The organism is Neobacillus rhizophilus, assembly GCF_018343535.1.
Taxonomy (GTDB): domain Bacteria; phylum Bacillota; class Bacilli; order Bacillales; family Cytobacillaceae; genus Neobacillus; species Neobacillus rhizophilus.
The window spans coordinates 1,268,772-1,326,442 of record NZ_JAGYPF010000001.1 but is presented as its reverse complement, the minus strand read 5'-3'; the positions used below and the strand labels follow the sequence as shown (position 1 = coordinate 1,326,442).

Annotated in this window: 60 protein-coding genes and 1 pseudogene (2 of these 61 cut by a window edge); 45 read left to right on the top strand and 16 right to left on the bottom strand. The window is 39.6% G+C overall.

Annotated features, from left to right (window positions below; all coding sequences use genetic code 11):
- The 3 genes in view from KHA99_RS06210 to KHA99_RS06200 are tightly spaced (each overlapping or abutting the next) and all read left to right on the top strand, a layout consistent with a single transcriptional unit that may run on beyond the window.
- A protein-coding gene (locus KHA99_RS06210) for an electron transfer flavoprotein subunit alpha/FixB family protein (protein WP_213116525.1) crosses the window boundary here: on the top strand, window positions 1-517 show its 3' portion. It extends 515 nt beyond the left edge of the window; only the last 517 of its 1,032 coding nucleotides appear in the window; its start codon lies beyond the left edge, outside the window; the stop codon is at window positions 515-517.
- Entirely contained in the window at window positions 510-1,805 is a 1,296-nt protein-coding gene (locus KHA99_RS06205) for an FAD-dependent oxidoreductase (RefSeq protein WP_213116524.1), read from the top strand. Before KHA99_RS06210 ends, KHA99_RS06205 begins: the two co-directional genes overlap by 8 nt.
- On the top strand, window positions 1,805-2,089 hold the full coding sequence (locus KHA99_RS06200; protein WP_040204690.1) for a ferredoxin family protein: 285 nt from the start codon (window positions 1,805-1,807) through the stop codon (window positions 2,087-2,089). Before KHA99_RS06205 ends, KHA99_RS06200 begins: the two co-directional genes overlap by 1 nt.
- A gap of 127 nt (window positions 2,090-2,216) precedes the next feature.
- Here the strand turns inward: KHA99_RS06200 and KHA99_RS06195 are convergent, their stop codons facing one another.
- Window positions 2,217-2,564, bottom strand: coding sequence for a hypothetical protein (locus KHA99_RS06195; RefSeq protein ID WP_213116523.1), 348 nt, complete (start codon window positions 2,562-2,564; stop codon window positions 2,217-2,219).
- 223 nt (window positions 2,565-2,787) lie between these two features.
- On the opposite strand from KHA99_RS06195, the gene KHA99_RS06190 reads away from it, so the two are divergent.
- The 3 genes from KHA99_RS06190 to KHA99_RS06180 all read left to right on the top strand — a co-directional run bounded on the left by KHA99_RS06190 (window position 2,788) and on the right by KHA99_RS06180 (window position 5,724).
- Window positions 2,788-3,267, top strand: a complete 480-nt coding sequence (locus KHA99_RS06190; RefSeq protein WP_307851990.1) for a hemerythrin domain-containing protein — start codon at window positions 2,788-2,790, stop codon at window positions 3,265-3,267.
- A 226-nt stretch (window positions 3,268-3,493) separates the two neighbouring features.
- Window positions 3,494-3,934: a MarR family winged helix-turn-helix transcriptional regulator gene (locus tag KHA99_RS06185; protein WP_213116522.1), complete on the top strand. Its 441-nt coding sequence runs from the start codon at window positions 3,494-3,496 to the stop codon at window positions 3,932-3,934.
- A 95-nt stretch (window positions 3,935-4,029) separates the two neighbouring features.
- A complete protein-coding gene (locus tag KHA99_RS06180; protein WP_213116521.1) occupies window positions 4,030-5,724 on the top strand; it encodes a M3 family oligoendopeptidase in 1,695 nt (564 codons plus the stop codon).
- A gap of 265 nt (window positions 5,725-5,989) precedes the next feature.
- Here KHA99_RS06180 and KHA99_RS06175 read toward each other — a convergent pair.
- A pseudogene (locus KHA99_RS06175) lies at window positions 5,990-7,380 on the bottom strand (IS1182 family transposase).
- A 248-nt stretch (window positions 7,381-7,628) separates the two neighbouring features.
- A complete protein-coding gene (locus KHA99_RS06170) occupies window positions 7,629-9,773 on the bottom strand; it encodes an ATP-dependent Clp protease ATP-binding subunit (RefSeq protein ID WP_213116520.1) in 2,145 nt (714 codons plus the stop codon).
- A 203-nt stretch (window positions 9,774-9,976) separates the two neighbouring features.
- On the opposite strand from KHA99_RS06170, the gene KHA99_RS06165 reads away from it, so the two are divergent.
- A complete protein-coding gene (locus tag KHA99_RS06165) occupies window positions 9,977-11,026 on the top strand; it encodes a YkvI family membrane protein (protein ID WP_213116519.1) in 1,050 nt (349 codons plus the stop codon).
- Between the two features lie 26 nt (window positions 11,027-11,052).
- Here KHA99_RS06165 and KHA99_RS06160 read toward each other — a convergent pair whose 3' ends face one another.
- A complete protein-coding gene (locus KHA99_RS06160) occupies window positions 11,053-11,667 on the bottom strand; it encodes a CPBP family intramembrane glutamic endopeptidase (protein ID WP_213116518.1) in 615 nt (204 codons plus the stop codon).
- Window positions 11,668-11,793: 126 nt separating this feature from the next.
- Here KHA99_RS06160 and KHA99_RS30665 point away from each other — a divergent pair, with 126 nt between their 5' ends.
- Entirely contained in the window at window positions 11,794-11,913 is a 120-nt protein-coding gene (locus tag KHA99_RS30665; RefSeq protein WP_249366436.1) for a DUF6254 family protein, read from the top strand.
- Between the two features lie 58 nt (window positions 11,914-11,971).
- Here KHA99_RS30665 and KHA99_RS06155 read toward each other — a convergent pair whose 3' ends face one another.
- Window positions 11,972-12,160, bottom strand: coding sequence for a YkvS family protein (locus KHA99_RS06155; RefSeq protein WP_213116517.1), 189 nt, complete (start codon window positions 12,158-12,160; stop codon window positions 11,972-11,974).
- A gap of 234 nt (window positions 12,161-12,394) precedes the next feature.
- Between KHA99_RS06155 and ykzS the strand changes: the two genes are divergently transcribed.
- The 14 genes from ykzS (at window position 12,395) to KHA99_RS06085 (ending at window position 25,555) form a co-directional block, all read left to right on the top strand.
- Window positions 12,395-12,589 (top strand): protein YkzS, encoded by a 195-nt coding sequence (ykzS, locus tag KHA99_RS06150; RefSeq protein WP_213116516.1) that lies wholly within the window; start codon window positions 12,395-12,397, stop codon window positions 12,587-12,589.
- A 116-nt stretch (window positions 12,590-12,705) separates the two neighbouring features.
- Window positions 12,706-13,656, top strand: a complete 951-nt coding sequence (locus tag KHA99_RS06145; protein ID WP_213116515.1) for an AAA family ATPase — start codon at window positions 12,706-12,708, stop codon at window positions 13,654-13,656.
- Window positions 13,653-14,849, top strand: coding sequence for a DUF58 domain-containing protein (locus KHA99_RS06140; RefSeq protein ID WP_213116514.1), 1,197 nt, complete (start codon window positions 13,653-13,655; stop codon window positions 14,847-14,849). The genes KHA99_RS06145 and KHA99_RS06140 overlap by 4 nt, the downstream gene beginning before the upstream one ends.
- Window positions 14,846-16,048, top strand: coding sequence for a DUF4129 domain-containing protein (locus tag KHA99_RS06135; RefSeq protein WP_213116513.1), 1,203 nt, complete (start codon window positions 14,846-14,848; stop codon window positions 16,046-16,048). The genes KHA99_RS06140 and KHA99_RS06135 overlap by 4 nt, the downstream gene beginning before the upstream one ends.
- A gap of 32 nt (window positions 16,049-16,080) precedes the next feature.
- A complete protein-coding gene (locus KHA99_RS06130) occupies window positions 16,081-16,635 on the top strand; it encodes a glycerol-3-phosphate responsive antiterminator (protein WP_213116512.1) in 555 nt (184 codons plus the stop codon).
- Between the two features lie 129 nt (window positions 16,636-16,764).
- Window positions 16,765-18,255, top strand: coding sequence for a glycerol kinase GlpK (gene glpK, locus KHA99_RS06125; protein WP_213116511.1), 1,491 nt, complete (start codon window positions 16,765-16,767; stop codon window positions 18,253-18,255).
- A gap of 178 nt (window positions 18,256-18,433) precedes the next feature.
- Window positions 18,434-20,134: a glycerol-3-phosphate dehydrogenase/oxidase gene (locus KHA99_RS06120; protein WP_213116510.1), complete on the top strand. Its 1,701-nt coding sequence runs from the start codon at window positions 18,434-18,436 to the stop codon at window positions 20,132-20,134.
- A gap of 305 nt (window positions 20,135-20,439) precedes the next feature.
- The gene (locus KHA99_RS06115) at window positions 20,440-20,706 is read left to right on the top strand and encodes a phosphocarrier protein HPr (protein WP_213116509.1); all 267 of its coding nucleotides are present in this window, start codon (window positions 20,440-20,442) and stop codon (window positions 20,704-20,706) included.
- Entirely contained in the window at window positions 20,706-22,418 is a 1,713-nt protein-coding gene (gene ptsP / locus KHA99_RS06110) for a phosphoenolpyruvate--protein phosphotransferase (protein WP_213116508.1), read from the top strand. Before KHA99_RS06115 ends, ptsP begins: the two co-directional genes overlap by 1 nt.
- 238 nt (window positions 22,419-22,656) lie before the next feature.
- Complete coding sequence (locus KHA99_RS06105) at window positions 22,657-22,803, top strand: hypothetical protein (protein ID WP_213116507.1); 147 nt, start codon at window positions 22,657-22,659, stop codon at window positions 22,801-22,803.
- 193 nt (window positions 22,804-22,996) lie between these two features.
- Window positions 22,997-23,632, top strand: a complete 636-nt coding sequence (locus KHA99_RS06100) for an FMN-dependent NADH-azoreductase (protein WP_213116506.1) — start codon at window positions 22,997-22,999, stop codon at window positions 23,630-23,632.
- A 224-nt stretch (window positions 23,633-23,856) separates the two neighbouring features.
- Window positions 23,857-24,327, top strand: a complete 471-nt coding sequence (locus KHA99_RS06095) for a hypothetical protein (RefSeq protein ID WP_213116505.1) — start codon at window positions 23,857-23,859, stop codon at window positions 24,325-24,327.
- Window positions 24,328-24,418: 91 nt separating this feature from the next.
- Window positions 24,419-25,297 carry an NAD(P)-dependent oxidoreductase gene (locus tag KHA99_RS06090; RefSeq protein ID WP_213116504.1) on the top strand — a complete coding sequence of 293 codons (879 nt, stop codon included), beginning with the start codon at window positions 24,419-24,421 and terminating at the stop codon, window positions 25,295-25,297.
- 81 nt (window positions 25,298-25,378) lie between these two features.
- Window positions 25,379-25,555, top strand: a complete 177-nt coding sequence (locus tag KHA99_RS06085) for a hypothetical protein (RefSeq protein ID WP_213116503.1) — start codon at window positions 25,379-25,381, stop codon at window positions 25,553-25,555.
- Between the two features lie 36 nt (window positions 25,556-25,591).
- Here the strand turns inward: KHA99_RS06085 and KHA99_RS06080 are convergent, their stop codons facing one another.
- Together KHA99_RS06080 and KHA99_RS06075 are read right to left on the bottom strand one after the other, a co-directional pair.
- Entirely contained in the window at window positions 25,592-26,740 is a 1,149-nt protein-coding gene (locus KHA99_RS06080) for an aminotransferase A (RefSeq protein ID WP_213116502.1), read from the bottom strand.
- Window positions 26,741-26,866: 126 nt separating this feature from the next.
- A complete protein-coding gene (locus tag KHA99_RS06075; protein WP_372447571.1) occupies window positions 26,867-27,346 on the bottom strand; it encodes a YkyB family protein in 480 nt (159 codons plus the stop codon).
- A gap of 208 nt (window positions 27,347-27,554) precedes the next feature.
- On the opposite strand from KHA99_RS06075, the gene KHA99_RS06070 reads away from it, so the two are divergent.
- On the top strand, window positions 27,555-29,657 hold the full coding sequence (locus KHA99_RS06070; protein WP_249366435.1) for a sensor domain-containing protein: 2,103 nt from the start codon (window positions 27,555-27,557) through the stop codon (window positions 29,655-29,657).
- Here KHA99_RS06070 and KHA99_RS06065 read toward each other — a convergent pair.
- Together KHA99_RS06065 and KHA99_RS06060 are read right to left on the bottom strand one after the other, a co-directional pair.
- Entirely contained in the window at window positions 29,646-30,512 is an 867-nt protein-coding gene (locus KHA99_RS06065; RefSeq protein WP_213116500.1) for a metallophosphoesterase, read from the bottom strand. The genes KHA99_RS06070 and KHA99_RS06065 overlap by 12 nt on opposite strands.
- 798 nt (window positions 30,513-31,310) lie before the next feature.
- A complete protein-coding gene (locus KHA99_RS06060) occupies window positions 31,311-32,153 on the bottom strand; it encodes a C39 family peptidase (protein WP_213116499.1) in 843 nt (280 codons plus the stop codon).
- A gap of 143 nt (window positions 32,154-32,296) precedes the next feature.
- Here KHA99_RS06060 and KHA99_RS06055 point away from each other — a divergent pair, with 143 nt between their 5' ends.
- From KHA99_RS06055 to KHA99_RS06010, 10 genes are all read left to right on the top strand, one after another.
- Complete coding sequence (locus KHA99_RS06055) at window positions 32,297-33,508, top strand: EAL domain-containing protein (RefSeq protein WP_213116498.1); 1,212 nt, start codon at window positions 32,297-32,299, stop codon at window positions 33,506-33,508.
- Window positions 33,509-33,572: 64 nt separating this feature from the next.
- Complete coding sequence (locus KHA99_RS06050; protein WP_213116497.1) at window positions 33,573-33,809, top strand: type II secretion system protein; 237 nt, start codon at window positions 33,573-33,575, stop codon at window positions 33,807-33,809.
- A gap of 226 nt (window positions 33,810-34,035) precedes the next feature.
- Window positions 34,036-34,272, top strand: coding sequence for a YkuJ family protein (locus KHA99_RS06045; RefSeq protein WP_213116496.1), 237 nt, complete (start codon window positions 34,036-34,038; stop codon window positions 34,270-34,272).
- A gap of 111 nt (window positions 34,273-34,383) precedes the next feature.
- Window positions 34,384-34,827 (top strand): cyclic-di-AMP-binding protein CbpB, encoded by a 444-nt coding sequence (gene cbpB / locus KHA99_RS06040; RefSeq protein ID WP_213116495.1) that lies wholly within the window; start codon window positions 34,384-34,386, stop codon window positions 34,825-34,827.
- A gap of 74 nt (window positions 34,828-34,901) precedes the next feature.
- Entirely contained in the window at window positions 34,902-35,780 is an 879-nt protein-coding gene (ccpC, locus tag KHA99_RS06035) for a transcriptional regulator CcpC (RefSeq protein ID WP_213116494.1), read from the top strand.
- Window positions 35,781-35,860: 80 nt separating this feature from the next.
- Window positions 35,861-36,571 (top strand): 2,3,4,5-tetrahydropyridine-2,6-dicarboxylate N-acetyltransferase, encoded by a 711-nt coding sequence (dapD, locus tag KHA99_RS06030; RefSeq protein ID WP_213116493.1) that lies wholly within the window; start codon window positions 35,861-35,863, stop codon window positions 36,569-36,571.
- Between the two features lie 58 nt (window positions 36,572-36,629).
- Window positions 36,630-37,754 (top strand): N-acetyldiaminopimelate deacetylase, encoded by a 1,125-nt coding sequence (locus tag KHA99_RS06025; protein ID WP_249366434.1) that lies wholly within the window; start codon window positions 36,630-36,632, stop codon window positions 37,752-37,754.
- Between the two features lie 58 nt (window positions 37,755-37,812).
- Window positions 37,813-38,268, top strand: coding sequence for a TlpA family protein disulfide reductase (locus KHA99_RS06020; RefSeq protein WP_213116491.1), 456 nt, complete (start codon window positions 37,813-37,815; stop codon window positions 38,266-38,268).
- Window positions 38,269-38,397: 129 nt separating this feature from the next.
- The gene (locus KHA99_RS06015; protein WP_213116490.1) at window positions 38,398-39,315 is read left to right on the top strand and encodes a DUF4349 domain-containing protein; all 918 of its coding nucleotides are present in this window, start codon (window positions 38,398-38,400) and stop codon (window positions 39,313-39,315) included.
- A gap of 87 nt (window positions 39,316-39,402) precedes the next feature.
- A complete protein-coding gene (locus tag KHA99_RS06010; RefSeq protein WP_213116489.1) occupies window positions 39,403-40,062 on the top strand; it encodes a potassium channel family protein in 660 nt (219 codons plus the stop codon).
- Window positions 40,063-40,902: 840 nt separating this feature from the next.
- Here KHA99_RS06010 and rnjA read toward each other — a convergent pair.
- The 3 genes from rnjA to def form a co-directional block, all read right to left on the bottom strand.
- Complete coding sequence (gene rnjA / locus KHA99_RS06005) at window positions 40,903-42,570, bottom strand: ribonuclease J1 (RefSeq protein WP_213116488.1); 1,668 nt, start codon at window positions 42,568-42,570, stop codon at window positions 40,903-40,905.
- 6 nt (window positions 42,571-42,576) lie between these two features.
- Entirely contained in the window at window positions 42,577-42,786 is a 210-nt protein-coding gene (locus KHA99_RS06000; RefSeq protein ID WP_213116487.1) for a DNA-dependent RNA polymerase subunit epsilon, read from the bottom strand.
- 552 nt (window positions 42,787-43,338) lie between these two features.
- Entirely contained in the window at window positions 43,339-43,893 is a 555-nt protein-coding gene (gene def / locus KHA99_RS05995) for a peptide deformylase (protein WP_213116486.1), read from the bottom strand.
- Window positions 43,894-44,064: 171 nt separating this feature from the next.
- Between def and KHA99_RS05990 the strand changes: the two genes are divergently transcribed.
- From KHA99_RS05990 to KHA99_RS05965, 6 genes are all read left to right on the top strand, one after another.
- Window positions 44,065-44,721, top strand: coding sequence for a YkyA family protein (locus tag KHA99_RS05990; protein ID WP_307851989.1), 657 nt, complete (start codon window positions 44,065-44,067; stop codon window positions 44,719-44,721).
- 394 nt (window positions 44,722-45,115) lie between these two features.
- On the top strand, window positions 45,116-46,231 hold the full coding sequence (pdhA, locus tag KHA99_RS05985) for a pyruvate dehydrogenase (acetyl-transferring) E1 component subunit alpha (protein ID WP_213116484.1): 1,116 nt from the start codon (window positions 45,116-45,118) through the stop codon (window positions 46,229-46,231).
- A gap of 3 nt (window positions 46,232-46,234) precedes the next feature.
- Window positions 46,235-47,212: an alpha-ketoacid dehydrogenase subunit beta gene (locus KHA99_RS05980; protein WP_213116483.1), complete on the top strand. Its 978-nt coding sequence runs from the start codon at window positions 46,235-46,237 to the stop codon at window positions 47,210-47,212.
- An 85-nt stretch (window positions 47,213-47,297) separates the two neighbouring features.
- Window positions 47,298-48,644 carry a dihydrolipoamide acetyltransferase family protein gene (locus KHA99_RS05975; RefSeq protein ID WP_213116482.1) on the top strand — a complete coding sequence of 449 codons (1,347 nt, stop codon included), beginning with the start codon at window positions 47,298-47,300 and terminating at the stop codon, window positions 48,642-48,644.
- A 5-nt stretch (window positions 48,645-48,649) separates the two neighbouring features.
- Window positions 48,650-50,065 (top strand): dihydrolipoyl dehydrogenase, encoded by a 1,416-nt coding sequence (lpdA, locus tag KHA99_RS05970; RefSeq protein ID WP_213116481.1) that lies wholly within the window; start codon window positions 48,650-48,652, stop codon window positions 50,063-50,065.
- A gap of 151 nt (window positions 50,066-50,216) precedes the next feature.
- On the top strand, window positions 50,217-50,459 hold the full coding sequence (locus KHA99_RS05965) for a hypothetical protein (protein WP_213116480.1): 243 nt from the start codon (window positions 50,217-50,219) through the stop codon (window positions 50,457-50,459).
- Window positions 50,460-50,479: 20 nt separating this feature from the next.
- Here the strand turns inward: KHA99_RS05965 and KHA99_RS05960 are convergent, their stop codons facing one another.
- Window positions 50,480-50,914 (bottom strand): DUF1885 family protein, encoded by a 435-nt coding sequence (locus tag KHA99_RS05960; protein WP_213116479.1) that lies wholly within the window; start codon window positions 50,912-50,914, stop codon window positions 50,480-50,482.
- Between the two features lie 284 nt (window positions 50,915-51,198).
- Here KHA99_RS05960 and KHA99_RS05955 point away from each other — a divergent pair, with 284 nt between their 5' ends.
- Window positions 51,199-51,324, top strand: coding sequence for a GapA-binding peptide SR1P (locus KHA99_RS05955; RefSeq protein ID WP_213116478.1), 126 nt, complete (start codon window positions 51,199-51,201; stop codon window positions 51,322-51,324).
- Between the two features lie 57 nt (window positions 51,325-51,381).
- Here the strand turns inward: KHA99_RS05955 and KHA99_RS05950 are convergent, their stop codons facing one another.
- Window positions 51,382-52,854 carry an aminotransferase class I/II-fold pyridoxal phosphate-dependent enzyme gene (locus KHA99_RS05950; RefSeq protein WP_213116477.1) on the bottom strand — a complete coding sequence of 491 codons (1,473 nt, stop codon included), beginning with the start codon at window positions 52,852-52,854 and terminating at the stop codon, window positions 51,382-51,384.
- A gap of 205 nt (window positions 52,855-53,059) precedes the next feature.
- Here KHA99_RS05950 and KHA99_RS05945 point away from each other — a divergent pair, with 205 nt between their 5' ends.
- A complete protein-coding gene (locus KHA99_RS05945) occupies window positions 53,060-54,019 on the top strand; it encodes an NAD(P)H-dependent flavin oxidoreductase (RefSeq protein ID WP_213116476.1) in 960 nt (319 codons plus the stop codon).
- A gap of 35 nt (window positions 54,020-54,054) precedes the next feature.
- Window positions 54,055-54,327: a UPF0223 family protein gene (locus tag KHA99_RS05940; RefSeq protein WP_213116475.1), complete on the top strand. Its 273-nt coding sequence runs from the start codon at window positions 54,055-54,057 to the stop codon at window positions 54,325-54,327.
- 750 nt (window positions 54,328-55,077) lie between these two features.
- Here KHA99_RS05940 and KHA99_RS05935 read toward each other — a convergent pair.
- Window positions 55,078-55,710 carry a YktB family protein gene (locus KHA99_RS05935; protein WP_213116474.1) on the bottom strand — a complete coding sequence of 211 codons (633 nt, stop codon included), beginning with the start codon at window positions 55,708-55,710 and terminating at the stop codon, window positions 55,078-55,080.
- A 169-nt stretch (window positions 55,711-55,879) separates the two neighbouring features.
- Here KHA99_RS05935 and KHA99_RS05930 point away from each other — a divergent pair, with 169 nt between their 5' ends.
- Both KHA99_RS05930 and KHA99_RS05925 read left to right on the top strand, forming a co-directional pair.
- Entirely contained in the window at window positions 55,880-56,074 is a 195-nt protein-coding gene (locus KHA99_RS05930; protein ID WP_213116473.1) for a YkzI domain-containing protein, read from the top strand.
- 263 nt (window positions 56,075-56,337) lie between these two features.
- Window positions 56,338-57,135: an inositol monophosphatase family protein gene (locus tag KHA99_RS05925; RefSeq protein WP_213116472.1), complete on the top strand. Its 798-nt coding sequence runs from the start codon at window positions 56,338-56,340 to the stop codon at window positions 57,133-57,135.
- Window positions 57,136-57,241: 106 nt separating this feature from the next.
- Here KHA99_RS05925 and KHA99_RS05920 read toward each other — a convergent pair whose 3' ends face one another.
- A complete protein-coding gene (locus tag KHA99_RS05920; RefSeq protein WP_213116471.1) occupies window positions 57,242-57,427 on the bottom strand; it encodes a YlaF family protein in 186 nt (61 codons plus the stop codon).
- Window positions 57,428-57,570: 143 nt separating this feature from the next.
- On the opposite strand from KHA99_RS05920, the gene typA reads away from it, so the two are divergent.
- A protein-coding gene (gene typA / locus KHA99_RS05915) for a translational GTPase TypA (RefSeq protein ID WP_213116470.1) crosses the window boundary here: on the top strand, window positions 57,571-57,671 show its start. 1,738 nt of this gene lie beyond the right edge of the window; the window shows 101 of its 1,839 coding nt (coding positions 1-101); the start codon lies at window positions 57,571-57,573; the stop codon falls past the right edge of the window.

Below are 57,671 nucleotides of genomic sequence, written 5' to 3'. Positions count from 1 at the left end.
TGAGCCAGATGCAGTAAGACAAGGAAAAATTATTGAAGAGAAAATAGCTTTGAACGAAGAGGAAATGCGTACAAAAGTACTGCAAATTGTGAATGACGTAACAAAAAAAGCTAAATTAGCCGATGCCCATGTTATCGTATGCGGTGGCAAAGGAATGGGCGACCTGCAAAATTTCCAGCTAATACATGAATTGGCGGAAACAATCGGCGCCAGCGCAGGCGGAACCCGCGATGTCGTTGAAGCAGGATGGCTGCCGCATGAGCAGCAGGTTGGACAGACAGGAGAAACGGTCACACCGAAAATTTATTTTGCCATTGGAGTATCCGGAGCGATTCAGCATGTGGTCGGTATGAAGAATTCCGAGTTTATAATTGCAATCAACAAAGACCCGAACGCCCCGATTTTTGACGTGGCAACGTACGGCATTGTAGGAGACGCAATGGAAATTGTCCCTAAACTAATCGAGCAATTTAAGAAGCTTAAAGCTGAAAAGGGCGGTGAACTGAGCTATGCCTGAGAAGTTTGACGTGATTGTGGTAGGGGCTGGCCCTGCAGGAACCTCTTGTGCTTACACTTGTGCTAAAAACGGTCTGAATGTGCTGCTGATTGAACGTGGAGAGTATCCAGGGGCCAAAAACGTTATGGGTGGAGTATTGTACCGCCAGCAAATGGAAGAATTGATTCCTGACTTTTGGAAAGAAGCGCCGCTTGAAAGACCGGTCATTGAACAGCGGTTCTGGATGATGGACAAAGAATCAGTTCTTTCGTTCGGATATAAGGGCCTCGAATGGGGCGTGGAGCCATATAATAACTTTACAGTCCTAAGGGCCCAGTTTGACCAATGGTTCGCAAAGAAAGCTGTGGAGGCAGGAGCGCTTCTAATTACCGAAACAGTTGTCACGGAATGTATTGTCGAAGACGGCAAGGTAGTTGGCGTCCGAACCGACCGGCCGGATGGTGAGGTTTTTGCAGATGTAGTCGTCCTTGCTGACGGAGTTAACTCGCTTTTATCCAAACAGCTTGGGTTCCATAAGGAGTTCCGCCCAGACGAAGTGGCACTGACGGTTATGGAAGTTGTTAATCTTCCAAAAGACAAAATAAATGACCGCTTTAATTTGGAGGACAACCAAGGCTGCACGATTGAGATCTTTGGAGATTCCACAAAAGGAAATCTGGGTACGGCTTTCCTATATACCAACAAAGAGAGTTTGAATATCGGTGTAGGGACAACACTATCGAGTATGATAAAAGCAAAAATGAAGCCATATGAACTGCTGGATTACTTAAAGAACCATCCAATGGTCAAGCCGTTCATTGCCGGAGGCGAGTCTGCTGAATATCTTGCCCACCTCATTCCGGAAGGCGGCTACCGCTCAGTTCCTAAAGTGGCAGGCAATGGAGTTATTGTTGTTGGGGACGCTGCCCAGCTTGTTAACGCCATTCATCGTGAAGGTTCGAACATGGCGATGCACTCTGGCTTATTGGCTGCCGAGACTGTTATTGAGGCGCACCGCCTCGGCAATTTCAGCCAATCAATGTTAAATAACTACCGCGAGGCCCTATATAATAGCTTTATCATCAAAGATTTAGAAAAGTACAAAGATGCTGCCCATACATTCGAAAAATACCCGCAATATTTTAAAGAGTATGTTCCGATGATGAATCAGGCAGCTAGCAAATTCTTTACGGTTGATGGCACGCCAAAACGTGATAAACAAAAGCAAATTATTAAGAATATGACCTCGCAAAGAGGAACGCTTCGCGTATTGCAAGATCTCTATCGTGCATGGAAGGCGGTGAAATAATGTCAACGAAGAATATTGAGGAAAAACAGTATCTTCTCAGGTTTAAGTGTGACACAAAGTCCCATCTTACCGTTCTTGATCATGACGTTTGTATGACCCAATGTCCTGATAAAATTTGTACAGTATTTTGCCCAGCCGAGGTATATAAGTGGGAAGGAACGCGGATGCAGGTAGGTTATGAAGGTTGTCACGAATGCGGAAGCTGCCGGATTGGCTGCCCTTACCAAAATATTAAATGGGAATATCCAAAAGGCGGTCATGGAATTGTCTTCAGGTTAGCGTAAAAAAAAGGTGCTGTTTGCTATTTGCAGGCAGCACCTTTTTTTGCTAATTGTAATTTACACTATATGTATATTTTTTCACAAGGGATTTTAAAAAGAAGGTGAAGCTAGAAGGTAAGTATTTACAGGGTCAGCTTATTTTCTCTAAAAGGGCTGCCGAGGAAAGTTCATCTTTTTTGCAGGAGGCTGCAAGCGAGGAAGCAAGGGCTATGGCATGATCCATTTGTTCCATATTTTGTGAGCAAAAATACGGCTTTTTCCAATTGAAGTCGCCGTCATTTGCGGCTGGATATATACTGACTTTCCAATGATAATAAATCCGTGGCTGAGGGAGCTGGACCCCTTCTACGGCAATTAGCCAATGTGTAGAATTGGATTCTGGAATGTAGGCATCTGTATCCTTAAGCGAAACAAAATCATTTGCACCAATCGGTAAAAATGCCGTTTGATAAAAGTCATGATAATTTGGGGTTTTCAATATATTTACCTCCCTTTCATAATATCTAACTTTATTATATGAAACTATAAAGATATTTTTGAGTGATAAATGTTATAATTTTTCAAAAAAATAAAACGTTTTCAAAAAGTTGTCAATAATATTCCGAGGACGTTGTAAATTTGGTATAGATGTGACGCTTGTCACTACATAATAGGAATGGCGCTTTTATACTATAAGCAGAAGATTGAAAGAAGTGAATGGAATGAGCAGTTGTATGAGCGGTATCGGCGGGATGCCGAATGCTGAACTAAAAAGTAAGGGATTAAGGCAATTAAAGGAAGAACATCCCTCATTAAGAAGCCAAATGGAAGGATTGTTCAGCTTAACCCAAAAAATCGATAAAGATATTGATATAGAAGCTAATTTCCAAGAGTTAATTATGAAGGTAAATGAATTTCAGGCAGCGCTTGACCCGCATTCGGAAAGAGAAGAAGGTGTGCTGTTCCCAATAATGGGGACTTATATTGGGACAACTTCTGGACCAATAGCGGTAATGGAGTATGAGCATGACCAAGCAAAAGCACATATTAAATCCTTTCTTGAACAGGCAGCCAGGACCCCTGCTTCACATGATGAATTAAAAATATTAGCCGGATACATCCAAAATGCTTACTTTATTTTAACAGAGCATTTTAACAAGGAAGAAAACGTCCTCATCCCAATGGCCGAGATTGCTCTCTGATGAAGAAAAAGAAGAGTTACATCAAAGGATTCAAAAAATTAAGTAAAAAGGATGGACATTCCATCCTTTTTACTTTTTTCGCAATAGAAACATTTAGGATAAAAAGTGTGACTTTGCCGTCAATTGACAGAGGTTCGAAATTTTTTTATAATAATTTTGAAATCGAGATATTATGGGTATTTTGCTTTTGAGGGCAATTTCCCAAAAAGATAAAGGATGAGTTGTTATGGAAAAAGATTCAACAGCTGTTTCGTTAAAGCTATTCATTGTTCTCTCAAGAGCCTATAAAGCCATTAATGAACACGTCAATAAAGTTATCCAAGCAAGCGGTTTAAACCCAACTGAGTTTGCCGTATTAGAGCTTCTTTACCACAAAGGCGACCAGCCGCTGCAACAAATTGGTGCAAAAATTCTGCTTGCGAGCGGAAGCATTACGTATGTTGTCGATAAGCTGGAACAAAAGGGATTATTGAGAAGGAGCGCCTGCCCGACAGATAGACGTGTAATTTTTGCGCAAATAACAGATGAGGGGAAAAAATTGATTCAGGATATTTTTCCTGAACATGCCCAACAAATTGATAAACTTATGTCAAGTTTATCTGATTCCGAAAAGCTGGAGGCAATTGACTTGTTAAAAAAATTAGGTCTGCCTGCAGGAAAATTTTAATACGGCTTTTAGTCGTATTTTTTTTGCAAAAAGGAATATTAATCAATAGTGTCGAAATGAATATAGCCGAAAAAAATGAAAAAGGGGGTTTTTTCATGGGCTTTGAACAGTATACATACGTACGACCTAACTTAGACGAGGTTCGGGCAAAATTTAATGAAGCATTAGAGCGTTTCAAAAACGCTGACTCAGTGGAAAAGCAGAGCGGGGTCATGAATGAAATCAATCAACTGAGAAATGACTTGGGGACGATGTTCAATCTTTGTAATATTCGCCATACCATTGATACGAATGATGAATTTTATAAAAATGAGCAGGATTACATGGATGAAATCCAGCCTGAGGTTGAAGGGTTAATCACAGGATATTATCAGGCTTTGGTTGATTCCAAATTCCGCCCGCAATTGGAAAACAAGTGGGGCACTCAGCTTTTCGCCCTTGCTGAAAGTCAGCTAAAGACGTTTAAACCGGAAATTGTTCCTTTGCTGCAAAGGGAAAACCGATTATCGTCAGAATACACCAAGCTTGTTGCATCGGCGAAAATCGAATTTGAAGGGGAAGAGCGTACACTTGCGCAAATCGACCCGTTTATTGAATCGACAGACCGGGAGATGCGCAAACGCGCGAGTACGGCGAAATTTGGTTTCTTTGCAGAGCACGATGCGGAGTTTGACCGGATTTATGATGAATTGGTAAAGGTGCGGACCGAGATTGCTCACGCCTTGGGTTATAAAAACTTTGTCGAGCTTGGTTATAACCGCATGATGAGAACCGATTACAACGCCGAGATGGTGGCTAATTTCCGTCAGCAGGTAAAGGACTTTATTGTTCCAATCGCATCTAAGCTAAAAGAGCGGCAGCGGGAACGGCTTGGCCTTGATAAATTAAAATTCTATGATGAAGGTTTTGTGTTCGAGACCGGAAACGCTGTACCGAAGGGTAGTCCAGAATGGATCATTGAGAACGGACAAAAAATGTATCAGGATCTTTCAGAGGAAACCGGAGAATTTTTTACCTTTATGATGGAAAATAATCTGATGGACCTTGTTGCCAAGAAGGGAAAGGCAAGCGGGGGCTACTGCACTTATATCGAAAATTATAAAGCTCCGTTTATTTTTTCGAACTTCAATGGCACATCAGGTGATATTGATGTCCTGACTCATGAGGCAGGCCATGCCTTCCAGGTTTATTCGAGCCGTCAGTTTGAAATACCTGAATATAATTGGCCAACCTATGAGGCATGTGAAATTCATTCGATGAGTATGGAGTTTTTTACCTGGCCGTGGATGGAGCTGTTCTTTAAAGAAGACACCGATAAATATAAGTTCTCTCATCTTAGTGATGCGCTCTTGTTCCTGCCATACGGAGTTTCCGTTGATGAATTCCAGCACTGGGTTTATGATAACCCGGAAGCCACGCCAACAGAGCGCAAGCAAAAATGGCGGGAAATTGAGAAAAAATATTTGCCGCATAAGGATTATGACGGCAATAAGTATTTGGAGAACGGCGGCTTCTGGCAGCGTCAGGGACATATTTATAACTCACCGTTCTATTATATTGACTATACGCTTGCGCAAATTTGCGCCTTCCAATTCTGGAAGCGGTCAAGGGAGAATCATCCAGAGGCATGGGCAGACTATGTCAAGCTTTGTAAGCTTGGCGGTTCTATGTCATTTACTAAACTAGTGGAAGCAGCCAATTTAATATCACCATTTAAAACCGGCTGTGTAGAATCTGTTGTTGGTGAAATCGAGAATTGGCTGAATTCGGTTGATGATAAAAAGCTATAAAAAAAGCGAAGCAGCAGGGCTTCGCTTTTCAGATTGTCGAGAAAGTATATTTTTCTCGGCAATTTTTTATTTTATCAGAATCCGAAATTCATTTTTATGAAAAATTGTCCCTGCTAATGGGCCTGTTGATTTCCGCTCCAGGTGCTTCGCTTTCCGCGGGCGGTTCGGGGGGCCTCCTCGGCGCGTTCCGCGCCTGTGGGGTCTCCCCTGTCCCGTACTCCCGCAGGAGTCTGCGCACCTTCCGCTCCAATCAACAGGGAGATTATCAAACTAAAGAATTGCAACACACTTTTTCCAGTCTGAATAAGTGTGTTGCAATCTTTTTCATGTTCTGACAAGCTGCAGTAAGAAGGGCCTGCTCACTTGCTTTTTTTATCCCCCGTAACCGGCAATAGCGAAGCCCGTGCAGCTCTTTTGAGTCTGCGAAGCTTCGCTCAATTTTTTCCTTTCTAAATTTATAAAGCTCTTTTCCTGATTTAGATAAGCGATTTATTCTTACCTTCTCTTTGTGCTCCTCCCATACATGTCGGGTGACAACTTTCACTTTATTTTTTGATCGGGTGCATTGGGATAAAAACGGACAGCTTTCACATTTCTTTGAATCCGATTTGTATTCTCTATAGCCCTCTCGGGTTGTTGTCTTGTAGGGTAATTCTTAGTTATTAGGACAAATATAAAGATCCCGTTCTTTGTCATATGTAAATTTCCATTTAGGGAATAAGCCGGTAGTAGGATGGAATCTTCTATGGGCAATAACACCAAATATATTACGATCCGAAAGTCCCTTACAAATAGGATTAGTGAGATAGCCTGAATCTAAAGCAACAACTTCAACCATAAAACCAAACCGTTGGACCTGACGGTCCAATCGATTCAGGTAAGGAACGGAATCATGAACATTACTGGGAGTGACATAGACATCAGTAATGATATTGAACTTCATGTCTGTAGTCCGATGATCAAGATAACAGAAATTTCCTGCTTATTTTCACGGGACATAAAACCACATTCAGGATCTGTTGTGCTTCCCCGAATTTCTTTTGTCTCTTTCACTTCCTCTTTTTCCTTTAACGGCTTTTTTCCATGATTAATTCTATCCTCTTCTATAGCTTTATTAAGATCCTCAATATATTCGCGAGTTTCAACTTCTACCTCTTCCTTTGTAAACTTTTGTTTATTGGCGTTTGCCTTTAAATGAGTAGAATCCGTAAATAAAACTCGTCCTCCAACCATTTTGTGGTTCATTGCCTGCAGAACAATCTCATCAAATATTTCCTGAAATATATCGGTATCAATTTCCATATTGATAACTTTGAAACGATGTTGGCGATTCCAACTGATCGTAGAATGATGTGGAACCGGATCGTGGAATTTTAAACCTAAAAACCACCGGTAGGCAATGTTCATTTTAATTTCTCTTTCTAGTTGTCTTTCAGATCGAATACCAAAAAGGTATCCAATAAACATCATTTTAAAAAGAATTAGTGGATCAGATGGGCGGCCGTTATCCTCACTATAAAATGGACGAACTTTTTCTAAAAGAAATGAAAAATCTATATATTTATCAATCAAGCGAAGAAGGTGGTTATCTGGAACTAATTCATCGATAGAAACAAATTCGTATTCACTTTGGCTAGACTCTTTTGTCTTTAACATTGATTTCACCACTTATTTTATTATTTATTGGTTGAGTTGCAGGTCTTTTTATTAACACCTGTTGATTTGCGCGGAAAGCGAAGTGCCTGGAGCGCAAATCAACAGACATGTTGAAAAATCTATGTATTAATAATATTATAACAAATTAACGCGGTGAATTGTTAAAGAATGCGGATAAAAATAGAGGCTGCCGAGGGTTTCTCGACAGCCTGAAAAGCGAAGCCGCAGGGCTTCGCTTTTTTTTTTGGCTAATAAGAAAGTATAACTTTGATTTGGCCATCTTCTAAAATAGCAGCAAGCTGTTTAGCATCTGGCTGGTCTAAAATAAAATCAGTAATTTTGTCCTCAAGCTGTTCCTGAATGGCACGTCTTAATGGACGAGCACCAAATGCAGGATGGTAGCCAAGTTCTGCTAATTTTCCTTTTACCTCTACTGAAATGGTTAGTTCAATGTTTTGTTCTTTTAATGTTTCTTGCAACTCAGAAGCCATTAGGTCGACAATAGATAAGATATGCTCTTTATCCAGCGATGTAAATTCAATGATGCTGTCAAAGCGATTTAAGAATTCCGGCTTGAAGAAGCTGCCAAGAGAGTCAAGGATGCTAGCTTCTTCCATAGCATTGGATGTTCCAAAGCCAACGTGAATGTTTTTGTGTCCAACGCCGGCATTACTAGTCATAATAAGGACGGTGTCCTTAAAGCTTACCACTCTTCCTTGGCTGTCAGTAAGACGTCCGTCCTCAAGAATTTGCAGGAACATATGCATTACGTCGGGATGGGCCTTTTCTATCTCATCCAAGAGAATAATGCTATATGGGTTGCGGCGGACTTTTTCGGTTAATTGACCAGCCTCCTCATGGCCAACATAACCTGGAGGTGAACCAATTAATTTTGACACGCTGTGTTTTTCCATGTATTCGCTCATATCAAGTCGAATCATCGAATCCTTCGTGCCAAATAATTCTTCTGCAAGAGTCTTAGATAATTCTGTTTTCCCAACACCTGTTGGACCGACAAATAAGAAGGACCCGATCGGACGATTTTTTGCTTTTAAACCGGCACGGCTGCGGCGAACAGCTTTTGCGACCTTCTGAACGGCTTGTTCCTGGCCAATAACCTTTTTATTCAAATTCTCTTCCAGTGATTTCATTTTAAGCTGCTCGTCTTCTTGAAGTTTACCGACCGGAATCCCAGTTTTTTCTTCAATAATTTTTTGGATATCAGAAACTGTAACAACCGGTCGCTCCGTTTTTGAGGCACTATTTAATGCCTTTTCAAGTTGTGCTTCTTCATCACGAAGCTTTGCTGCCAGTTCATAGTTTTCCTTTTTCAATGCTGTTTCCTTTTTAGCAGCAATTTCCTTAAGACGGGCCTCGATTTGTTCATTATTCCGATAATCTGAAGTTAGATTTAGTTTTGAACCTGATTCATCTAATAAATCAATCGCCTTATCAGGCAGGAAGCGGTCTTGAATATAGCGCTGCGATAAGGTCACACAAGCGTGGATGGCTTCGTCTGAATAATTGACCTCATGAAAGTCCTCATATTTTTTCTGAATCCCTTTAAGGATGGCAATGGCTGCATCTGTATCCGGCTCTTGAACCTGAATAGGCTGGAAGCGGCGTTCTAAGGCTGAATCCTTTTCAATTTGACGGTATTCTTTTAATGTCGTAGCACCAATAACCTGAAGTTCACCGCGGGCAAGGGCTGGTTTTAAAATATTGCCGGCATCCATAGAGCCTTCAGCGGAGCCTGCACCAACAAGCAGATGGATTTCATCAATGAATAAAATGATGTTTTTCCGCTCCTGCAATTCAGCGATTAACTGCTTCATCCGCTCTTCAAATTGACCGCGGATTCCGGTATTGGCAACTAAAGAAGCTACATCTAATAAATAAACTTCTTTATTTTGCAGCTTGCCTGGTACATTGCCATCGGCAATCTTTAAGGCAAGACCTTCCGCTATGGCCGTTTTACCAACACCAGGTTCACCAATTAACACAGGATTGTTTTTATTTCTTCTGTTTAATACCTCAATGACTCGTTTAATCTCGTGATCACGGCCAATAACCGGGTCAATTAAGCCGGCTTTTGCCATTTGTGTTAGGTTACGGCCAAATTGGTCGATAAAGCCGCCGCGGCCGTTTTTATTTTCAACTGCCTGACTAAATTGACCATTTGGAATGTGGCCTTGGGAAAAGTTCTTGCTAGCAAAAAGCTCTTCAAATGGAAAACCGTTGAATGGGTTCATATTCATTCCAAAGCCTGCACCTAATGCTTTTTTCTCCTTTGTATAACATTCATGGCAAAGTTTCAAATCATGATGCTGCCCATTAACATTCATGTTTAATTGTACATTTGCTTGATTTTGATTACATTTTTGACAAAGCATGTAAACAACCTCCTTGTTATTAGCTTTTATCAATTTGACTTTGACTATATTTGACCTTATGACCATAGTATACTCTGACCTTTTTTGACTTTCAAGTCTTTCGCTTGGTGAAATTTTTTCCATGATAGGAAAATAAGCTTACGAGAAAAAGCTCGTCATTGTTTGTCCCTTTGGTCATATATTTGTGATAAGGGGGAGATGATGTGAAAAAAAGCTGGAATCAAGCTTTTCAAATAGCGGCAGTCTATGTGGGGACTGTTGTTGGAGCAGGATTCGCTACAGGAAAAGAAATCGTGGAATTTTTCTCACGGTTTGGTTTCTTTGGCTTTATAAGTATATTAATGAGCGGCTATCTTTTCGTTGTGATCGGTTCAAAACTGATGCGGATTGCTGCACAAATTAATGCAAAATCGTACCAGGAATTTAATGATTATTTATTTGGAAAATGGGCTGGAGGCATCATCAATTTTTTTATGCTATTTATGCTGCTTGGGGTAAGTGCCGTCATGCTGGCAGGAGCAGGGGCCGTTTTTGAAGAACAGCTTGGATTGCCAAAAAATGCGGGGGTGTTTATAACCATTTTTTTATCTTATTTGGTGATGCTTGTAGGTACTAAGGGGCTTTTTGCTGTCAATACTTTTGTGGTTCCTTTAATGATTGGCTTTAGTCTGATTTTAATGCTTTTGTCTTTGCAAATGCCAAACTTTTTAGAGCAATTTTTGTATATTCCTCATGCTTCTGATGGGTGGAAAAGCGTTATTGCACCATTTTCGTATGCTGCCTTGAATCTTGGACTTGCTCAAGCGGTACTAGTGCCGATTGCATCAGAAGTGAAGGACGATTGGACGATCAAATGGGGAGGGATTCTTGGTGGTGTGGCTTTAACGGTAATATTAATTGCGAGCCACTTTACATTAATCATGCTCCCAAACCTGGAATTATATGAAATTCCGATGGCCGTTATTATGAGAAATTTAGCCCCGTTTTTCTATTGGATTTTTGTTATTATCATTTATGGAGAGATTTTTACTTCAGTTATTGGTAATGTTTTTGGTCTCGACCGGCAGTTAAAGCAATATATGCCTGTACCGACGCTAGTTTCTGTAACAGCTATTTTTACAGTATCTTACTTAATTAGCTTGGTGAATTACGGAACACTTTTGTCCTATCTATATCCATTGTTCGGGTATATTTGCATGAGTTTTTTTATTCTCCTGTGGATGAAGCCATTTACACCCCCAGAAAGAAATTGAAAAGCAGCTGCTCAGGCCAGCTGCTTTTATGTTAGTGGCAGAAAGATAAACATCATCATGTCAAAAATGATATGAGAAACAATCACGAGGGGCATGCTTTTTTTCCAAAAGTATAAAAACCCCCACACAAGACCGGAGGAGAATGCAGCGAACATTAGTAAAAAGGACCCCGAATAAATATGAACTGACCCATATAATAAAGAGCCAGCAATAATGGCGACGTACGGTTTCAGGTGTTTTAACAGTCTTTTTTGGACAAACCCTCTCCAGAACATCTCTTCGCCAGGTGCTGCCACCAAAATCAAGGCTAAATAGTGCCAGAATAACGAAGGGGCAAACCATCGGTACAAACGTCTTACATCTTTTTTAAAGCCTGAATTGGCCATCTCGAAAAGCTGATAGCCAATCCAAAACAGCAAATATAATAGCAAACCGGAAATGACGCCTAAAAATAAATACTTGATAAAAGAGGCCTCATCTTCCACGTCTCCCTGAAACGTGGCAAAGGCGATTAGTATTAGGATGGAACCGGAAAAAATGTACCAAAATATCGCCTTATCATGAAAAGAAAAAAAGAGAAGGGCATGGGCGATAATCAATCCGGTAATTAGACGTAAATCCAGGGTTCGTTTTAATTCCATAATAGGCTCCTTCGAAAATCATAACTCAATATGTAAAGGAAAAGATTTCAATATACATTTTATCCAATAACATTGATAAGAATATCTTTAAATGAAAAAAATATAATCGAGAAAGGAGTGAAGAGAATGAGTAAAGCACAAAGTCAAAAGGAACGTGAATGGACGGTCAGAAAGCAGGATCAAAATCCTCATGGCAAGGTTAAATCGTTTAAAGAGCTTTCAAAGGAAACGGACCAAGGAAAATAAACGGCTTTCTGGTATAAAAAAGAAGAAAAGGCAGTGTGCATTCTGCCTTTTCAAACAATTAGTAAGCGGTTTCTTTGATAACCTTATAATTTTTATGATTAACGACTGTACGCTGATCTAATTCTAAATCACGATAATTATCCATATATGTTAAGTCAACTATTACAGAATTTTCATTAACTTTTTCAACAATCCCTTGCAGTCCGCCGCGAAATTCGATGATATTTCCTACCTCTGCTTTTTTCAAATTTCCTCTCTCCTTTATCTAGCAAACTTAAAAACTATTTAAATAACAGTTTGCACTATTTTTCCAAATTCGTAAAGGTGTTAATGTTACAATTTAGTTAATTTCTTATATGTTTTTGTAAAAAAATTCTGGAAATACAATTAGATTATGGTAACGTTTTCATATTTAGGGATGAAATTAGCTTTAAAATAGGTTTTTACGTTAAAATAAGGAAGTGGAAAGAGGTGCTGAAAAATGAGGGAAGAAACAGTTAACGATATATTAGATCGTCTTATGAACGGAGAGCTTTCCGAATATTACGTTAACGTTGAGGAATTTATGGATTTCCGTCAGGTGCTGGTAAAACGAAAAGATTTTAAACACTTCCGCGGCATTGCTCAGCGAAATGGAGATGTTCTCTACCAATATTTAAAAGAGCCGAGAAGTTAAATGAACGAACCCGTTTTTATAGGGTTCTTTTTTTACCAGTATGTTTGGGAAGGTGGAAAAATTTGATAAAATAAAAGGGTTACGTATATAGATGAAACTTCCAGGGGGATGAGAAAATGACTGTAACAGAAAATATACAATCGTTAAAGCAGGAGATTAGTAAAGTAATTGTCGGAAAAGACTTGGAAGTAGAGTTGATGGCAATTTCGTTATTGTTTAATGGACATATTTTACTTGAAAGTGTGCCGGGGACAGGAAAGACCATGCTTGCGAAAAGTTTTGCAGCAGCTATTGGCGGGCACTTTTCAAGAATTCAGTTTACCCCCGATGTTCTTCCGAGTGACGTCACGGGAATTCAATTTTTTAATCCGAAGGTACAGGAATTTGAGCTTCGCCCTGGGCCAATCATGGCTAATCTTGTCTTGGCAGATGAGATTAATCGCGCGACTCCGAGAACACAATCCAGTTTATTAGAGGTTATGGAAGAGAGACAGGTCACGATTGACGGTATTACTGTTCCAATTAATGAGCCATTTATGGTCATCGCAACGCAAAACCCTGTAGAATCCCAGCAAGGGACTTTCCCACTGCCTGTTGCGCAAATGGACCGTTTTTTTATGAAAATAAAGGTGGGGTATCCTGCATTTGAAGAAGAAAAACAGATTATGCATAATGGGCGGGTAAATCCAGGGCAGGATCCACTCCGTCAAGTTTTTTCACTTTCTGATCTTGTTGAGTTAAAGAAGACAATAAATAAGGTTTACATGACAAACGATATGGAAGATTACCTGCTATCTATTGTCAGAAGAACAAGGGAGCACAGCAGTATTGAGCTCGGGGTCAGCCCGCGGGGAACATTGGCACTAATGAAAGCTTCTCAAGGGAAAGCTTTTTTAAACGGGCGCACCTTTGTAACGCCTGATGATATAAAGTCAGTTGCTCCATTTGTAATTGGACATCGAATCATCCTATCAATCGAAGGGTCGTTAACCAAATCCCAAGAAGAGATTATTTTGGAAATTATCGATTCGGTTCCGGTTCCAGTAGAAGCGGGGGCAAACGGATGAATTGGAACAAATACTCAATAGAGGACCAGGTAATTCCCAGCCTTGTCGGTTTGGCTATTGTTATGATTATAATTGGACTCTATATCCAATCAAAATGGACTCTTTTTTTAGCCGGCTTTTTTCTGGCAATAATCATATTTAATCGTTATTATTTGAAAAAAGTAGGGAACGGCCTTTTTTTAGAAGATAGGAATGAGTTGAATCGCTTTTTTATTGGTGAGGAGGGTAACTGGAACATTGTGTTCAAAAACCATGGGTATCCAATCATTAAAGGTGAATTAAGAGTCTCCTTTGATTCCTATGTAGCTCCCAAAGGAAATGAACAAGAAGATAGGTTTTCTTTGTACGAGGTTAATGTCCCTTTTTCACTTTTTCCGAATCAAACAAAACATGTGGAGATTCCATTTACAGCAATCAAAAGAGGCATTGCTCGGATTCGCAAAATCGAATACCGTATTCCAAGTTTAATTGGGTTTGGGGAAATGGTGTTAGAGTCCAGATTTCTGTTAAAACAACAGGCTGTTGTTTATCCATCCACCGTACCGGTAAAAGGTTTAGCGGAACAAAAGACGATCCGCCAAGGATATAATGCCGTTCCCTTTTCTGTTTTTGAGGAGCGTCTTGGACCGTTAGGAACGCGGGACTATGTTGCAACCGACAGCTTTAACCGAATTCATTGGAAAGCAAGTGCTAGAAAGCAGATTTTACAAACGAAACTTTATGAAAAAATTTCTGAAAAGGGCTGCGTAATCGCCCTGAATATTTCTAATGGGCATTCCATTACCGGCGATCTTGAAACATACATAAGTGCGATTGCGGAATTTGCATATTACGCCTATCAACAGCAGCTGCCTTATTCTTTATGTATCAACGTTCGAACAGCAGGGAGCACCCCTTTTCTTTATTTGCCCAAAGGGGAGGGAAAAGAACATTTACAAAAGGCCCTGGAAACCCTTTCCTCCATCAGTTCACTTAATACAACCTTACCCTATCATCAGCTTGTTTCATTCTATCAGCGCCATTTCGAAAGACAGCCCTTTTTGATTCATCTCGGAGTCAGGACTGACGAAACAAATAGGCTACTATTAAATGAAGCGCAAAAAGGTGTAAGATTAATGGAATTGAGGTTAGCAGCCGAAGATTGCTTTTTAGGTGAGTTGGAAATTCACAAAGAAAGAAGGCAGCTGCTATGATGTATCGAATTGCAGCCGCATCCTCACATTTTATATTAGAAATAATCATTGCTAATTTATTTCTGTTTTTATTTTTTATCGGTCAAAAAGCGTTTCCCCCTATTTTGCTGTTTTCTTCTTTAGGTTTTATCAGCATCATTTTATTTTTCATATTGCTTGAAAGGTTTGCAAGTAAGGGGAAATGGCTTTTTTTAATCATCATCTTGCCGGTTATCATCATCATCGGTCATCTTGGGGGGCTATCTCTTTTTTTCGCATCGGTAATAGGTTTGTTTGTTTTTTGGCGTGGAATTACCATTTATGATGAAAGTTCAGGGCTTTCAAAAACCATACTGTTATTTTTTTCCTTTATTCTTGGGATTATCGCCCTTTTGTATTCCGCAATGATTTCCTATCCATATCAAAATGAGATTATTTTTCAAATTATCCTTTTTATTGTCGTCATCATAATGGACGGTTTCTGTAGGAAGTGGTCTGCAATTACCAATGACAAAACGAAATTTGCCTTTTATTTTTTTAGAATAATGGCAAGTGTGACAGTGATTGGAATTGCCTTTATGTTCTTATTAAAATATATTCAGCTGATTTTCTCGAGTATTTTGCAAGGTATTGTTTTTTTATTTTCAGGCCTTGCAGTCCCCGTGATTCGTTTTATCGAATTTGCGCTATCCTTATTTGGCAGCAGCGCCTATAAACCTACTACAAAGACTGGGGAAGGTACAAACGAGGGGTTTGACTATCAGCCAAGATCCTTCGAAGTAACGGAAAATGTTTTGTATTTTCTTGCTCTCTGCACTGTAGTTGGGTTTGTTATATATTTGCTCCGAAGGAAATCAAGACTGAAGGAAACAGGCAGCCATTTTCATCATTCCGTGATTATTTCTGAAGGCGAGCCTGGCGGAGTATTCACCTCCATTTTTAAAAGAAAGGAAGTGCCGCCGGATGATTTTATTCGAAAGGAAATTTTTCGGCTGGAAAAATTTGCGCATCGTCTGCGTTTAGGACGAGCGGCAAACGAGACGCTTAAAGAGTGGCGGCAAAGGACTGGACTTCATTTGTCAAATGAAACCATTCAAATTTATGAAAGGGTACGCTATGGCGGAGATGAGGCTTCTATTGAGGATAAGAAATATGTTCAACAGGAAGCACAAGCATTAAAATTACATCTGAAGGAAATACGAAAAGAACAAAAAAAATAGACATTTAAAACTAGTAGGTGAACTTAAATACGATGAAACAAAATATCTTGCCGGCCTCTGGAAATATGAAGGAATTTGAGCGGTTTTTACAAAGTCCGTACGAAATTGGGGTTTTTTTAGATATGCATATTGCCCAGCTGAAAAATATTAATCAAATGGCCAAGCAATCTGGGAAAAAAATGATCTACCATGTTGACTTAATTCATGGCATTAAAAATGATGAATATGCAACGGAATATATTTGCCAGGAATTCAAGCCGTACGGACTTATTTCCACAAAGGCTGGTGTGATACAGAAAGCCAAGCAAAAGGGAGTCATTGCGGTGCAGAGAATTTTTTTAATTGACAGCCACGCCCTTGAAAAAAGCTATAAGCTAATCGAAAAAACCCAGCCGGATTATATTGAAGTACTTCCAGGGGCAATGCCGTGGATGATTAAAGAAGTGAAAGAACGCGTTAATATCCCGATTTTTGCAGGCGGCCTAATTCGAACAGCAGTTGAGATCGAAAATGCCTTAAATGCAGGCGCCACTGCAATAACAACCTCAAAAAAAGAACTCTGGAACCGATTTGAAAAAATAGGTTGACACCGTTTTCCTAACTTTATATACTCAATTTAACAAGTTAATACTTTGTGACGGAGATAAGGAGAAACACAGTTGGTCGTTTAATGCGGCTAGTTTGTGGTTCTCCTTTTTTGAATGTGAGGTGTAAGTATGGAAAAGTATATTTTATCACTAGATCAGGGAACTACAAGTTCCCGTGCAATTCTTTTTAATCAAAGTGGCGAAATAGTTTATTCTGCCCAGAAGGAATTTACCCAGTATTTTCCGAAACCGGGCTGGGTAGAGCACAATCCCAATGAAATATGGGGTTCTATTCTTGCTGTTATAGCTGCTGTCCTCTCGGAATCAGGAGTTAAGCCCGAACAGGTTGCCGGAATCGGAATTACCAATCAGCGGGAAACAACTGTTGTCTGGGATAAAGAAACAGGAGTTCCTGTTTATAATGCTATCGTCTGGCAGTCTAGACAAACGACCGAAATATGTGAAGAGTTAAAAGAAAAAGGGTATCAGGAAACCTTCCGTAATAAAACAGGTTTGCTGATTGATGCCTATTTTTCAGGAACGAAAGTAAAATGGATTTTAGACAATGTTGAAGGCGCACGGGAAAGAGCGGAAGCAGGGAAACTGCTATTCGGGACAATTGACACTTGGCTGATTTGGAAATTGTCCGGCAGGCGAGCACATGTGACAGATTATTCCAATGCTTCACGTACGTTGATGTTTAACATCAATGAGCTAAAATGGGATGATGAACTATTGGGAATTTTAAGTGTTCCAAAGTCCATGTTGCCTGAAGTTCGCCCATCATCTGAGGTTTATGCCAACACAATCGATTACCACTTTTTTGGCAAAGAAATACCGATTGCCGGTGTTGCAGGCGATCAGCAGGCAGCCTTGTTTGGCCAGGCTTGCTTTGAAAAAGGGATGGCCAAAAATACGTATGGCACAGGCTGCTTTATGTTAATGAATACTGGGGAAAAGGCTGTCCGTTCAGACCATGGTCTGCTGACAACGATTGCTTGGGGATTGAATGGCAAGGTTGAATATGCGCTCGAAGGCAGCATCTTTGTTGCTGGATCGGCGATTCAATGGTTGCGCGATGGGTTAAGGATGTTCAAGGATGCAAAGGATAGTGAGGTATATGCCCAAAAGGTGGAATCGACTGAAGGTGTATATATCGTACCGGCATTCGTTGGATTAGGAACACCATACTGGGATAGTGAAGTGCGTGGGGCCGTATTTGGCTTGACACGCGGAACAACAAAGGAACATTTTATTAGGGCGACACTTGAATCACTGGCTTACCAAACTAAAGATGTGTTATCTGCGATGGAAGCTGATTCAGGTATTGAACTGAAGACTTTGCGTGTTGACGGCGGTGCTGTAAAGAATAACCTCTTAATGACTTTCCAAAGCGGTATCCTCAATGTGCCGGTTGAAAGACCAGTCATTAATGAAACGACCGCACTCGGTGCAGCCTATTTAGCAGGTCTTGCGGTCGGTTTCTGGAAAAGCCAAGAGGAAATTTCAAAACAATGGGCTATTGATAATCAATTCAATCCAACCATGTCAGAAGAAATCCGGACTGGATTGTATGCCGGCTGGAAAAAAGCAGTAAAAGCAGCGATGGTTTTTAAATAATTAATAACCATTTGAGGTAAATTATGGTATATATATTATCAAGTTAATAAATTGTCTGGAGAAATTGGAGAGACCACAAAACATTATCTAAAAATAGATAATGGCTTTTGTGGTCTCTTTTTATTTCCCCTTAAAAAAGTTTGCATATAATATGGCAATTAAATTGGAGGAAATGACGATGAAATTTTCAAATTTAAATCGTATTGAAATTGCAACTAAACTAAAAAATAAACGATTTGACATTTTAGTAATTGGCGGAGGCATTACAGGTGCCGGAATCGCATTAGACGCGGCAACAAGAGGAATGAGTACAGCCTTGGTTGAAATGCAGGATTTTGCGGCAGGAACCTCCAGCAGATCAACGAAGCTGGTCCATGGCGGGCTTCGTTATTTAAAACAATTTGAAGTGAAGATGGTGGCTGAAGTAGGAAAGGAAAGGGCCATTGTGTATGAAAATGGACCTCATGTGACGACACCTGAATGGATGCTCTTGCCCATGCATACAGGCGGTACTTTCGGCCCGTTCAGCACTTCGATTGGACTTAGGGTATATGACTTTTTGGCAGGGGTGAAAAAATCCGAACGCCGCAGCATGTTATCAGCAGAACAAACGCTCGCTAAGGAGCCACTGGTGAAAAAGGATGGTTTAAAGGGCGCGGGCTATTATGTTGAATATCGTACTGATGATGCTAGACTGACCATTGAAGTGATGAAGGCGGCAGTTGAAAATGGAGCAACTGCCTGCAACTATACAAAGGTAACCAAGCTTATTTATAAAAATGGAAAAGTTGTCGGAGTAGTTGGTGAGGATCAGATAACTGGTGAAAAATACGAAATCAGGGCGAAAAAAATTGTTAATGCTGCCGGTCCTTGGGTTGATCATATCCGTGAAATGGACAAATCTAAAAAAGGAAAAACACTCCAGCTTTCAAAAGGGGTTCATCTAGTTATCGACCAATCCCGATTCCCATTAAAGCAAGCAATATATTTTGATACACCAGACGGTCGAATGGTTTTCGCAATTCCGAGAGATGGGAAGGCTTATGTTGGTACGACTGATACTTTTTATAATGAAGATGCAGTACATCCACAAATGACAAAATCAGACCGTACCTATATCATTAATGCAATTAATTATATGTTTCCAGAGGTTAAGATTACGGAACAGGATATTGAATCCAGCTGGGCTGGCGTACGGCCGCTGATTTATGAGGAAGGAAAGAATGCGTCAGAAATTTCCCGTAAGGATGAAATTTGGGAATCAAATTCTGGTTTGATTACAATTGCCGGCGGCAAATTAACGGGCTATCGGAAAATGGCGGAGACAGTTGTTGATTTGCTAGTTGATAAATTTCAATCAGGAGAAGGGAGAACGCTCCCTTCATGCCAAACAAGAAACATGCCGATATCAGGAGGAAATGTAGGAGGTTCTGCCAATCTTAATTCCTATGTTGCAAAACAAGTTCAGAACGGGACAGAGCTGGGGCTGTCCAGCAAAGAAGCTGAAAAATTAACGAGAATGTACGGGTCAAATATTGACTCTGTCTTTAACCTCTTAAAAGAGAATAAGGATGATGCAGTAAAATACAAACTGCCTTTGGATTTATTTGCAAAACTAATTTACGCAATTGAGCATGAAATGATTGCTACGCCAATCGACTTCTTAAATCGCCGCACTGGTTCAATATTATTTGACATACAAACAGTTCGGAAATATAAAAAACAAGTAATAAATTATATGTCTGCCAAATTTGGCTGGAGTGACAAGGTTCAGGCAAAATACTCTTTAGCGGTCGAGGAGGCTTTAGTGTCCGCAGTCATACCGGTCGATGAACCGAACGATTTTCCCCAAGCAGTGAGCGAGAATAAAAAAAATTAGCATTAAAGGTACCAAAAGCCGTCCGTTTGGGCGGTTTTTAATGTTTTTGACGTTTTTGTGAACGTAAACACAAAATATTTGAATGAATTTAAAGAAAATGCTATTCTACCATTTGTACCATTATTATATAACCTTGATAGATAAATAATCATTACATGTTTGGATAACTTTCAGGGGAAAATAAATTTAAATTCTTTACTTTATTTCTTAAATGTCTTATTTGACTAAAGAAGGTATTTTGGCTATTTTATGAAAGTGAGCATTAATTTTTATTTATCTACATAAAAAAAGGAGTTTGATTGAAGATGGCAGAAAAACAATTTACAGTAACAGCAGATACAGGAATTCATGCTAGACCGGCAACACTCTTAGTCCAAACAGCTAGCAGATTTGATTCAGAAATCAATCTTGAACATAAAGGCAAAACAGTTAACTTAAAATCAATTATGGGCGTTATGTCTCTTGGCATTGGCAAGGGAGCCGAAATCAAAATTACAGCAGAAGGCAGCGATGCAAACGATGCTTTAAACAGCCTGGAAGAAACATTGAGAAAAGAAGGATTGGCTGAATAATGACTTTTTTAAATGGAATTGCTGCATCAAATGGTATCGCCATTGCTAAAGCATACCGCATGGTTGAACCAGATTTATCTTTTGAACAGAAAAAAATTGAAGATGCTTCATCTGAAGTAGCGCGTTTTCGTGATGCCATGGCAAAAGCGAAGTCTGAACTTGAAATCATTCGCGACCGAGCAAAGGTTGACCTTGGCCCTGATAAGGCAGCTATTTTTGAAGCGCATCTCCTTGTTTTAAGTGATCCGGAATTAAATAATCCGATTGAAGATAAGATCGGGTCCGAGAACGTAAATGCAGAAGCAGCGCTTAAAGAAACTGCGGATATGTTTGTGATGATGTTCGAACAAATGGATAATGAATACATGAAGGAGCGTGCTGCGGATATCCGCGACGTGACCAAGCGCGTACTAGCTCATTTATTAGATGTGCAGCTGCCAAATCCAAGCATGATTGCGGAAGAAGTCATTATCGTTTCAGAAGATCTGACCCCTTCGGATACAGCACAATTAAACCGACAATTTGTAAAAGGGTTTACTACAAATATTGGCGGACGGACATCCCACTCCGCTATTATGGCGCGCTCATTGGAAATTCCTGCAGTCGTGGGAACCAAGACAGCTACCGAAGAAATTCAAAATGGCGATTTGGTCATTGTTGATGGGCTAAAGGGTGAAGTACATATTAACCCAACCCCTGAACTCGTGGAGCAGTACAAAAAAGTTCATGAAGATTTCGAAACACAAAAAGCAGAATGGGCCAAGCTTGTCAACGAGCCTACTGTTTCCGCTGACGGGCATCATGTTGAACTGGCTGCTAACATCGGTACTCCAAAAGATTTAAAAGGAGTAAAAGAAAATGGTGGCGAGGGAGTTGGCCTCTATCGTACAGAATTCCTTTATATGGGACGAGACCAGCTGCCAACAGAGGAAGAGCAGTTCGAGGCATATAAGGCAGTCCTAGAAGGAATGGAAGGAAAGCCAGTTGTAGTGCGGACATTGGACATAGGTGGCGACAAAGAGCTTCCATACTTGGAATTACCGAAAGAGATGAATCCATTCTTAGGCTTCCGAGCGATTCGTTTATGTCTGGAAGAGCAAGGAATTTTTCGGACACAGCTTAAGGCATTATTACGCGCAAGTGTATACGGAAACTTGAAAATTATGTTTCCGATGATTGCCACTCTAGATGAATTCAGGGCAGCAAAAACGATTCTTGAAGAGGAAAAGCAAAAATTGATTTCAGAAGGGCAAAAGGTTGCTGAAAAAATTGAACTTGGTATCATGGTTGAAATTCCATCGACTGCGGTTCTGGCTGATCAATTCGCCAAAGAAGTAGATTTCTTCAGTATTGGTACTAATGATTTGATTCAATATACAATGGCAGCCGACCGTATGAATCAGCGTGTCTCCTATCTATACCAGCCATATAGCCCATCAATTTTACGATTAGTAAAAATGGTCATCGATGCTGCTCATGCAGAAGGTAAATGGGCAGGTATGTGCGGAGAAATGGCTGGCGACGAAACAGCGATTCCAATTCTGCTCGGTCTTGGACTTGACGAATTTTCAATGAGCGCCACATCCATTCTTAAAGCACGATCATTAATCAAAAATTTACAGAAATCAGATATGGAAAAGCTTGTGCAGCAAGTCTTGAACATGCAGACAACCGATCAAGTAATTGAAGCAGTAAATGCTGCTGTTAAATAATTGAAAACTCAACATATCTTTCAAAAGGACTGGCTAATATGGCTAGTCCTTTTTTACTGTTTTTATTTTCAATTTATTATGTTCTTTCAGAGAATTTTTAGTTATAATATTAGTCATAAAGACCTGAATTTTAACTTCATACCATGTTGATAGTATGAGGAAATTTGAAAGTCTTCTAAGTAATTTGAATGAAACTTGGGCATCTTAAGTGTAAATCAATGTGGGAGTGGGTAGTATTATGGAACAAAAACCAGTACATTATGACGGCAGTTTCCATCTTGAACAAGCAGAAAATGAAGTGAATGTTAATGAACCTTTTCTAATGACTGATGAAATGAGAAAAAACGTAGGTCAAAGTCCTTATTCAATTGACGCAAATGAATAAAAACTACTATTGGATTTGTCAAAATGACAAATCCTTTTTTTATGTTTGAAAAGCAAAATAATTGATACGTTAAAGCTTTTATTTTAAAGTTACCTTGATTTTAATCATTTCAAACTGAAATAAATTTTGATTGGTTAAAAAATATGATTTTGAATCAGACTATGTATATCAATCGAAGAGAAAGGTGAATGACATGGCACAGGTTTTATATATCACAGCTCACCCTCATGATGAGGCTCAATCTTACAGTATGGCAGTGGGTAAAGCGTTTATTGACACTTACAAACAAGTTAATCCTAATGACGATGTGATCCATTTGGATCTATATTCTGAAAATATCCCTGAAATTGATGTGGATGTGTTCAGTGGATGGGGAAAGTTACGGTCCGGTCAGTCTTTTGATGATTTATCAGCAGACGAAAAGGCAAAAGTCGGCCGTTTAAATGAGTTAAGCGAGCAATTTATTGCAGCAGACAAGTATGTTTTTGTTACCCCTCTATGGAATTTCTCATTTCCTCCTGTCATGAAGGCATATTTTGATTCCGTGGCAGTTGCGGGTAAAACTTTTAAATATACGGAAAAGGGTCCAATTGGTCTATTAACCGATAAAAAGGCATTACATATTCAAGCCAGAGGAGGCTTTTATTCCACAGGGCCGGCAGCAGAACTAGAAATGGGGCACCGTTATATCAATGTCATGATGAGTTTCTTCGGTGTACCTTCCTTCGAAGGACTGTTTGTGGAGGGCCATAATGCCATGCCTGACAAAGCGCAGGAAATCAAAGAAAAAGCAATTGCTCGCGCAAAGGATTTAGCTCATACATTCTAATAGCTAATTATGATAGAGGCTGTCCCAAAAGTGTAACTTTTAGTGGCAGCCTCTTTTTGTATAGCTATATCTTTATTAATTGATTGTCTCTGCTAAAAGGCATGTTTGAATGTATTTAATACTAAATGTATAACGAGGTAATTCATAGAAGGAGTTTATGCTTCTCCTTATGTTTAACACCAAAAATTTTTGGCGATGGTGAAAGATATAAAGGAGTGGTCAAAATGAATAAAAACTTTAAACTTATTTTAGGTCTCTATATCATTTTCGGGTCTTTTCTATTAAGCGGATGTGGAATATTGACTTCCAATGAATTAATTGCGAACCGTTATGCGGATGCTCTGTTAACGAAAAATAACGAAATCCAATTTCGCTTTCGAATAAACAATGAAATTTTGGAGGGACACCAATTATATAAGGTGAAAGTAACCATCCACGATGACCGCTTGGCGGCTGCCATCGGCAGGCGGGAAATTGTCTATGGTGAGGAGCAGGTTCTTAACGGAGAATATATAGACGTTAAGGGGAAAAAGGAGAAATATATCTTTATGGACCCGCTTCCTCTGCAAAAGGATTTGCATATCCAAGAGCTTCAAAATATGATTGAACAGAATAACGCTGTCTCTATCGAAGTGTTCAATAACAAAAAGGTCTTTGGTAGAGCCTTTTTAACAAATTTTTCGTCTGAACTTTAAGACCGGAATAAAAAGTTTCGGTCTTTTTTATTACGATAATATTGGCGGAAAATGCTAAAATAAAAGCAAATATACGAGAGGAGAGATTTTTTTGTTAACAGCAGATAATACAGTAATCGGTTTTATTGGAATAGGGGTGATGGGTAAAAGCATGGCAGGTCATCTGCTTGCTGCAGGATTCCCTGTAATGGTTTATTCAAGAACAAAAGAAAAAGCTGCAGGAATAATCGAAAAAGGAGCTTTATGGGCGGAATCCCCGAGGGCCGTTGCCGAAAAGGCAAACGTGGTTATTACGATGGTAGGGTACCCAAACGATGTTGAGGAGGTCTATTTGGGTGAAAACGGCTTAATTCCAAATGGAATTCCGGGCAGTTATTATATTGACATGACGACTTCTTCACCATCTCTGGCTGAAAAAATATACAACGAGGCTAAAAAAAGAGACATCTATGCGATTGATGCTCCTGTTTCCGGCGGTGATATCGGTGCAAGGGATGGAAAGCTCTCCATTATGATTGGCGGAGACTACGATGCCTTTGAAGCCGTTCACCCGCTATTAAAATTGTTGGGAACCAATATTGTTTACCAAGGACAGGCAGGAGCAGGACAGCATACCAAGATGTGCAACCAAATTGCGATCGCTTCTAATATGATTGGTGTCTGTGAAGCCATTATTTATGCTGAAAAGGCGGGACTTGATCCTGAAACTGTTTTAAAAAGTATCACAGCAGGTGCTGCCGGAAGCTGGTCATTGAGCAATCTGGCGCCAAGAATGTTAAAAGGGGACTTTGAGCCTGGATTTTACATAAAGCATTTTATTAAAGATATGAAAATAGCATTGGATGAGGCTGAACGTATGGATATGGAAGTGCCAGGATTGGCTTTGGCAAAATCCATGTATGATAAGTTAGCTTCCCTGGGTGAAGAAAATAGCGGTACCCAAGCTTTATATAAGTACTGGAAAAAGTAGCGGACCGGCCACAAACTGCCAGGCATAATTACCTCCTTCCTACATGAAACTATTCTAGAAACTAAAATAGGAGGAATGTTTATGGCAAAGCGAACAAAGAAAAACGACCCGCAGCAAAAAAACAAAAAAGGTTTTGATTCTGCAGTATTAAATGAAGAATTTGCCCACGAAATGGGCTCTGCCGATACGAATAAAATTCATCATGATAAGGCAAAAAAGGTAAAAGCAGCGAAAAATAACGGAAAATATAAAGGTTGAATCCATAAAAAAGTAAAAGAGGCTGATTGGCCTCTTTTACTTTTTTAGGAACTGTTCGATTCGATTTAGTCCTTCTTCAAGCGTGCCCATTGAGCAGGCAAAGGATAAACGGAAATATCCTTCTCCGTATTCAGAAAAAGCACTACCGGGTACTACTGCTACCTTTACGTCATTCACAAGTTTAACTGCAAAATCAAAGCTATTCAAAGCAATCGTGCTTGGAATTTTTATAAAGAAGTAAAAGGCCCCGTCTGGCTTGACCACTTCAAAACCCATTGTCTCAAGGCGCTGATAGACATAATCACGACGCTTTTCATATTCCTTTTTCATGGAAAGGGCATCATCAATCCCTGTTGTAAGCGCCTCATATGCAGCTTTTTGAGCAATAGAATTTGCACAGGAAACATTATATTGATGAACCTTTAAGATATGCTTTGCAATATTTTCGGGAGCAAACAAAAAGCCGATTCGCCAGCCCGTCATTGAATGGGACTTAGATAATCCGTTAATGACTATTGTTTGTTCTTTAAGAAAGCTTGCAATCGAATAATGCATCTGGTTATAGGAAAGCTCGCTATATATTTCGTCAGCAAGAACGAAAATATCTTTATCCCTTAAATAATCCGCTATTTCTCGTAGCTCTCCTTCGTTTAGACTTACTCCGGTAGGATTTGATGGATAAGGGAGGACGATACAGCGAGTCTTTTCTGTTATGTATGGTTTTATCATATCCAGCGTAAAGCGAAATTGATTTTCGCGAATATCACTATAGATCGGCTGTGCCCCCATCATTCGAATCACCGGTTCGTAACCCGGGTATATCGGTCCGGGTAAAATAACCTCAGTGCCTTCCGTTAAGATGGTCCTTAAAGCAATATCAATTGCTTCACTAGCTCCCATTGTGACGATTACTTCCGATTCCGGCTGGTAGTTCAACTGATATTTCTTTTTTACAAATTCACAAGCAGCCTTTCTTAATTCTATTGTGCCGGCATTATGTGTATAAGAGGTAAAATTATCAGTAATTGCTTCGATACCCGCCTTTTTTACATGCTCCGGGGTAGGGAAATCAGGCTGCCCGATTGTTAAGGAAATCACGTCCTCAACATGGGAAACCATATTGGAAAACCTTCGAATCCCTGAAATTTCAATGTTTTTTACACGTTCATTAAGTAAATGCTCCAAAATTGTCCGTCCTTCCCGCGATAAAATCAATAAAAGTTATTTTGCTTAATTATAGAATATTTACAAGAGATGTTTCTAGTATTAAGAACAAATGAAAAAGGCCGGAAAAGTCCGGCTTTTAAACCACTATGAATATCTTTCACCCAATTTTTTAAAGATCGGTTTTTGATAGGTCCGAGGCCTTTTTCTCGGGCTGCCTGGCGGAGGATCTAGCTCAGTTATGCCTGTATAAGTCTGCAGCAGGGCTTTTGCTGCATTAAGGGACAGTACTGCCTTTGGATTTCGGATATGTCCGTCCAATTTTCCTAAATGAGGAAGATCCATAAAGTCACTCTTAGTAGGCGGAATGTGGAATAGGTAATTTCCGCATTCTACTAAAACATCGGATTGCTGCTGACTATTTCTGGGATGTTCGGAAAAGTGAAGACCCACTTTTTTAGCTTTACCTTCTTCAATCAATTTTTTTAATGATTCTTGTTTTAGTTTATACAAAAACTTGGGATTTGGCGCTGTCTTTGCATGTCGGTTCACGATAAAGACAGCTTGTGAGAGGTTTTCGATGGTTAGGTTTACTTTTTTATGGGGGGATTTCTGGTCGGGATTCAAAATCATATCTCCTTTCTTTTTTAGACAATTATATTATACCGTTTTTTTTAGGAAAATAGAAATACATTAAGTAAAAGAGGAAAAATTTTTGTAGAATAGTCATTATTTTCTATAAATTACTTCCAATCAAATTATTTCGTTGTAAAATAAATTTAGAAATATTGTATAGGATAAGGAAAAAATTTATTTTGTTCGTGAGGATGATGAAATGACCCAATTCAATCAGTTTTTTATAAGTGAAATTGAATCCGGGAAAGCCGGGCCTAAAATACAGGAAATCATCTTCGATATTATTTTTCAATATATACAGGATATGGTATTTGTCGTCAAAGTGGAAGAAGGCCCAAGCTTTCGATACCTGTTTATCAATGAGGCGGGAATGAGAAAGGCAAACTTAAATGTGGAGGCGATAGGGAGGACTTTTCAGGATGTTCTGCCAGAGGATTTTGCCAAATCGCTTCAGCGAATGTATGAGAAACTATTAAAAAAAAGGGAAATCATTACTTTTGACGATGTATTTTATGGCGATAACGGGAAAGAGGTTTACGGGGAATCCATTTTAACTCCAATCTATGATGAGGATAACGCCATTCGTTATATTGTAGCAGTAACAAGAGATATTACCGAATGGTCCCTTGAGAGAAAAAGAATCGGCGAAAGTGAGCAGCGATACCGCTCTATAGTTGACCATAACTTGGATGCAATTATTATCATTAGTCCGGAAGGAAAAATAATGGAAGCAAACCCGGCTGCTGCTATTTTGACGGGATCATTGGAAAGACATCTGTCAAATCGGTCGATTTATGATTTAATTGATGACCATGATTTGGAAAAGTTTAAAGGTCTTATCGAAAAGACGTGTTCCGGTTTTTCTCTTGAGTCACTGGATTGTAAAATTTTAAACAATAAAGGGAAACGGCTCATTGTACATATAAAAACAGTACCAATTGTCGTATACGGGGAAATAAACGGGGTCTACATAATTTTAAGAGATTTGTCAGAGCAGGCAAAAAACATGGAAATGATAAAATTCATGGCATTTCATGATCAATTGACAGGATTATTTAACCGCCGCGCCCTGCTTGAACATTTAAATGAACGTATCCCGGCTGACCATCATCCGGCAGAGGAGTTTGCCTTAATCTCAATCGACTTGGACAGATTTAAATATTTGAACGATACTCTTGGACATTTGGCTGGGGATGAAATTTTAAAGCAGGTTTCCAACCGGTTATTACAATTCCAAAATGAATGCTGTTTTATTTACCGGGTTGGCGGGGATGAATTTACTATTCTATTGCTTAACACAAATCGTTCCGGGGCTAATTTTTTTGTAGGAAAGCTGCTTACTTCCTTTTCTCGATCCTTTTATTTTAATTCCCATGAGTATTTTATTTCTCCAAGCATTGGAATCAGCATGTACCCTAATGATGGGAAGGATGCAGAAATGTTAATTAAGAATGCAGATGAGGCGCTTTTTCGCGTTAAGGAGAGAGGCCGGGCGCATTACCAATTTTATCGATCAGATATGAATTCGTTATTTTCCAATATTGTAACTTTGGAAACTCATCTAAGAAGAGCGATAGACAGGGGCGAGCTTACATTGTATTATCAGCCCCAAATAGATGTCCTGACCGGGAAAGCTGCATCTTTTGAGGCGCTTCTGCGCTGGAAGAATACAGAGTTCGGCTGGATTTCCCCAGGGGTTTTTATTCCAATCGCTGAAGATACAGGCCTTATTGTTTCTATAGGGAATTGGGTAATAGAAAATGCCTGTAAACAAATTAAAAGCTGGAATGATAAAGGGATCATGGGTATACGGATTGCAATAAATATTTCACCGAAACAATTTCAACAGCCTAATTTGGTTTCTTTTATTCAATCGATGATCAATAAATATTCAATTCAGCCTACGTCATTAGAAATTGAAATTACCGAAGGCATTATGCGGGACATGAAGGAAACAATCCCGCTTCTAAGAAAGCTAAAAGACTTGGGTCTTTTAATATCAGTTGATGATTTTGGAACAGAGTATTCATCGTTAAACTATTTGAAAAGGTTCCCACTTGATTGTCTGAAAATCGACCAATCGTTCATCAAGGAAATATTAGACGATGATAAGGATGCGGCAATCACATCGACCATTATCCACCTTGGCAGAAGCCTTGGCCTTGAAGTGATTGCCGAGGGCGTGGAGAGGAAAGAACAGGCTGAATTTTTGATTCAGGCGGGCTGCCACAAAATTCAAGGCTTTTATTATTCGGAGCCTATCCCACCAACCTTGCTGGAAGAGCGTTTTTTAATTTTTTAAAGTAAACACTGTAAGCTCTGGCTTGGCCATAAATCGGAAAGGCAGGCGTGTCGTGCCGATTCCCCTATTTACATAAAGATTTAGCTCATGGCCGCCGCGGACAATGTAATGACCTTCCTGATAAATCTTCGCAAAAGGCGGAATAACAAGAGCGCCGATAAACGGAAGTTTAACCTGACCGCCGTGACTGTGTCCGCTCAGCTGCCATTCGATCGGGTATGAGCTTGCGGTATCGGCCATATCTGGCGCGTGTGATAATAATATTTTAAAACAATTATTTGGCACATTTTTTATGGCTGTCGTAATATCAGGTCTGCCTAACATTCGGTCATCAATCCCAAGCAGGCTGATAAAACTGTTATCCTCTAAGGTAACTGAAACTGCTGAATTTAACAGGATAGTAAAACCCGCTGTATTCATAATTTCCCGATATATTTCTGAGCCATAACCGCCATGATCATGGTTCCCATATATACAATACTTTCCTAATGGCGCATGCAATTTCTTTAGAATTGGCGCGAGCTGATTCGTTTCCAAATATTTATTTGGCTCGTCCATTAAATCGCCCGTAAAAACAATAATGTCCGGCTTGAGGTCATTGATGGAATCAACTAAACCTATAAACTTATCCAAGGTATATTGAAAACCAAGATGGGTGTCGCTGAATTGGACTATTTTTTTTCCGTTAAAGCTGCTGGGAATTCGTTCATGAATGATTTCCAATTGTTTAATTTCAAGAAGAGATGGTTCAATTCGATTTGCATAATAATATCCCCCCGCCCCCATTCCGAGGACTGTTAGCAGGGAACCAAATGTTCTTTTAATAAATGTCCTCCGAGTTAAATTTTGAAACATTTTTATTACCAGCCTATTTTTTTATTAGAGTCCCTTATGTATTTTCAGAAAAAATAAAGCTTATTGCAAGAATAAAGGCTCATGTTAGTGTTTATTCTGAAAAATCATAAAAAATACCAATAAAAAGCAGCCTAGACGACTGCTTTTTGTTTTGTCTAAATCTATATGCTGTCTCTGCAATTAGGCCCGTTGATTTCCACTCCGGGCACTCGCTTTCCGCGGGGAGGTCCTGGAGCCTCCTCGGCGCTATGGCGCCTGCGGGGTCTCCAGTGACCTCTATATCCCGCAGGAGTCGAGTGCCCTCCGCTCCAATCAACAGGGAGGCAAATCAACTAAAGTATAGCAACACACAATTTCCAGCCTTGCTAGTGAGTTACAATCTTTTTCATATTTTGGCAGGCTGCAGTAAGAATTCGCGGGGAACAATTCATCAATTGAAACAAATTCACATTCACTTTGGCTATTCAATTTTGGCTAAAACATTGAATTCACTACTTATTTTATTTTTATTGTATTTGAAGGTCTCTATTATAAAACACCTGTTGATTGGCGCGGAAGGCACGAAGACTCCTGCGGGAGTACGGGGCAGGGGAGACCCCGCAGGAGCGAAGCGACGAGGAGGCTCGCCGGCACGCCCGCGGAAAGCGAAGTGCCTGGAGTGCCAATCAACAGACTTGTTGAAAAACCTAACATTAATAATATTGTAAAAAGCGGTGTATCACTAAAAAAGAGCAAAAATAAAAGGCTATCGAAAGTTTTCCGATAGCCTGAGCAGCCGGGGTGGCTGCTCTTTGTTGTTTATTTGTAACTGACAGCACGATTTTTTAGGGCATTCCATGAAGCGATAAATTGATCTTTGTTTACTTTGACTTGTTTTTTTCCTGAAAGTGGATCATTCAGATATACATGACCCTCGTCATAGCCGACGAGCAAGACGACATGTAAATCAAGCGGTGTTTTTATATATTCTTTTCCATGATTCCATGCTTCCCACCGATCTGGGAGCCGGTAATCACCTGTTGTCCAGATCACGACAGGAAACCCACTTGAAACATGTTCCAATATTTTTTCAAATGGCTGATTGGTCAAATTAACGGCTCTGCCCGGCAACTTTTTATTTATTAAATCAATCATTGGCTGCTCAAAAGCAGCATACCCCGGTTGTTTGCCGGTCATATCACCAACAAATCCGTGATCGGGATTCCCCCAATGCAAGAAATCACCTTTTGGTGATTTGATGAGCGGATCGGGGTCTTTTTTTATCTGCCGGTACAACTCCATTTTGTTTGTTTGAACCCCGGCGTAGTTTAGCATCATCGCAAGGCTGGTCACTTCACATCCGTTTCTAAGCTCTGGGGTTTGCCGGATTATGATAACGTCCAATAAGGTGGATTCCTTCTTAACAAAGGGCTTTGCTGTTTCCTCTTCTTGGCTTATATTTATGATCTGACTGTTTAGGTCATTGAAATTATAGGAGCGATTATCCTCTTTTGTAGAAGAAACGTTCTTGGGTTTTTCATCCTCAATGATCGGAGGCTCTTGCTTAATATTGTTTTGCTTAGAACTCACTTCGTTATTTTCACCAACATGGCTGCATCCAAGCAATGGAAGGATTAAAGCGAACAGACTTAGCTTTTTCACATCCTTACCTCCTCTTTTGAAGAGCTAAGAATATTGTTTGATTGTTTCTTTAGAGTTATAATGGTATCCTTTTGGCAAAGAACAGACGGTAATTCTTGTGCGTATGGTATAATGAAATTAACAATTTTTTGGAGGTACTTTGGATGGATGCACTGGAAATACTCTCAAATATAAATGATGTTTTTCCTTATTTCCAGCCGATTTTTAGTGCCGATGAACAGCGTGTAATCGCCTATGAAGTGTTAGGAAGATATAAATCAGCAGAAAATGTTATAAGCTTAGGTCCGTTTTTTTGTGATGAACAAATTCCTGAAGAATATAAATTCGAAGTTGATTTGCTTTTAGTTCGAAAAGCGCTGGAAAAGGCGGAGGAGCTGGATGAAGATGTCAGCATATTCCTGAACCGGAATGCTGAACTGCTTATGTATGGACATGGAGAACCATTTCTTCAGGAGCTTTTAGAATTCGAAAGCAGGGGTTTTAAGTTAAGTCGAATTGTCCTTGAAATTTCTGATCACAACTACTCAGGAGATTTAGACCAATTTGATAATCTTTTGCAATATTATCGGACCTATGGAATTAAAATTGCCATTGCAAATCTTGGCAGTGAAAATCATTTTTTCGAACGAATCGGGGAGCTTGAACCGGACATTTTAAAAATTAATTTAGAAGCTTTAAAATCAACCTCAATTGGTACCAATTTCAATGATGTTTTATTTTCCGTGTCGGTCCTTGCTAGAAAAATTGGAGCAACGCTCTTGTTTGAAAATATTGAGATGAGCTACCAGTTGCAGTTTGCTTGGAAAAATGGCGGCCGTTATTATCAGGGTTATTATTTGCACCCTCCAGCCGCAGAATTTATCAGCCGGGATTTCTTAAAACCCCGATTAAAGGAAAAATTCCACGACTTTATTGTATATGAAAAAAGAAAATTGGAGGCTGTTTATACAACTGCTGAATATTTTCAAGCAAAGGTTCAGGAAATTGTAATGAAAAACCGGAAGTCCGGCTATGAAGAGCTCCTGCATGTCCTGGGAAAAGAAATGGATCACATCGTCTTTCGGTTATATATTTGTGATGAAGACGGCTTTCAAAAGTCGGCCAATCTTTTTAAGGAAAACGGAGGCTGGAGTATTCAGGCTGAATATATCAATAAAAACTGGAGCTGGAGGCCGTATTTTCTAGAGAACATCATCAAAATGCGGAATGAAAGAAAAGGCATTTTGTCGGACCTATATAGTGATATTGAAACCGGTGAGCCGATTCGAACCTTTTCATTTCCCATCAATGGCAGTGAATACTTATTTATCGATATTTCATACCAATATTTGTTTGAACACGATCAATTGCTGTAAGAATAGAATGTGTCACGGAGTGGCAATTTAAAGATATAGTTTATCTTTAAAGGAGAAATGCTCAATGACTCTTTTTGAAATGACGGTTGCCATTCTTATTGTTGGTATTTTGGCTGTTTCCCTCATTTATACACTTGCCCTTGGAAGGCAGCAAAAAGCTGTGGAGGGTGAATTTGATACCCAGTTAGACAAAGGAATTCAAAAAAATGTATATGTCAAAAACCCTATTTTTTTATCCTACGGCATCTTCTTTGCACTGACTTTATTTATTATACTTTTTATAGCCATCAGATTTTTTTGAGAAGGTCTCAGTCAATGAGGGCCTTCTTTTTTCATTTAGAAAAATTTTTTAGCCAATTTTTTCATTTTTATTTGGACAAATAGAGGACGTTATTTTATTCTTTTAATATTGGCATGTTTAAAAGATGATTTTTTTATTGATGAAAATAATTCATTAGGATAGAAACATGTCAAATGCAAAACCTAATTTATAGAATTCTTGTTTGTGTTTGAAAGGAGATAAGCACATGTCACAGCTTCAAGGTATATTAACAAGATTAAAAAACCTTCAGGAACAATCCGCTAGCGGAGAGCCGGCGCAGCGTTATTTTGAGGTTAATGGAGAAAGGAAATGTCAAGTCACTTTCCATCCAAAAACTGAAACATTTGAGTTAGAGGTTTATTTTGAGAAGGAAAAGCCAAAACGATATCAATTCGATAATATTGATATGATTACAATCGAGATTTTTGACTTGATTCAATAGGAGCCTGTATGGTTCCTTTTTTTTATCAGGGCAATCGCAATTTTTGGCATGAGGTCCGAAAACTATGATAGAATAGGTCTGTAGAAAAACAAACATGAGGAGTTTTCGGTGATGATTAATCTTCCCAGCGGGGAATTTCTAGAATTAATGATAAAAGACTTGATTATCCCGTCTGAGCGGGTCGCACATGTACAAATCGGAAATAGTGTGGAACATGCCTTATTGGTGTTAACGAAAAGCGGTTACACGGCTATTCCTGTTTTGGACCCATCCTACAAGCTTCATGGTTTAATCAGTACACCCATTATAATGGATTCCATTTTAGGTCTTGAAAGAATTGAATTTGAAAAGCTTGAACAAAGACGGGTAGAAGAAGTAATGAAAAAGTCTTTGCCCAGAGTCACAATATCCACCCCATTTAACAAATGTTTAGATTTGCTAGTTACCCAACCATTTCTTTGTGTTGAGACAGAAGATGGTTTTTTTGAGGGGATTTTGCCAAGAAGTACGGTATTAAATCAATTAAATCTGTTTATTAAGCGCGGTAATAGATAACTTACGAAAAGCAGGGCCCCCTTTTTTGGGGGCTATTTTTTGCAGGTGAAAAGGAAAAAGGAGGGGAAAAAACAGTGTCATCATTGTCGGAATTTCAACTACTGTCTGTTTTGGCACAGGAAATGAATATGCGCAAAGCCTCGGAACGGCTGTTTGTTTCCCAGCCGGCCCTCTCACAGCGTCTGCAAACCATCGAGAAGGATTGGGGGACTAAGCTTTTTATCCGCTCACAAAAAGGATTAGCGCTGACCCCTGCCGGTGAACATGTGATAGCCTTTGTAAACGAGGTCCTGAAAAAAGAGGAAAAGGTACGGGAAACAATTTACTCCCTGCAAGAGGGCGTATCGGGTACCTTAAAAATTGCTGTAGCCTCCATTGTCGGGCAAAACTGGCTGCCACAAGTTCTGAAGAAATTTATCGATAAATATCCCCAAGTAAAGCTTTCACTAGTAACAGGCTGGAGCAGTGAGATTTTAAACTGTTTGTATGACGACCAGGTCCATGTTGGCATTATTCGTGGTACACCTGATTGGAAGGGGGTTAAAGTACACCTGTTTCGTGATCCGCTGTATTTGGTGGATAGAGAAATCACCAACCCAGATCAAGTCCTTGAAACAGACCGCCCGTTTATCCAATTTAAGAGTGACTCTAATTATTACCAAGAAATACAGGATTGGTGGATGCGGAACTTTAAAACCACGCCGAAAAGGACCGTTGTCGTTGACCAAATTGAAACCTGTAAGCAAATGGCCTTTAATGGAATTGGCTATGCGATTCTGCCTGGAATTACCTTAACGAAGGCAGAAAGAGATATTTGCAAAATTCCCCTTGTGAATGAAAAAAATGAACCTTTAAGCCGCGATACATGGCTTCTTGGGTATGAGTCTGCTTTTCAATTAAAACAAGTACAAGCATTTGTAGAGTTGATTAAAGAATATGTTTCGGAATCTTAAATAAAGCATATGTTTTTCTTGTTTTCAGCGCTTTTGTTTGCTAAAGTATTTTTTAGTACAAGTATAGGGGGATTTAGAAAATGAAAATGATGGATGCACATGAAATTATATCCTTTATCCAAAATAGCAAAAAATCAACACCAGTAAAGGTTTATGTAAAAGGTGAGCTTGAAGGCATTGACTTTGGTGCCAATGCAAAAGCATTCATTAATGGTAATACCGGGGTTGTCTTCGGTGAATGGTCTGAAATCAACACTGCTCTTGAGGCAAATCCGGCAAAAATTGAAGATTTTGTTGTTGAAAACGACCGCCGTAATTCAGCCATTCCATTATTGGATATGAAGCATATTAATGCCCGAATTGAACCAGGTGCTTTTATTCGTGACCAAGTAGAGATTGGCGATAATGCCATTATCATGATGGGGGCCGTCATCAATATTGGAGCTGTAATTGGTGAAGGAACGATGATTGACATGAACGCAGTTCTTGGCGGCAGGGCTACGGTTGGTAAGAAATGTCATATCGGTGCAGGTGCTGTATTGGCTGGAGTGGTTGAGCCGCCATCAGCAAAACCGGTTATTATTGAAGATGATGTTTTAATTGGCGCCAACGCCGTTGTTCTTGAAGGAGTAACAGTTGGAAAAGGCTCGGTTGTCGCTGCCGGAGCTATCGTTACCCAAGATGTTCCGCCATATACAGTGGTTGCAGGAACGCCAGCAAGAAAAATTAAAGATATTGACGAGCAAACAAAATCCAAAACAGAGATTTTAGATGCACTTCGTCAATTATAATTAGGACAAAAAAGCGTGGAATTGTTCCACGCTTTCTGCATAGATTGGAGTGGTAACCATGAATCCATTTGTTAAAATCCGCCGTGATCTTCATCAAATACCTGAACTTGGGTTCCAAGAATATAAAACTCAGGCCTATTTATTAGCTTACATACACTCATTACCCCAAGAGCGGGTTGCCTTAAAAAAATGGAAAACTGGCCTCTTTGTCAAGGTTTCAGGGTTGAACTCGAAAAAAACAATTGGTTATAGGACCGACATTGATGGTCTTCCCATTACTGAGGAAACGGGTCTTCCATTTTCTTCACAGCACAGCGAGCAAATGCATGCCTGTGGGCATGATTTTCACATGAGCATTGCACTTGGAGTGCTTACCTTTTTTGTAGAGAACCCAATTGATGACGATTTATTATTTATTTTTCAGCCTGCTGAGGAAGGTCCTGGCGGTGCCGAACCGATGTTAAGGACAGCGGAAATGCGGGAATGGATGCCAGATGTGATTCTTGCGCTTCATATTGCACCCGAGTATCCAGTCGGAACCATCGCTGTGAAAGAAGGATTATTGTTTGCAAATACATCTGAACTATTTATTGATTTGAAGGGAAAGGGAGGTCATGCTGCCTATCCGCATCAAACCAATGATATGGTCATCGCTGCTTGCCAGCTTGTCAATCAGCTGCAAACCATTGTTTCTCGAAATGTTAACCCATTAGACAGTGCCGTAATCACGATTGGAAAAATCACAGGAGGAACTGTTCAAAACATTATTGCCGAGAAAGCAAGGCTAGAAGGGACAATCCGAACATTGTCCCCGGAATCGATGAAAAAGGTCAAGCATCGAGTTGAAGCGATTGTAAAAGGAATTGAAGCCGGTTTTGAATGTGAGGCAGTAATTGACTACGGATCTATGTACCATCAGGTGTATAATAACGAGGAAATTACCAGGGAATTCATAAATTTTATAAAAGAAGATGATGCGGTTCAATTCGTAGAATGTAAAGAAGCCATGACAGGGGAAGATTTTGGCTACATGCTGAAAGAAATTCCTGGATTTATGTTTTGGCTCGGTGTCGATTCCCCCTACGGACTGCATCATGCCAAATTAACACCAAGTGAAGCGGCAATCGATGTTGCGGTAAGAGTGATCACAAAATATATTGCCTTAAAAGGAAATCATTCATAAAGCATGCTTAGCTAGACCTAACCTTCGTGTTAGGTCTATTTCATAGGAGGGAAAAGAGATGAAGCTAAGGGAGGAAATGCCCGAGTTAGTGGGAGCGGTTGAATGGCTAAATGGTCAGGTAACCAAGGATGAGTTAGTTGGTGAAAAGCCGACCCTATTTCATTTTTGGTCCATCAGCTGTCATCTTTGTAAAGAAGACATGCCGCGGATTAATCAATTTCGCGACCAATACAAGGACAAATTGAATGTTGTCTCAATTCATATGCCAAGGTCAGAGAATGATTTAAATATTCAAGATATCAAACAGGCAGCGGCTGAACATGGCGTCACCCAGCCGACTTTTGTCGACAGCGAACATAAATTGACAGCTGCCTTTGAAAATAAATATGTTCCTGCCTACTATGTGTTTGACAAAAAAGGCAAGCTCCGCCATTTCCAAGCCGGAGGCAGCGGCATAAAAATGCTCGAAAAACGCATTAACCGGGTGTTGGGTGAGATAGAGAAAACAGAATAAATCTTGTGAAGCTGTTTTAATCACGCGCCGTATTTTATTTTTTATCAGAAGGAAATGATGTAACCATACCCTTATAAAATCGTCAGTGTATTAAATGGACTATTTTATAAAAAAGGGGTGTCTTAAGATATGAAAAATGGAATACAACTTTTCATTATTTTTATTATGACATTGATGGTTATACTGACTGGCTGCAGCTCGAACAATAGCAGAAGTGAAAGTGGGAAAATGAATGTGGAAAACATGGCACAAATGGATTCTGCAGGTTCGGACAATGCTGAGAAACCCTCCTTATCTGCTAGTGACAAATCAACCGCAAATAAGGCTTCTGAAACGGTCAGCTTAGAGGTTCAAAGTAAAATGGTCATCTATCAAGCAGACCTAGAACTCCGTGTAAAGAAATTTGACCGGACTGTTCGGACTTTTGAAGAAAAAGTCGCCCAATATGGCGGCTATATTGCTGAGTCCAATGTTGCAAAAGCAGGAAAAGAACAAATCAGCGGACATATGAAGATAAGAATCCCGCAAAAACATTTCCAGGATTTTTTGCACGATGCAGAGGGGCAAGCAGTTGAAGTGTTCCAGCGGAATATTATCGGGCAGGATGTAACCGAGGAATATGTCGACCTTGAGTCAAGGCTAAAATCCAAACGGGTCGTGGAGGAACGTCTTCTTTCCTTTATGAATGGGGCAGTTAAGACAGAAGACCTTTTAAAAATCTCTGCAGATTTAGCGGCTGTTCAAGAGGAAATCGAAACAATCGAAGGAAAAATGAAATATCTCGAAAATCAAACATCTTTCTCAACAGTAAATATTGCTCTCTATGAAAATAAAATTATTGTTCCTGATATTGAAAAGGACAAACTAAATACTTGGGAAAAAACGAAAAAACAGTTTATGAAGAGTACCAATCTTTTGTTATCCTTCTTTTCCGGGTTGGTCGTTTTTATTTTTGGCAATATGCCGATAATAATACTATTTATCATATTAGCAGCAGCGGGCATAGTTATTTATAAAAAAAGAAAGCAGCAGAGAAACCGTGATTAAATCGCTGAAATCTCGCTCTATATAAAAATTATGATGGATGTTAAAATGATACCAGTTAACTAATTGAATTTCCTGGGGGAATTATTTGTGAAGAAAAGTTTTGCTGTTATTGGTCTTGGACGATTTGGCGGCAGTATCTGCCGGACCTTAACAGATGAGGGAATGGAAGTATTGGCAATTGACGTAAACGAGGAACGGGTAAATGAATTTTCGATGATTGCATCACATGCCGTTGTCGGCGACTCAACCGATGAAACAGTTTTAAAAAGTTTAGGAATTCGTAATTTTGACCATGTCATTGTCGCTATTGGCGATGATATTCAATCAAGTATTTTAACCACTTTAATTCTAAAAGAATTAGGAGTGAGCCGCGTAACCGCAAAGGCGCAGAATGATTATCACGAAAAGGTTTTAAGAAAAATCGGCGCAGATCATGTTGTTCATCCTGAAAGGGATATGGGACGGAGAATCGCCCATAATATGACCTCAAGTAATGTTGTTGATTATCTTGAGTTATCGGATGAACATAGCATCGTCGAAATCGTTGCAAACGGTAAAATTGGCGGCCATACCATTATGGATCTGGATATCCGGAAAAAATACGGTTTGAATATAGTGGCCATCAAAAGGGGAGAGGACATTATTGTTTCTCCTCAAGCAGGAGAGATGATCAATGTCAATGACGTTTTGATCGTGATTGGCACCGACAATGATATAGACCGATTTGAACATAAAGTGATGGAATAAATGAAAACTCGTCGATTGGCGAGTCCGTTAGGACGAAGACAGAGACGTAGTTGAATTTCTTATTAGCTAAAAAAAGGGAACCGGCCAAGCTGTTCCACTATTTGTCGAGAAAGGCTATTTTTCTCGGCAATTTTTTATTTGGTCAAAATCTATATTTATTGTGACTGCAACTAGGCCTGTTGATTTCCGTTCCGGGTACTCGCTTTCCACGGGGAGGTCCTGGAGCCTCCTCGGCGCTGAAAGCGCCTGCGGGTCTCCAGCGACCTCTATTTCCCGCAGGAGTCGAGTGCCCTCCACTCCAATCAAAAGGATGCAATTCGACCAAATTGATTCCAACACACGAAAAACAAAAAAATACCCTATAACCATCATCTTAAAAAAGAAGAGGAATCAGATTGGTGGCCAATATTCTTACTATAAAAAGGAACAATTTTACAAGGAAAAAAAGAATTCAATATCTTTGTCCATCAAGCAAAAAACGGTGTTAGTTTAGAACCCATTTATAAATAGAAACAGATCTTTTTCACTTTGGCAATTCTCTATTGGCACAACATTTAATTCGTCACTTATTTTATATTTATTGTAGGTGATGGTCTGTATGTAAAACACCTGTTGATTAGTGCGGAAGGCACGAAGACTCCTGCGGGAGTACGGGGCAGGGGAGACCCCGCAGGAGCGTAGCGACGAGGAGGCTCCACGGCACGCCCGCGGAAAGCGAAGTGCCTGGAGCGCTAATCAACAGACTTGTTGAAACCGCGGTGGATTTTTAAAAAAGGAGCATAATAAAAGGCTATCGAAAGTTTTTCGATAGCCTTGAGGAACCGCTAGCGGTTCCTTTTTTTATACTTCCATAATAATAGGTAAAATCATTGGTCTTCTCTTCGTTTTTTCATATAGGAATGGAGCCAGCGTATCGGTAATTTCATTTTTAATTTCTGACCATTGGCTTGTTTTTCGCTCCATTATCTTGTTAAGATGCTTGGTAATTAAATTTTGTGCATCATTGATTAGGTCCCCAGACTCACGCATATAAACAAATCCTCGTGAAATTAAATCTGGACCGGAAGCAATTTTAAATTCCTTCATGTTGATGCTGACAACAACTACTACTAAGCCCTCTTCAGATAAAATTCTTCTGTCTCTTAAAACGATATTGCCAATATCACCCACACCGCTTCCATCAATATATACATTCCCAGATGGAATCTTTCCGGCAACCTGGGCTGTATTTTCTGATAAAGCAAGGACTTCGCCATTGTCCATAATGAAGCAATTTTCTTCTAGCACGCCGCAATCGACGGCAAGTTTAGCATGCATTTTTTGCATCCTATATTCGCCATGAATAGGCATAAAGAATTTCGGCTTGATTAATCGGAGCATTAACTTTTGTTCTTCTTGTCCGCCATGACCGGATGTGTGAATATTACTTAATTTACCATGGATTACCTCGGCGCCCGCTCTAAACAACATATTAATCGTTCTTGAGACACTAATAGTATTTCCTGGAATAGGAGATGAGGAAAAGACCACAGTATCACCAGGAATAATTTGAATTTGTCTATGTGTGCCGTTAGCGATTCTCGATAACGCAGCCATTGGCTCTCCTTGGCTTCCTGTGCAAAGGATGGTTACTTTATCAGCCGGCAGGCGATTAATCTGACCAGCATCAACAAAGGTTTCTTTCGGTGCCCTAATATAGCCTAAATCAAGACCGATATTAATCGCTGCTTCCATGCTCCGTCCAAATACAGCAATTTTGCGGCCGTATGTAACGGCTGCTTCTGTTACCTGCTGAAGTCTATGAATATTGGAAGCAAAAGTGGCAAAAATGATTCGTCCGTCTACCTTGCGGAAAATATCATCGATGCTTTCACCAACCCGGCGTTCCGACATAGTGAAATCAGGAATTTCACTATTGGTACTATCAGATAATAAACAAAGCACGCCTTCTTTGCCGATTTCCGCCATTTTTGTTAAATTTGCTGGTTCTCCGACTGGTGTGAAATCAAATTTAAAATCACCTGTGTGGACGATCTGGCCCGGAGGCGTTTTTACGACAATGCCATATGAATCTGGGATACTATGGGTTGTCCGGAAAAAGGTAACCGATGTTTTCCGGAACTTAATCACATCATCTTCTTTGATTTCGATTAATTTAGCATTCCGCAATAGACCATGCTCTTCCAGCTTATTTTTAATTAACCCAAGTGCCAGCTTCCCTCCATAAATCGGAATATTGACTTCGCGCAATAAATAAGGAATGCCGCCTATGTGGTCTTCGTGGCCGTGGGTGACGAATAAGCCCTTAATTTTGTCTTCATTTTTAACTAAATAACTGTAATCAGGAATGACATAATCTATTCCTAATAATTCATCCTCGGGAAATTTAATTCCAGCATCAATTAAGATAATTTCATCTTGGAATTGTACCCCGTATGTGTTTTTGCCTATTTCACCCAATCCCCCCAGGGCAAAAACAGCTGCTTGATCGTTTTTTACAAATTTCATAAATTATCATATCTCCAATACTTTAAAGTTTTCGTTTTGCTGCTCATATTCTAAATAGGCTCCTTTTACCTCTTGAACATATTCAACATTAAATTTCCGTTCCGCAATTTTTGAAAGAACATTCCGTTTTGATTCACTTTCAACGAAAAGGGTTTTTGTATTTTCTCTAACTGGGACTTCGCTAATGCTTTCTTGATAGTAGACCTTAAATATCATTATTCTCGCTCCTTAATTCATCATGACTTTTTCTATTATATAAAACATTTTCATCTTTTTCATTATTTTCAGTGGAAAACTTAGTTTCATTATGAAATGTATGTAAAAATGCATGTTTTAATAGCTAATAAGAAAGTGTAAAATTTCCCCGAATTTTATACTTTCTTAACGCATAAATTCAACTACGCCTCATTAACCGTCCTAACGGACTCGCAATCCGGCGAGTTTTTATTTAATTTACAATAACGAAGGAGCCCTTCGCAACTTTGAAGGGCTCGAAAAGTTTAGGCAATCGATTTTTTTCTGAGTAATTCTTTCCACTGTTTTAAAAGCTTCTTCCTTAGCTTCTTTAACATAGTGGATCATCTCCTTACTTCTTATTTTAAACAATCCTTGTCCAATGTAAAGGTGGTGATGGCAGATAATTGAAATTTTTTGAAAGAGCCTTTTTTTACTATTATTATATGGTGAAATGGCTGAATTTTTTCATGGATAAACATGGAATAAGGGGGGAAGCAAACATAAAAAAAGGCTGTCCTTAAAACAGCCTCATCATCGTTCAATCGCGCTGGCCCCTTCAATTGGCTTTAAAGGGTCCTTTTTATCAATATGATCATAAAACATAATCCCATTTAAATGGTCGATTTCATGTTGAAAACAAATAGCAGGCAAACCTTTTAAGCGGATTTTAATTTCCTCGCCAGTTAGACTTGTTCCTTTTACAGTGACACGGGCATACCTCGGCACAAAGCCCGGAATCGATTCATCAACCGATAGACAGCCTTCGCCTGTTTGTAAATAGGCCTTTTCAACCGAATGACTGATGATTTTGGGGTTAAATAGAGCATAGCTGATAAGCTGTCCCTTGTCATCGGTGCAGTGAACAGCAATCATCCGTTTGGATACATTTATTTGCGGTGCTGCAAGTCCTATCCCAGGCCGCAGACCATATTTTTGCGCTATTTCAGGGTCCTGGCTGTTGATAACATATTCTAACAGACTCGAAAGAATCTGTTTATCCTCATTACTTGGCGGCATGGAAACTTCTGCTGCTGCCATCCTTAAAGTGGGATGTCCATCACGAATGATATCATCCATCGTTAACATAAACCTTCACTCCTATGTTCGAATAAAATTATTGTACTCATTAGTCTATCAAACATTTTGGGATTTGTTAACGGTGATGGTTCTTTACTTCTCGACAAAAGGGTATGTTGTCAAATAAACAAAGTAAAGATATAGTAGAGGGTGATAAGAAGGAAAGTAAGGTGCTTTATGATGAAAAGAAAACGGTATGTTCTGTTTATTTTCGCTCTTATTTTGATATTATCGGGCTGCACAAATGAAAAAGATCCCACGAAGGAAATGTATGATGTCCTAGAAAAGGTTGTAGCAAAAGAGAAAGGGTTTGAAGAACAACAGGAACCACTCGTTTCTCTGGAAAAGAAAGAAAAAGCCCTATATGACCAAATCATAAAACTAGGAATGAAGGAATATGAGCAAATTGTTAAGCTATCCGATGAGGCATTAGACTCTGCGGATAAAAGAAAAGAGCTTTTGGAAAAAGAAACAAACAGCTTAAAAGAGTCTGAAAAAGAATTTCAAAAGGTAAAAAAAATAAAGGATCAGTTAAAAGACCCGGAACAAAAAAAATTTGCAAATGAACTGTATGATATTATGATGCAAAGATATAGGGCGCATGATGTCTTATACAGTAATTATTCCGAGGCATTAAAAAATGATAAAGAATTGTATGAAATGTTTAAAAACAAAGAGCTCCCGCTAGATGCTCTGGAAGCCCAAGTTATGAAAGTAAATGAGACGTATAAAAACGTTCTTGCAGCAAACGAAAGTTTTAATAAGTTAACAGAGGAATACAATGCGACAAAGCTTTCGTTCTATAAACAGGCAGGAATAAAATCATCTAATAAATGACATTATAGAAAGTCAGCCGAAAAACAAGGCTGGCTTTTTTCTATATTATAACAACTCCAGATAAATGATGTTTTTTATATAACAGATTAGGATTATAAATTAATACAGGTTATTAGTCTGGGCGAAAAATAAATAATATGGATGTGGTGAAAAATTATGGTGTAAAGGATTTGACGCTTCAGATTGGATGGTGTAAACTCGGTTATGGAATGATATGTTGTATTAATATTTTCTATTGGAAATATTAATACAGATTATATGTGGCAGTTAGGTTCATGATTTTTACTTGAAAAAATTTGGAATACCCTATTTTCTTGCTTTTTTGGGTAACCTAACGTAGTGGATTTTATTTTAATAATAAGTATTTAAATAATGAAAGGAAGATGTGACCACGATGGCTTCTCAAACCAAAAATATGCCGTTGGATGCAGTTAAGTCACTCCAAGCAGCAGAAGAACAGTTTAAAACATTCCAAATCTTAAATGAAGAAGGGGAAGTTGTTAATGAAGGCGCAATGCCAGAATTAACAGACGAGCAGCTGCAGGAACTTATGCGGCGGATGGTGTACACAAGAATTTTAGACCAGAGATCCATTTCCCTAAATCGTCAGGGCCGTTTGGGTTTCTATGCACCGACAGCAGGACAGGAAGCGTCCCAGTTGGCATCACAATTTGCTCTTGAGAAAGAAGATTTTATTTTACCTGGATATCGGGATGTTCCTCAGTTAATTTGGCACGGACTGCCGCTTTACCAAGCATTCCTGTTTTCACGTGGACATTTTCATGGCAACCAAATTCCTGAGGGAGTTAATGTTTTATCTCCACAAATTATTATTGGTGCCCAATATGTGCAGACAGCAGGTGTGGCATTAGGACTTAAAAAGAACGGCACGAAGGCAGTAGCGATTACCTATACAGGTGATGGCGGCGCGTCCCAAGGAGACTTCTATGAAGGTATTAACTTTGCAGGTGCATTCAAGGCGCCAGCTATTTTCATAGTTCAAAACAACCGATTTGCGATTTCCACTCCAGTTGAAAAGCAATCTGCGGCTAAAACAATTGCCCAGAAAGCGATGGCTGCTGGAATCCCTGGTATCCAAGTCGATGGAATGGACCCGCTTGCAGTATATGCTGCCGTAAAAGATGCTCGCGACCGTGCCATCAATGGCGAAGGACCTACCTTAATTGAAACGTTAACCTATCGTTATGGACCACATACGATGGCTGGTGACGATCCAACCCGTTACCGTACTGCTGACCTTGATAATGAATGGGAAAAGAAAGATCCGCTTGTCCGTTTCCGTAAATTCCTTGAGAAGAAAGGCTTATGGAGTGAAGAAAAAGAAAATGAAGTAATTGAACAAGCAAAAGAAGATATTAAAGAGGCAATTAAAAAGGCGGATTCGGCTCCTAAACAAAAGGTTACCGATTTATTATCCATCATGTTTGAGGAAATGCCGGTTAATTTAAAAGAACAAAATGAAATTTATCAAGCAAAGGAGTCGAAGTAAGTCATGGCTCAAATGACAATGATTCAAGCAATTACTGATGCACTTCGTACGGAGTTGAAAAATGACCCTAAAACGTTAGTATTCGGCGAAGACGTTGGCGTAAACGGCGGTGTATTCCGGGCGACAGAAGGCCTTCAAAAAGAATTTAGTGAAGATCGTGTATTTGACACTCCTCTTGCCGAATCAGGAATTGGCGGACTAGCAATTGGTCTTGCTATGACAGGATTCCGCCCAATCCCTGAGATTCAATTCTTTGGCTTCATATTTGAGGTAATGGATTCTATTGCAGGGCAAATGTCACGTATGCGCTACCGTTCAGGCGGTCGTTATCATATGCCGATTACTGTTCGTTCTCCATTTGGCGGCGGTGTCCACACGCCTGAGCTGCATTCCGATAGCTTAGAAGGTTTGATGGCGCAAACACCAGGGTTAAAAGTCGTTGTCCCATCTACGCCGTATGATGCAAAAGGATTATTGCTTTCAGCAATCCGTGATAATGACCCTGTCATTTTCCTTGAGCATTTGAAGCTTTATCGTGCTTTCCGCCAAGAGGTGCCAGAGGAAGAGTATACTATTCCACTTGGTAAAGCTGATGTAAAACGTGAAGGTACTGATTTATCTATTATTACTTATGGTGCAATGGTGCACGAATCTTTAAAAGCGGCAGATGAGTTAGCGAAGGAAGGACATTCTGTTGAAGTAATCGACTTGCGTACAATCAGCCCACTTGATATCGACACTATTATTGCATCTGTTGAAAAAACGGGCCGTGCGATTGTCGTTCAAGAAGCACAAAAAATGGCCGGTGTTGCTGCCAATGTAGTGGCTGAAATCAATGACCGTGCAATTTTAAGCCTAGAAGCACCAGTTCTGCGCGTGGCTGCACCGGATACTATTTATCCTTTCTCACAAGCCGAGTCTGTTTGGCTTCCAAATTACAAAGACGTAATTGAAACAGCTAAAAAAGTATTAACATTTTAATGAAAAGGGAAATAGGGCTTAACTGTTTCCCTATTGCCCTTGATACTAAAAGCAAACCACAAGCGAAATAGGAGGATGAATACCAGTGTCATTTCAATTTAAAATGCCTGACATCGGTGAAGGTATTCACGAAGGGGAAATTGTTAAATGGTTCATCAAACCTGGAGATCAGGTAAAAGAAGATGATGTCCTTTGTGAAATTCAAAACGATAAAGCTGTAGTTGAAATTCCTTCCCCTGTTGAAGGAACAGTACTTGAAGTATTAATTGGTGAAGGAACGGTAGCAACAGTAGGACAAGTTCTGGTGACTTTTGATGCACCGGGTTATGAAGACTTACAATTTAAAGGAGACCATGCGGAAGAACAGCCGCAGCCAGAAGCACAAGCAGCTCCTCAGCCGGCACCTTCTCCAGATACAAAACCTGTAGAAGCGCCATCTCAGCCTGCTGCACAGCCTCAAGAAGCTGCAGCGGCACAACCGCAGGCTGATGTGGATCCTAATAGACGCATTATTGCTATGCCATCTGTTCGTAAATATTCACGTGATAAAGGTGTAGAAATCAGTTTAGTGGCTGGGTCAGGGAAAAATGGCCGGGTTCTAAAAGAAGATATTGATTCATTCTTAAACGGTGGTGCACAAGCAGCGGCACCTCAAGCAGCAGCACCTGCAACTGAAGCTGCTGAAACGGTTGAAGCGCCTAAAGCTGCTGCACAAATTCCGCAAGGGCAATATCCGGAAACTCGCGAGAAGTTAAGCGGAATCCGCAAAGCAATTGCGAAAGCGATGGTCAATTCCAAACATACTGCTCCACATGTTACATTAATGGATGAAGTGGATGTAACAAAGCTTGTTGCCCACCGTAAAAAATTCAAGGAAGTTGCTGCCCAGAAAGGCATCAAGTTAACCTTCCTTCCATATGTCGTAAAAGCTTTAACAAGTGCATTGCGTGAATACCCTGTTTTAAATACATCGATTGACGATGCTGCCGGGGAAATTGTTCATAAGCACTACTTCAATATTGGCATTGCTGCTGATACTGAAAAAGGTCTATTAGTTCCGGTTGTTAAGGATGCAGACCGTAAATCAGTTTTCTCAATCTCTCAAGAAATTAATGAATTGGCTGACAAGGCTAGAAGCGGAAAGCTAGCTCCTGATGAAATGAAAGGCGGCTCATGCACAATCAGCAATATCGGTTCTGCTGGAGGACAATGGTTTACTCCAGTCATTAACCATCCTGAAGTGGCTATTTTAGGAATTGGCCGTATTGCCGAGAAACCGATTGTCAGAAATGGCGAAATCGTTGCAGCCCCTGTATTAGCCATCAGCTTAAGCTTCGACCATCGCATGATTGACGGTGCAACTGCTCAGAATGCACTAAATCATATCAAGCGATTGTTGAACGATCCAGAACTATTGTTAATGGAGGCGTAAGAAAAATGGTAGTTGGAGATTTTCCGATTGAAACAGAAACTATAGTCATCGGCTCTGGTCCTGGCGGGTATGTGGCAGCTATTCGTGCGGCTCAACTAGGACAAAAGGTAACAATTGTAGAAAAGGAATATGTAGGCGGAGTATGTTTAAATGTCGGCTGTATTCCTTCAAAAGCTTTAATCGCCGCAGGTCATCGTTATGAAACTGCGCTTCATTCCGAGGGCTTCGGGATTACAGCTGAAAATGTAAAGGTTGACTTCTCGAAAGTTCAAGAATTTAAAGCTGGTATCGTTAAAAAATTAACCGGCGGTGTAGAGGGCTTATTAAAAGGGAATAAAGTGAACATTGTACGCGGAGAAGCATACTTTGTGGATGCTAATACCCTTCGTGTAATCAATGAAGATTCTGCTCAAACTTATACTTTTAATAATGCTATTATTGCAACTGGTTCCCGTCCTATTGAACTGCCGGCATTTAAATATTCAAAGCGTGTTCTAAATTCGACTGGTGCCCTTAATCTAAACGAAATTCCTGAGAAAATTGTCGTGATTGGCGGCGGTGTTATCGGGATTGAACTTGGCGGTGCTTATGCAAACTTTGGCAGTCAGGTGACGATTTTGGAAGGTGCCGAGGAAATTTTAGGAATTGGCGTTTTTGATAAGCAAATGGCGGCCTTAGTTAAGCGCAACATGAAGAAAAAAGGTGCGGAGTTTTATACGAAAGCCTTAGCTAAAGGTGTGGAAGAGACAGAAAACGGCGTCGTGGTAACCTTTGAAACAAAAGGTGAAGAAAAGAAAATCGAAGCTGATTATGTTTTCGTCATGGTTGGACGACGTCCTAATACTGATGAAATGGGTCTTGAACAAGCCGGGGTGAAATTATCAGACCGCGGATTGATCGAAATCGATAAACAATGCCGAACTAATATTAGTAATATTTACGCTATCGGTGATGTCGTGGCAGGCCCTCAATTAGCCCACAAGGCATCATATGAGGCTAAAATTGCGGCGGAGGCAATTTCGGGACATCCGTCTGAAATTGATTATTTAGGAATTCCAGCCGTTGTCTTCTCTGAGCCTGAGTTGGCTGCAGTTGGATATACTGAGGCGCAGGCGAAGGAAGAAGGAATGGAAGTAACGGTTGCTAAGTTCCCATTTGCAGCAAATGGCCGTGCTCTATCGCTTGACTCAAGTGATGGTTTCTTACGATTAGTTACTCGGAAAGAAGACGGCCTTGTAATCGGTGCACAAATTGCCGGTGCAAACGCTTCTGATATGATTGCTGAGCTTGGCCTTGCGATTGAAGCAGGGATGACTGCAGAAGATTTGGCTATGACCATTCATGCCCATCCAACCCTTGGTGAAATCACTATGGAAGCAGCGGAAGTAGCTCTAGGAAGTCCAATTCACATCCTTAAATAATAAAAAAGAGTCCCTTTTGTGCATAAACACGAAAGGGACTTTTTTTATGGGGGAAATCAAATATTTGTAGTTAGTATTGCAAAGTTTTACAAATAATTTGCTGTTCCTATAATATAATTATTTTAATAAATGTAACTGCGTGGTGACAAAGATGAGGGTTTATATCGTCATGATGCTGCAATTTATTATTTGGAGTGGCTATACATTAATCGAATGGCTGTCAAAACATGATCAGCTTCTATTTAAAGTTATTATGTTTTTCGTCTTTTTTTATTTGGCTTTCATTATCGGCAACAAAATCACCAATTCTTTCCGTAAGACACTTTTTATTACCACATTAAGCCTAGTGGTCTATACATCAATCCATTACACCATGGCACGTTATATACATTAAAAAAAGCTCCCGATGGGAGCTTATTTTCTTGGGTAAAAATACATAATTCTTTCGTTAAAGAGGTGCAATTCTCCTTGAAGTTTTTTGGCCAGGAATTTGCAAAATTCATTTGCTTTTCCTTTATCTCCGTATGTAGATTGTTCCGGCAAGGTAACCTGAATATATGTCTGCTCATATTCCCCGCCTTCTTCTGTTTTGACAGTTTCTTTATCAACACCTATTAAAATGGCAAAGTAACGCTCATGGTCAGAATGTAAATAAAACCAGTTTCCTTTTCCTTCAGACGTTTCTTTTATCTCATAAGGTAGTGCTGCATCCTCAAATTGCCAATTCAGCTGATCGCCTGTTTTGCTTGTAATGTCTTTATAGTAGTGAAATAAATCCTTTACTTCTTCGATTGTAATCGTTTGCTTCGCTGATGAAGGCACGAGCTTTATATATGCATTTAAAGCCATCATTATCCCCCTTATATACCTGTAATATCACCTCTTTTATTCTAGCATTGAATAAAAAATAATGACAACTTAAATAGGAATATTTATAAACTTTTCTTTATTTGTCCAGTTCGAAGCTAAAATGTTTGTTATTGGGACATTTTTAACTCCTATTTAAATTATTAATTTTAAATGTGACATACAATTAGGCTTGAAATTTTTAATGTGATATATTATTATGATTTCAAGGATAGTAAATCGCTTTCAATTTAGTGATAATTCCATAAAAAAGGGGACTAATAAGCATGGGTACTATTGTATGCCAAACTTGTAATTCAACAATTGATCATTTTGAAGATGAAAAAGTTACGGTTCTCTATTCAAAATGCGGCTGCTGCTGCGAAAGCCATGGGGAAAAAGAAGTAAAATAAATATAATTTACTTAAAAATAAACAGGATTCCATTAGGAATCCTGTATTTTTTATTTGCTATTGAATTGCCTTATATTCTTTAATAACCCGGATTGTTTTCAGTTCATCGTCCTCAGGTCCTTGAACAGGCAGTCCGGCCTCCAGGTTTTTCTTTATATAGTGGAGGTTTTCTTTCGTAATAATCTCACCAGGAATAAAAATTGGGATTCCTGGAGGATACACCATAATGAATTCAGCAATTATTCTGCCCTCAGATTCCTCAAGTGCAACTACTTCCGTTTCAGAGTAAAACGCATCCCTCGGAGTTAAGGCAAGTAAAGGAATTTCCGGAAGGAGAACCTCAACAGGCTCAATCTTTTCAGAACGATGCTCATACTCTTTAGAAAGCTCCCTTAATGCGGTTACTAAAAGATCCCCTTCATTTTCCGTATCTCCTAAAGTAATTATACAGAGGATATTGTAAAGATCAGACATTTCCACTTCAATATTGTGCTTTTCCCGGAGCCAATTTTCTACTTCATAGCCCGTAAGCCCTAAATCTTTGACGGAAATAATCAGTTTTGTCGGGTCATAATCAAATATGGCTTTGGAATCTAAAATTTCTTCACCAGGGCAATAAAGATGTTCAATTTCGTTCACTCTTTGACGGATGGACTGCGAAAGGCGAATCGTTCTGTCAATTAATTCTCTTCCTTTCATCACCAGCTGTTTCCTGGCAACATCCAGCGAAGCCAATAATAAATAAGAAGTGGATGTTGTCGTCAGCATGCTGAGAATGGATTGAACATGTTTAACCGAAACAAGACCTTCTTTAACATTTAAAATGGAGCTTTGCGTCATCGAACCGCCAAGCTTATGAACGCTTGTTGCAGCCATATCCGCACCTGCCTGCATGGCTGATATTGGAAGGTCTTCATGGAAATGAATATGAACTCCATGGGCCTCGTCTACAAGGACAGGCACTTCATAAGAGTGGGCAATTTCCACGATTCTTTTTAAGTCGGCGGAAACTCCAAAGTAAGTAGGGTTAATGACTAATACCCCTTTAGCATCAGGGTGCTGTTCAAGTGCTTTTTCTACTGATTCCGGTGTAATGCCATGGGAAATCCCCAGCTCCATGTCAATTTCCGGATGGATAAATACAGGAATTGCACCTGAAAAGACAATCCCTGACATGACTGATTTATGGACATTTCGTGGCACAATGATTTTATCTCCAGGGCCGCAAACTGCCATAACCATTGTCATAATGGCTCCGCTGGTACCTTGGACGGAAAAGAAAGTATGGTCGGCACCAAAAGCTTCTGCCGCCAATTCCTGGGCCTGCTTGATCATTCCTTTAGGTGAATGCAGGTCATCAAGTGGTCCAATATTGATTAAGTCAATGGAAAGAGCATTCTCACCAATGAACTCTCGGAATTCCGGATCCATACCGGCTCCTTTTTTATGTCCAGGTATATGAAATTGAATTGGATTTCTATTGGCATGTGCTAATAAACCGCTAAAGAGCGGTGTTTGATTTTGGGACAATTTATACACACCTCTTATTAAAGATCTCTTATAAATAAATTCAAAAAAACAAATTGAATTATAGCATTAAATATGTGGTCTGCATAGGAATTCTGTAAATTTTTATCCGAATGGATTTATAAAATTTAGTTTCCCAAAAGAAAAGGAAATTTACCCGTTTGAAACGAAATAACAAATAACGACTAATTAAGGAGTGATTTTTAAAATGAATTGGCAGACACGAGTAACGGAAATATTAAATATCCGCTATCCAATTATTCAAGGCGGGCTTGCGTATTTAGCTTATTCTGATTTAGCCGCAGCCGTATCCAATAGTGGCGGCCTTGGGCAAATTACGGCCATGTCCTTGGCAAGTCCTGAACTTCTTAGAGAAGAAATTAAGAAGGTTAGAGAATTAACCGATAATCCTTTTGGAGTGAATTTTGCCATCGGACAAACCGGAAGGCCTTTTGCTGACTTTTTGCAGGTTGCTATTGATGAAGAGGTACCTGTTATTTCTATGACTGGCGGAAATCCGGCTCCTATTTTTGAACAATTACAGGGTACAACCATTAAAAAGCTTGTCCTTGTTGCTGCAAGAAGGCAGGCAGTGAAGGCGGAGGAACTTGGCGCTGATGCCGTAATGGTAGTTGGTCAGGAAGGTGGAGGGCATCTTGGCCGTGATGATCTAGGTACCATGGTGTTAATTCCTCAGGTTGTCGATTCAGTGTCAATACCTGTTATTGCTTCGGGCGGAATAGGTGACGGCAGAGGGCTAATGGCTGCACTCAGTTTAGGTGCTGAAGGAATAGAGATGGGTACTCGTTTTATTGCCACTAAGGAATGTGTTCATGCTAATGATGTGTATAAAAATGCATTGATTGAAGGCACTGAAACTGATACAGTGGTGATTAAGCGCTCGCTCGGCGCACCAGCAAGAGCAATTGCGAACACATGGACAGATAAAATTCTTGAAATTGAAAAGAATCATGGCGGTTATGAAGAGCTTAAGGATTTTATTAGTGGAAAAGCTAATCAACGGTACATTTATAATGGTGAAGTCGATGAAGGCTTCGCGTGGGCGGGCCAGGTCATGGGACTTATTAAAGACGTACCGTCTACTGCCGAGCTTTTTGATCGGATTATCCTTGAAGCTGAACAAATTCGCCGGAAGTGGAAAGAATAAGAAACAATACAAAAGAGAAAACAGCAGGTGATCACATGGAATATCAGTATCCAATAGACTACAGATGGTCGACAGAGGAGATTGTCGATGTCGTTCATTTCTTTGAAGCCATTGAAAAAGCGTATGAATCCGGAATTGAACGCGACCAGTTGATGTCCGTCTACCGGAGATTTAAGGAAATTGTCCCAAGTAAAGCAGAGGAAAAGACCATTTGCGGTGAATTTGAAGAAATCAGCGGATATTCATCCTATCGGGCCATAAAAAAAGCAAAAGAAGCTTCTCCCGGTGACCGGATTACGATGAAATAAACAAAGGAGACAGCAACTGTCTCCTCAGATTGTCGAGAAAGTGTATTTTTCTCGGCAATTTTTTATTTTTTGTTTAAACCTAAATTGTGCTTGTCCCTGCTAACCTGCCTGTTGATTTCCGCTCCGGGCACTCGCTTTCCGCGGGGAGGTCCTGGAGCCTCCTCGGCGCTGAAAGCGCCTGCGGGGTCTCCAGTGACCTCTATATCCCGCAGGAGTCGAGTGCCCTCGGCTCCAACCAACAGGGGGGCAAATCTATCTAAAAGATTGCAACACACCTTTTTCTAACCTTGCTAAGTGTGTTGCAATATTTTTATATTTTTGGCAGGCAGTTAGAAGAGCCTTCTATTGAACAATTTAACACCAAGTACCACCCGTTTTGTCCAATAGAAGTGTTTTATTGGACATTTTCATATGAAAAACCACCCGTTTTGTCCAATAGAAGTGTTTTATTGGACATTTTCATATGAAAAACCACCCGTTTTGTCCATTAGAAGCCTCCTACACTCAAAGCCACACCTGTTTTGTCTTTAAGAAGCCTTTTATTGGACATTTTCCATTTGGCTTCCTACCCTTGTCCTATATCATCTTTTCTTATTTTGTAAGTTGAAGGTCTTTAATGAATACACCTGTTGAAAAGCTTATATATTCATTATGTCTTAACAATTAAGGTGTGAATTATTAAAAAAATAAGTATAATAAAAGGCTATCGTAAGTTTTTCGACAGCCCAAGAGAGACAGCAACTGTCTCTTTTATTTTAAATTACAAGCAATTTTATAAATCGGCGCAACTTTTTGAAAAACATTTTCGATTTCGTTTATCAAGCCTTCAGAGCCAAGCGCAATAGCAGCTTCTCGCTCTATTGTATAGCCGCATAATAGTTCTGCTTTTTTTATTGTTTGTAAGCGGTCGATAAGCCCCTTTAATTCTTCCTTTGACATTTCCCTGTGTGATAAAGTATCAGGCTTCGTATGATCAGCGGACCACGCAAATTCTTTTGGTATTTCTTTATATATTTTGGTCAATTTTTTTGACAGGCGAGCTGCGATTACTTCCTTTTGTGGAGCTTCATAAATAACCGCAAACCAAATAAATAAGTGGGTATGCCACAAGCCGATTTGAAAATGTGGCAGCATTTTATAGCCGCGCGGATTATTGGCGAAAGCCACCCAGGTATCCTTTGGCGGATTAACTGTCCGCCTTGCATGTTTGGCAATATGAACAAACATTTCATCTCCTGTTAATACATTCAAGGCTGGGGTGAAGTGATGGCCCAATTGCTCTAATTTAGGACGAATGGAGGTTTTTAAGGCTTCCATTCTATTCTCCAATCCTTCGACCAAAAACACATTAAAATCTTCTTCAGTAAATCCTTTAAAATCCATCCCTATACCTCCTACAAGCAATTCCCCAAACATTGTAGCATAATGCCTTAACAGACATGAAATGAATAGCATTCTGGGTTAAAGCACATATTTGTTCCAACATTTCAAAATGCCTCATATTATACAGTAAAAAAATAATCCAAAATGAATCGATAGGGGAGGAGAAAAGGTGAAGCAGTTGATGAATACATCACTTAAAAAAGTTGGCGAAAAGCAAAAAGCAGCGGTTCTAAGATTGGAAATGGACTATGAATTAGCAGTTTTATTTGAAGCGATTGAAGAAAAAGACGAGAAAAAAATCAAAGAATGCAAACAGAAGCTTGAAAGAATCCGTTTAGAATTAATGCGGCTAAAAGCTTTTTAAAAATAAATTTGTATTAATAATTTAAGGGGATACAAAATAGAATGAAACGAAAAGTTTTCATGCTCTAAACGAACTCCAATATGGACGGGGGAGTTCGTTTATTATTGTGTTGGGAAAAACGCTAATAAGAGCAATAAAGGCGGCTAAAAGTTGATGATTGGCTTATCTTTGATTAAGCTATAGATACATGAAATTTTTTCCGTATCTCATACTACATACATCGAAAGCTCACAAGAAATAAAGATAAATTGGAGTGAAGAAGGATGAAATGGGAAAGTCTTTATTCCCAGGCGAAACAATGGGTAAACGAAGCAGGAGAGAGGATTCGGCAATCCTTTAATCAGCGCTTAAGTATTCAAACCAAATCAAATGCCAATGATTTGGTAACAAATATTGATAAAGAAACAGAACAATTTTTTATCAAAAAAATAAAAGAGGCTTACCCTCATCATAAAATCATGGGAGAAGAAGGGTTCGGAGATAAATTGGACAGCCTTAAGGGAATCGTCTGGATGATTGATCCAATCGATGGAACGATGAACTTTATTCATCAGCAAAGAAATTTTGCGATTTCTATCGGGGTCTATGAAGACGGTGTTGGTAAAATTGGGTTAGTTTATGATGTGGTTCATGATGAATTGTACCATGCTTTCTCCGGCAAGGGAGCCTATTTGAATGAAACTCCCATTGCGAATTTAAGCGAGACTGCAGTGAATAAGTCCATTATTGCCTTGAACGCAACATGGGTAATGAAAAATCACCGAATTGATCATAATTTGTTAATTCCATTAGTTAGGGATGCAAGAGGGACAAGATCTTATGGGTCAGCGGCTTTAGAAATGGTGTTTGTGGCTACTGGACGGGTAGATGCGTATATTTCTATGCGTCTGTCACCATGGGATTATGCTGCAGGGGCTGTGATTATCGAGGAGCTTGGTGGAGTTGTCACTAATTTAAGGGGAGAAAAGCTGGATTACCTAACACAGGACTCCCTTTTTGTCGCCAAGCCGGGGCTGCATCAAACGATTCTTCAAGAATATTTAAAGGACGGAAAATGGTAAGAGGCGGACTTAAAGGTCGGCCTCTTTTTTACGCTAATAAGAAAGTATAAATTTAACTACGCCTCATGAACCGTCCTCACGGACTCGCCAATCGGCGAGTTTTCATTTATAATGTTCCGTTTTCGCGCATTTTCTTTTTTGTTTTAAAACCAAGTCCCATTATAACGACAACAGCAATAATACATCCTAATATTCCTAGCAGGCTCTTTTCGGCTATTGCAATACCTATTCCCATAATGCTTGCTGCGGTAAGGATTGCATAAATGAGGAACGGCCATTTCACTTCTTTCATGATTTTTACCCCTTTATCAAAACTTTATTTTTCATTTACAAAAAAATACTTTTAGGTTTCCACTTCTATTATGGTATAATGTTTTAGTTGTAAATGAAACTATAAATAGATTTTACCCGAAAATAGTCAGGAGTGGAACTTCTTTGAAAAAAAGAGATAATATAAGAAACATTGCGATTATTGCACACGTTGACCACGGAAAAACCACCTTGGTGGACCAGTTATTAAAACAGGCAGGAACGTT

Coding starts and splice junctions, on each gene's coding strand:
- KHA99_RS06135 (WP_213116513.1), top strand. CDS start 14,846: ATGATGTATCGAATTGCAGCCGCATCCTCACATTTTATATTAGAAATA.
- lpdA (WP_213116481.1), top strand. CDS start 48,650: ATGGTAGTTGGAGATTTTCCGATTGAAACAGAAACTATAGTCATCGGC.
- KHA99_RS05990 (WP_307851989.1), top strand. CDS start 44,065: ATGAAAAGAAAACGGTATGTTCTGTTTATTTTCGCTCTTATTTTGATA.
- ptsP (WP_213116508.1), top strand. CDS start 20,706: ATGACTTTTTTAAATGGAATTGCTGCATCAAATGGTATCGCCATTGCT.
- glpK (WP_213116511.1), top strand. CDS start 16,765: ATGGAAAAGTATATTTTATCACTAGATCAGGGAACTACAAGTTCCCGT.
- KHA99_RS06170 (WP_213116520.1), bottom strand. CDS start 9,773: ATGCTTTGTCAAAAATGTAATCAAAATCAAGCAAATGTACAATTAAAC.
- def (WP_213116486.1), bottom strand. CDS start 43,893: ATGTTAACGATGGATGATATCATTCGTGATGGACATCCCACTTTAAGG.
- KHA99_RS06020 (WP_213116491.1), top strand. CDS start 37,813: ATGAAGCTAAGGGAGGAAATGCCCGAGTTAGTGGGAGCGGTTGAATGG.
- KHA99_RS06200 (WP_040204690.1), top strand. CDS start 1,805: ATGTCAACGAAGAATATTGAGGAAAAACAGTATCTTCTCAGGTTTAAG.
- KHA99_RS06105 (WP_213116507.1), top strand. CDS start 22,657: ATGGAACAAAAACCAGTACATTATGACGGCAGTTTCCATCTTGAACAA.
- KHA99_RS05955 (WP_213116478.1), top strand. CDS start 51,199: ATGGGTACTATTGTATGCCAAACTTGTAATTCAACAATTGATCATTTT.
- KHA99_RS05935 (WP_213116474.1), bottom strand. CDS start 55,710: ATGGATTTTAAAGGATTTACTGAAGAAGATTTTAATGTGTTTTTGGTC.
- KHA99_RS05965 (WP_213116480.1), top strand. CDS start 50,217: ATGAGGGTTTATATCGTCATGATGCTGCAATTTATTATTTGGAGTGGC.
- KHA99_RS06185 (WP_213116522.1), top strand. CDS start 3,494: ATGGAAAAAGATTCAACAGCTGTTTCGTTAAAGCTATTCATTGTTCTC.
- KHA99_RS06120 (WP_213116510.1), top strand. CDS start 18,434: ATGAAATTTTCAAATTTAAATCGTATTGAAATTGCAACTAAACTAAAA.
- KHA99_RS06045 (WP_213116496.1), top strand. CDS start 34,036: ATGTCACAGCTTCAAGGTATATTAACAAGATTAAAAAACCTTCAGGAA.
- KHA99_RS06115 (WP_213116509.1), top strand. CDS start 20,440: ATGGCAGAAAAACAATTTACAGTAACAGCAGATACAGGAATTCATGCT.
- KHA99_RS06100 (WP_213116506.1), top strand. CDS start 22,997: ATGGCACAGGTTTTATATATCACAGCTCACCCTCATGATGAGGCTCAA.
- ykzS (WP_213116516.1), top strand. CDS start 12,395: ATGAGGGAAGAAACAGTTAACGATATATTAGATCGTCTTATGAACGGA.
- dapD (WP_213116493.1), top strand. CDS start 35,861: ATGAAAATGATGGATGCACATGAAATTATATCCTTTATCCAAAATAGC.
- KHA99_RS05980 (WP_213116483.1), top strand. CDS start 46,235: ATGGCTCAAATGACAATGATTCAAGCAATTACTGATGCACTTCGTACG.
- KHA99_RS06095 (WP_213116505.1), top strand. CDS start 23,857: ATGAATAAAAACTTTAAACTTATTTTAGGTCTCTATATCATTTTCGGG.
- KHA99_RS06160 (WP_213116518.1), bottom strand. CDS start 11,667: ATGGAATTAAAACGAACCCTGGATTTACGTCTAATTACCGGATTGATT.
- KHA99_RS06190 (WP_307851990.1), top strand. CDS start 2,788: ATGAGCAGTTGTATGAGCGGTATCGGCGGGATGCCGAATGCTGAACTA.
- KHA99_RS06070 (WP_249366435.1), top strand. CDS start 27,555: ATGACCCAATTCAATCAGTTTTTTATAAGTGAAATTGAATCCGGGAAA.
- KHA99_RS06085 (WP_213116503.1), top strand. CDS start 25,379: ATGGCAAAGCGAACAAAGAAAAACGACCCGCAGCAAAAAAACAAAAAA.
- rnjA (WP_213116488.1), bottom strand. CDS start 42,570: ATGAAATTTGTAAAAAACGATCAAGCAGCTGTTTTTGCCCTGGGGGGA.
- KHA99_RS06055 (WP_213116498.1), top strand. CDS start 32,297: ATGGATGCACTGGAAATACTCTCAAATATAAATGATGTTTTTCCTTAT.
- KHA99_RS06145 (WP_213116515.1), top strand. CDS start 12,706: ATGACTGTAACAGAAAATATACAATCGTTAAAGCAGGAGATTAGTAAA.
- KHA99_RS05945 (WP_213116476.1), top strand. CDS start 53,060: ATGAATTGGCAGACACGAGTAACGGAAATATTAAATATCCGCTATCCA.
- KHA99_RS06180 (WP_213116521.1), top strand. CDS start 4,030: ATGGGCTTTGAACAGTATACATACGTACGACCTAACTTAGACGAGGTT.
- KHA99_RS06025 (WP_249366434.1), top strand. CDS start 36,630: ATGAATCCATTTGTTAAAATCCGCCGTGATCTTCATCAAATACCTGAA.
- KHA99_RS05925 (WP_213116472.1), top strand. CDS start 56,338: ATGAAATGGGAAAGTCTTTATTCCCAGGCGAAACAATGGGTAAACGAA.
- KHA99_RS06140 (WP_213116514.1), top strand. CDS start 13,653: ATGAATTGGAACAAATACTCAATAGAGGACCAGGTAATTCCCAGCCTT.
- KHA99_RS30665 (WP_249366436.1), top strand. CDS start 11,794: ATGAGTAAAGCACAAAGTCAAAAGGAACGTGAATGGACGGTCAGAAAG.
- KHA99_RS06065 (WP_213116500.1), bottom strand. CDS start 30,512: ATGTTTCAAAATTTAACTCGGAGGACATTTATTAAAAGAACATTTGGT.
- KHA99_RS05920 (WP_213116471.1), bottom strand. CDS start 57,427: ATGAAAGAAGTGAAATGGCCGTTCCTCATTTATGCAATCCTTACCGCA.
- KHA99_RS05960 (WP_213116479.1), bottom strand. CDS start 50,914: ATGGCTTTAAATGCATATATAAAGCTCGTGCCTTCATCAGCGAAGCAA.
- KHA99_RS06050 (WP_213116497.1), top strand. CDS start 33,573: ATGACTCTTTTTGAAATGACGGTTGCCATTCTTATTGTTGGTATTTTG.
- KHA99_RS06130 (WP_213116512.1), top strand. CDS start 16,081: ATGAAACAAAATATCTTGCCGGCCTCTGGAAATATGAAGGAATTTGAG.
- pdhA (WP_213116484.1), top strand. CDS start 45,116: ATGGCTTCTCAAACCAAAAATATGCCGTTGGATGCAGTTAAGTCACTC.
- KHA99_RS06000 (WP_213116487.1), bottom strand. CDS start 42,786: ATGATATTTAAGGTCTACTATCAAGAAAGCATTAGCGAAGTCCCAGTT.
- KHA99_RS05940 (WP_213116475.1), top strand. CDS start 54,055: ATGGAATATCAGTATCCAATAGACTACAGATGGTCGACAGAGGAGATT.
- KHA99_RS06015 (WP_213116490.1), top strand. CDS start 38,398: ATGAAAAATGGAATACAACTTTTCATTATTTTTATTATGACATTGATG.
- KHA99_RS06205 (WP_213116524.1), top strand. CDS start 510: ATGCCTGAGAAGTTTGACGTGATTGTGGTAGGGGCTGGCCCTGCAGGA.
- cbpB (WP_213116495.1), top strand. CDS start 34,384: ATGATTAATCTTCCCAGCGGGGAATTTCTAGAATTAATGATAAAAGAC.